Annotated in this window: 53 protein-coding genes and 1 pseudogene (2 of these 54 running past the window's edge); 18 read left to right on the top strand and 36 right to left on the bottom strand. The window is 44.9% G+C overall.

The features are described from left to right. Positions 1-611, bottom strand: partial view of a hypothetical protein gene (locus LFX25_RS02725; protein WP_238728762.1) — the 5' portion only. 610 nt of this gene lie to the left of the window's left edge; 611 of the gene's 1,221 nt are visible here — the first part of the coding sequence; its start codon is at positions 609-611; its stop codon lies beyond the left edge, outside the window. Positions 612-874: 263 nt separating this feature from the next. Here LFX25_RS02725 and LFX25_RS02720 point away from each other — a divergent pair, with 263 nt between their 5' ends. From LFX25_RS02720 to LFX25_RS02700, 5 genes are all read left to right on the top strand, one after another. Beyond that, on the top strand, positions 875-1,699 hold the full coding sequence (locus LFX25_RS02720) for a hypothetical protein (protein WP_238731481.1): 825 nt from the start codon (positions 875-877) through the stop codon (positions 1,697-1,699). A gap of 144 nt (positions 1,700-1,843) precedes the next feature. After that, positions 1,844-2,743: a hypothetical protein gene (locus tag LFX25_RS02715; protein WP_238728761.1), complete on the top strand. Its 900-nt coding sequence runs from the start codon at positions 1,844-1,846 to the stop codon at positions 2,741-2,743. Positions 2,744-2,882: 139 nt separating this feature from the next. Beyond that, complete coding sequence (locus LFX25_RS02710) at positions 2,883-3,626, top strand: hypothetical protein (RefSeq protein WP_238728760.1); 744 nt, start codon at positions 2,883-2,885, stop codon at positions 3,624-3,626. 236 nt (positions 3,627-3,862) lie between these two features. Next, complete coding sequence (locus tag LFX25_RS02705; protein WP_238728759.1) at positions 3,863-4,783, top strand: lipase family alpha/beta hydrolase; 921 nt, start codon at positions 3,863-3,865, stop codon at positions 4,781-4,783. Positions 4,784-5,178: 395 nt separating this feature from the next. Beyond that, on the top strand, positions 5,179-6,096 hold the full coding sequence (locus LFX25_RS02700; RefSeq protein ID WP_238728758.1) for a lipase family alpha/beta hydrolase: 918 nt from the start codon (positions 5,179-5,181) through the stop codon (positions 6,094-6,096). A 145-nt stretch (positions 6,097-6,241) separates the two neighbouring features. Here the strand turns inward: LFX25_RS02700 and LFX25_RS02695 are convergent, their stop codons facing one another. The 8 genes from LFX25_RS02695 to LFX25_RS02660 form a co-directional block, all read right to left on the bottom strand. Then, positions 6,242-9,364: an efflux RND transporter permease subunit gene (locus LFX25_RS02695; protein ID WP_238728757.1), complete on the bottom strand. Its 3,123-nt coding sequence runs from the start codon at positions 9,362-9,364 to the stop codon at positions 6,242-6,244. Continuing rightward, positions 9,330-10,559 (bottom strand): TolC family protein, encoded by a 1,230-nt coding sequence (locus LFX25_RS02690; RefSeq protein ID WP_238731480.1) that lies wholly within the window; start codon positions 10,557-10,559, stop codon positions 9,330-9,332. Before LFX25_RS02690 ends, LFX25_RS02695 begins: the two co-directional genes overlap by 35 nt. A gap of 219 nt (positions 10,560-10,778) precedes the next feature. Beyond that, positions 10,779-11,168, bottom strand: a complete 390-nt coding sequence (locus LFX25_RS02685; RefSeq protein ID WP_238728756.1) for a hypothetical protein — start codon at positions 11,166-11,168, stop codon at positions 10,779-10,781. Positions 11,169-11,521: 353 nt separating this feature from the next. Next, positions 11,522-13,747: a SulP family inorganic anion transporter gene (locus tag LFX25_RS02680; protein ID WP_238728755.1), complete on the bottom strand. Its 2,226-nt coding sequence runs from the start codon at positions 13,745-13,747 to the stop codon at positions 11,522-11,524. Between the two features lie 42 nt (positions 13,748-13,789). Beyond that, positions 13,790-14,128, bottom strand: a complete 339-nt coding sequence (locus LFX25_RS02675; protein ID WP_238728754.1) for a hypothetical protein — start codon at positions 14,126-14,128, stop codon at positions 13,790-13,792. A gap of 241 nt (positions 14,129-14,369) precedes the next feature. Further along, complete coding sequence (locus LFX25_RS02670) at positions 14,370-15,377, bottom strand: hypothetical protein (RefSeq protein ID WP_238728753.1); 1,008 nt, start codon at positions 15,375-15,377, stop codon at positions 14,370-14,372. A gap of 42 nt (positions 15,378-15,419) precedes the next feature. After that, a complete protein-coding gene (locus LFX25_RS02665) occupies positions 15,420-16,064 on the bottom strand; it encodes a DedA family protein (RefSeq protein ID WP_238728752.1) in 645 nt (214 codons plus the stop codon). Between the two features lie 93 nt (positions 16,065-16,157). After that, entirely contained in the window at positions 16,158-16,490 is a 333-nt protein-coding gene (locus LFX25_RS02660) for a hypothetical protein (RefSeq protein WP_238728751.1), read from the bottom strand. A 172-nt stretch (positions 16,491-16,662) separates the two neighbouring features. On the opposite strand from LFX25_RS02660, the gene LFX25_RS02655 reads away from it, so the two are divergent. Together LFX25_RS02655 and LFX25_RS02650 are read left to right on the top strand one after the other, a co-directional pair. Beyond that, complete coding sequence (locus LFX25_RS02655; protein ID WP_238728750.1) at positions 16,663-17,964, top strand: UvrD-helicase domain-containing protein; 1,302 nt, start codon at positions 16,663-16,665, stop codon at positions 17,962-17,964. A gap of 51 nt (positions 17,965-18,015) precedes the next feature. Continuing rightward, complete coding sequence (locus tag LFX25_RS02650) at positions 18,016-18,555, top strand: DUF1564 domain-containing protein (protein WP_238728749.1); 540 nt, start codon at positions 18,016-18,018, stop codon at positions 18,553-18,555. Between the two features lie 3 nt (positions 18,556-18,558). Here the strand turns inward: LFX25_RS02650 and LFX25_RS02645 are convergent, their stop codons facing one another. Beyond that, positions 18,559-20,118: an SDR family NAD(P)-dependent oxidoreductase gene (locus tag LFX25_RS02645; RefSeq protein ID WP_238728748.1), complete on the bottom strand. Its 1,560-nt coding sequence runs from the start codon at positions 20,116-20,118 to the stop codon at positions 18,559-18,561. Positions 20,119-20,641: 523 nt separating this feature from the next. Between LFX25_RS02645 and LFX25_RS02640 the strand changes: the two genes are divergently transcribed. Further along, complete coding sequence (locus LFX25_RS02640; protein WP_238728747.1) at positions 20,642-20,968, top strand: hypothetical protein; 327 nt, start codon at positions 20,642-20,644, stop codon at positions 20,966-20,968. 244 nt (positions 20,969-21,212) lie between these two features. Continuing rightward, the gene (locus LFX25_RS02635) at positions 21,213-22,364 is read left to right on the top strand and encodes an adenylate/guanylate cyclase domain-containing protein (protein WP_238728746.1); all 1,152 of its coding nucleotides are present in this window, start codon (positions 21,213-21,215) and stop codon (positions 22,362-22,364) included. A 159-nt stretch (positions 22,365-22,523) separates the two neighbouring features. Here the strand turns inward: LFX25_RS02635 and LFX25_RS02630 are convergent, their stop codons facing one another. From LFX25_RS02630 to LFX25_RS02585, 10 genes are all read right to left on the bottom strand, one after another. Next, on the bottom strand, positions 22,524-24,200 hold the full coding sequence (locus LFX25_RS02630) for an acyl-CoA dehydrogenase family protein (protein WP_238728745.1): 1,677 nt from the start codon (positions 24,198-24,200) through the stop codon (positions 22,524-22,526). A gap of 228 nt (positions 24,201-24,428) precedes the next feature. Then, positions 24,429-24,779 (bottom strand): DUF5615 family PIN-like protein, encoded by a 351-nt coding sequence (locus LFX25_RS02625; RefSeq protein ID WP_238728744.1) that lies wholly within the window; start codon positions 24,777-24,779, stop codon positions 24,429-24,431. Next, entirely contained in the window at positions 24,776-25,012 is a 237-nt protein-coding gene (locus LFX25_RS02620; RefSeq protein ID WP_238728743.1) for a DUF433 domain-containing protein, read from the bottom strand. Before LFX25_RS02620 ends, LFX25_RS02625 begins: the two co-directional genes overlap by 4 nt. A 70-nt stretch (positions 25,013-25,082) precedes the next feature. Next, a complete protein-coding gene (locus LFX25_RS02615) occupies positions 25,083-26,282 on the bottom strand; it encodes an AZOBR_p60025 family cell surface glycopolymer formation protein (protein ID WP_238728742.1) in 1,200 nt (399 codons plus the stop codon). Positions 26,283-26,286: 4 nt separating this feature from the next. Further along, on the bottom strand, positions 26,287-26,991 hold the full coding sequence (locus tag LFX25_RS02610) for a glycosyltransferase (RefSeq protein ID WP_238728741.1): 705 nt from the start codon (positions 26,989-26,991) through the stop codon (positions 26,287-26,289). Further along, positions 26,988-28,025, bottom strand: coding sequence for an NAD-dependent epimerase/dehydratase family protein (locus LFX25_RS02605; RefSeq protein ID WP_238728740.1), 1,038 nt, complete (start codon positions 28,023-28,025; stop codon positions 26,988-26,990). Before LFX25_RS02605 ends, LFX25_RS02610 begins: the two co-directional genes overlap by 4 nt. Positions 28,026-28,105: 80 nt before the next feature. Continuing rightward, positions 28,106-29,563 (bottom strand): sugar phosphate nucleotidyltransferase, encoded by a 1,458-nt coding sequence (locus LFX25_RS02600; RefSeq protein WP_238728739.1) that lies wholly within the window; start codon positions 29,561-29,563, stop codon positions 28,106-28,108. Positions 29,564-29,706: 143 nt separating this feature from the next. Beyond that, positions 29,707-29,964 (bottom strand): hypothetical protein, encoded by a 258-nt coding sequence (locus tag LFX25_RS02595; protein ID WP_118957925.1) that lies wholly within the window; start codon positions 29,962-29,964, stop codon positions 29,707-29,709. A gap of 331 nt (positions 29,965-30,295) precedes the next feature. Next, complete coding sequence (gene mltG / locus LFX25_RS02590; RefSeq protein WP_238728738.1) at positions 30,296-31,312, bottom strand: endolytic transglycosylase MltG; 1,017 nt, start codon at positions 31,310-31,312, stop codon at positions 30,296-30,298. 90 nt (positions 31,313-31,402) lie between these two features. Then, positions 31,403-31,966: a phosphoribosyl-AMP cyclohydrolase gene (locus LFX25_RS02585; RefSeq protein WP_238728737.1), complete on the bottom strand. Its 564-nt coding sequence runs from the start codon at positions 31,964-31,966 to the stop codon at positions 31,403-31,405. 295 nt (positions 31,967-32,261) lie between these two features. Between LFX25_RS02585 and LFX25_RS02580 the strand changes: the two genes are divergently transcribed. Next, positions 32,262-33,107, top strand: coding sequence for a bile acid:sodium symporter family protein (locus tag LFX25_RS02580; protein WP_238728736.1), 846 nt, complete (start codon positions 32,262-32,264; stop codon positions 33,105-33,107). A gap of 131 nt (positions 33,108-33,238) precedes the next feature. On the opposite strand, the gene LFX25_RS02575 is transcribed toward LFX25_RS02580, so the two are convergent. Next, positions 33,239-33,592, bottom strand: coding sequence for a single-stranded DNA-binding protein (locus LFX25_RS02575; RefSeq protein ID WP_118957905.1), 354 nt, complete (start codon positions 33,590-33,592; stop codon positions 33,239-33,241). A gap of 350 nt (positions 33,593-33,942) precedes the next feature. On the opposite strand from LFX25_RS02575, the gene LFX25_RS02570 reads away from it, so the two are divergent. Continuing rightward, a complete protein-coding gene (locus LFX25_RS02570) occupies positions 33,943-34,134 on the top strand; it encodes a type II toxin-antitoxin system VapB family antitoxin (protein WP_238731479.1) in 192 nt (63 codons plus the stop codon). Then, a complete protein-coding gene (locus tag LFX25_RS02565; RefSeq protein WP_238728735.1) occupies positions 34,131-34,517 on the top strand; it encodes a PIN domain-containing protein in 387 nt (128 codons plus the stop codon). The genes LFX25_RS02570 and LFX25_RS02565 overlap by 4 nt, the downstream gene beginning before the upstream one ends. Before the next feature lie 80 nt (positions 34,518-34,597). Here the strand turns inward: LFX25_RS02565 and LFX25_RS02560 are convergent, their stop codons facing one another. From LFX25_RS02560 to LFX25_RS02545, 4 genes are all read right to left on the bottom strand, one after another. Beyond that, positions 34,598-35,323 (bottom strand): SCO family protein, encoded by a 726-nt coding sequence (locus LFX25_RS02560; protein WP_238728734.1) that lies wholly within the window; start codon positions 35,321-35,323, stop codon positions 34,598-34,600. A 42-nt stretch (positions 35,324-35,365) separates the two neighbouring features. Beyond that, the gene (locus LFX25_RS02555) at positions 35,366-35,926 is read right to left on the bottom strand and encodes a toxin-antitoxin system YwqK family antitoxin (protein ID WP_238728733.1); all 561 of its coding nucleotides are present in this window, start codon (positions 35,924-35,926) and stop codon (positions 35,366-35,368) included. Then, on the bottom strand, positions 35,913-36,809 hold the full coding sequence (locus LFX25_RS02550; protein WP_238728732.1) for a YHYH protein: 897 nt from the start codon (positions 36,807-36,809) through the stop codon (positions 35,913-35,915). The genes LFX25_RS02555 and LFX25_RS02550 overlap by 14 nt, the downstream gene beginning before the upstream one ends. A 102-nt stretch (positions 36,810-36,911) precedes the next feature. Continuing rightward, positions 36,912-38,048, bottom strand: coding sequence for a helix-turn-helix domain-containing protein (locus tag LFX25_RS02545; protein WP_238728731.1), 1,137 nt, complete (start codon positions 38,046-38,048; stop codon positions 36,912-36,914). 147 nt (positions 38,049-38,195) lie between these two features. Between LFX25_RS02545 and LFX25_RS02540 the strand changes: the two genes are divergently transcribed. Genes LFX25_RS02540 through LFX25_RS02530 form a run of 3 tightly spaced genes read left to right on the top strand, consistent with a single transcriptional unit; the run spans position 38,196 to position 42,135 of the window. After that, on the top strand, positions 38,196-38,924 hold the full coding sequence (locus tag LFX25_RS02540) for an ABC transporter ATP-binding protein (protein WP_238728730.1): 729 nt from the start codon (positions 38,196-38,198) through the stop codon (positions 38,922-38,924). Between the two features lie 29 nt (positions 38,925-38,953). After that, positions 38,954-41,260: an ABC transporter permease gene (locus LFX25_RS02535; protein ID WP_238728729.1), complete on the top strand. Its 2,307-nt coding sequence runs from the start codon at positions 38,954-38,956 to the stop codon at positions 41,258-41,260. Positions 41,261-41,262: 2 nt separating this feature from the next. Continuing rightward, positions 41,263-42,135 (top strand): efflux RND transporter periplasmic adaptor subunit, encoded by an 873-nt coding sequence (locus LFX25_RS02530; RefSeq protein ID WP_238728728.1) that lies wholly within the window; start codon positions 41,263-41,265, stop codon positions 42,133-42,135. 153 nt (positions 42,136-42,288) lie between these two features. Here the strand turns inward: LFX25_RS02530 and LFX25_RS02525 are convergent, their stop codons facing one another. The 6 genes from LFX25_RS02525 to LFX25_RS02500 form a co-directional block, all read right to left on the bottom strand. Next, positions 42,289-42,558 carry a hypothetical protein gene (locus LFX25_RS02525; RefSeq protein WP_238728727.1) on the bottom strand — a complete coding sequence of 90 codons (270 nt, stop codon included), beginning with the start codon at positions 42,556-42,558 and terminating at the stop codon, positions 42,289-42,291. Continuing rightward, positions 42,548-43,102: an RNA polymerase sigma factor gene (locus tag LFX25_RS02520; protein ID WP_238728726.1), complete on the bottom strand. Its 555-nt coding sequence runs from the start codon at positions 43,100-43,102 to the stop codon at positions 42,548-42,550. The genes LFX25_RS02525 and LFX25_RS02520 overlap by 11 nt, the downstream gene beginning before the upstream one ends. After that, positions 43,092-43,568 (bottom strand): Spy/CpxP family protein refolding chaperone, encoded by a 477-nt coding sequence (locus LFX25_RS02515; protein WP_238731478.1) that lies wholly within the window; start codon positions 43,566-43,568, stop codon positions 43,092-43,094. The genes LFX25_RS02520 and LFX25_RS02515 overlap by 11 nt, the downstream gene beginning before the upstream one ends. A 21-nt stretch (positions 43,569-43,589) precedes the next feature. Next, entirely contained in the window at positions 43,590-44,273 is a 684-nt protein-coding gene (locus tag LFX25_RS02510; RefSeq protein WP_238728725.1) for a response regulator, read from the bottom strand. A gap of 15 nt (positions 44,274-44,288) precedes the next feature. Continuing rightward, positions 44,289-45,596: a GAF domain-containing SpoIIE family protein phosphatase gene (locus LFX25_RS02505; protein ID WP_238728724.1), complete on the bottom strand. Its 1,308-nt coding sequence runs from the start codon at positions 45,594-45,596 to the stop codon at positions 44,289-44,291. Between the two features lie 235 nt (positions 45,597-45,831). Further along, positions 45,832-47,118 carry a lectin-like protein gene (locus LFX25_RS02500; protein WP_238728723.1) on the bottom strand — a complete coding sequence of 429 codons (1,287 nt, stop codon included), beginning with the start codon at positions 47,116-47,118 and terminating at the stop codon, positions 45,832-45,834. 430 nt (positions 47,119-47,548) lie between these two features. Here LFX25_RS02500 and LFX25_RS02495 point away from each other — a divergent pair, with 430 nt between their 5' ends. Continuing rightward, positions 47,549-48,643: a PAS domain-containing sensor histidine kinase gene (locus LFX25_RS02495; RefSeq protein WP_238728722.1), complete on the top strand. Its 1,095-nt coding sequence runs from the start codon at positions 47,549-47,551 to the stop codon at positions 48,641-48,643. Positions 48,644-48,986: 343 nt separating this feature from the next. Then, entirely contained in the window at positions 48,987-49,487 is a 501-nt protein-coding gene (locus tag LFX25_RS02490) for a hypothetical protein (protein WP_238728721.1), read from the top strand. 174 nt (positions 49,488-49,661) lie between these two features. Here LFX25_RS02490 and LFX25_RS02485 read toward each other — a convergent pair whose 3' ends face one another. Together LFX25_RS02485 and LFX25_RS02480 are read right to left on the bottom strand one after the other, a co-directional pair. Then, the gene (locus LFX25_RS02485; RefSeq protein ID WP_238728720.1) at positions 49,662-50,582 is read right to left on the bottom strand and encodes a hypothetical protein; all 921 of its coding nucleotides are present in this window, start codon (positions 50,580-50,582) and stop codon (positions 49,662-49,664) included. A gap of 210 nt (positions 50,583-50,792) precedes the next feature. Then, a pseudogene (locus LFX25_RS02480) lies at positions 50,793-51,385 on the bottom strand (transposase); the annotation flags it as partial. Between the two features lie 483 nt (positions 51,386-51,868). On the opposite strand from LFX25_RS02480, the gene LFX25_RS02475 reads away from it, so the two are divergent. Beyond that, positions 51,869-52,963, top strand: a complete 1,095-nt coding sequence (locus LFX25_RS02475; protein ID WP_238728718.1) for an SH3 domain-containing protein — start codon at positions 51,869-51,871, stop codon at positions 52,961-52,963. A 211-nt stretch (positions 52,964-53,174) separates the two neighbouring features. On the opposite strand, the gene LFX25_RS02470 is transcribed toward LFX25_RS02475, so the two are convergent. The 3 genes from LFX25_RS02470 to LFX25_RS02460 form a co-directional block, all read right to left on the bottom strand. Further along, positions 53,175-54,251 carry an SDR family oxidoreductase gene (locus LFX25_RS02470; protein WP_238728717.1) on the bottom strand — a complete coding sequence of 359 codons (1,077 nt, stop codon included), beginning with the start codon at positions 54,249-54,251 and terminating at the stop codon, positions 53,175-53,177. A gap of 47 nt (positions 54,252-54,298) precedes the next feature. After that, positions 54,299-55,231 carry an MBL fold metallo-hydrolase gene (locus tag LFX25_RS02465; RefSeq protein ID WP_238728716.1) on the bottom strand — a complete coding sequence of 311 codons (933 nt, stop codon included), beginning with the start codon at positions 55,229-55,231 and terminating at the stop codon, positions 54,299-54,301. A gap of 207 nt (positions 55,232-55,438) precedes the next feature. Then, on the bottom strand, positions 55,439-57,671 hold the 3' portion of the coding sequence (locus LFX25_RS02460; protein WP_238728715.1) for an FAD-binding oxidoreductase. It continues 95 nt past the right edge of the window; only the last 2,233 of its 2,328 coding nucleotides appear in the window; the start codon falls outside the window, past its right edge; the stop codon is at positions 55,439-55,441.

The following is a 57,671-nucleotide window of genomic DNA, read 5'->3' as shown; positions in this document are numbered from 1 at the left end:
GTATAAAGCAAATCCTTTGCAAGATCGTCCCCGTTTACTCCGTTGTCGCCGTAGTCGGGACTGAGCGTTCCGAATTTTTCTCCGTCGAATTCTCTCCACATGCGAACGCCTTTGATATCGATCGGAATCCGCTTTCCTTCGGGACTTCTACATTCGAACGTTATGCGCATTTGATCCTGCGGTCCAACGACGGCCCAACTCAAAGGCTGGAGCTGACAGCTATAACCGTTCGGCTCCTTCGATTCTGAAGAATCCGCCATCGGAATCGCAGTCGTCTGTATAAAAAACGGTTTGATCAGATCTTCGTTGTATTTCGTAAGAGGTCTCGAGTTCGGCGGATATTGGGACCATTCTTTATAATCTTCTAATATTCTTTCGATCGGAACGGAATCGTCTACGTCCTGTAAGGTGCCGCTCGAATCGGATTCAAAAGCGGAACCGCCTCCGCCGGGAGGAGAAGTTTTCGCCATTCTTTCCGCTCTTTCCTTCTTTTCGGCTTCCGTTTCGAACCAGGATTCCCCGCTTTCATCGGGCCAGAAAGCTAACACCGTTAAAATCAAGATCGCTGCCACAATCGATCCATAGATCACATATTTATTGCCGGATTTCATGAATTCCTCTTCTTTTATCTTCGGAAAAGAGCGCCTAACGCGGTCCAGGCCGTTTTTTTCGGAGAACAGTGTAAATTCTCTCCCAAGCAGAGCAATCACATTTGTTTTTATTTATAATTAGCGTTCTTTTTAGATTTTTAATTTATTTTCCTCGTTATTTATAAATCAGCATACTATCACTTGACTTAAATCGGAAAGAGTCAAACCTTTAGAGCGGGAGAGGAATTTCTTCTCCCCTAAGAAATGGAGAATAGTGAAAAATGATGAGAAATTGGAAAACAAAGCGAATGATGGGACTGGCACTCTGTGTGTTTCTTTTTGCGGGAGCTCTTTCCGCTCAAACTTATACCGTGTTCGTTCACGGAAAGTCGGATAAGAACCACAACGGAACCGGAACTGTGGATGTGAATAATTACTGGGGAAGCAGCGTAAATTCTGTTTCAGGAGCGAAGGTGTTCGTGGGTTACGATGGTACTTCCGATCCGAGGACATACGGAACGGCTCGTGCTCAAACCAACTTCACAACCGTGGTAAACACATATTGCAAAGGAAGCAATTCCTGCAAAATCGTTTGTCACAGTGCGGGTTGTTACGTAACCGAGTATTGGCTTGCAAACTTGGGAGCGAGCGCTTCCAGCCGCGGATATAACATTACAAAAGTTACCGCTCTGGCTGCGGCTTCCGGCGGATCCGAACTTGCTTCGGCTCTGAACGGAATCACTTTCGGGTTCGGCGGAAACGCGATGGATAAATCCCTCATCGTTTCCACTGCGAGAGGAGCATACAACCACAACAACACCGCGGGCGTTACCGTTTATCAAGTTCCCGGTTACAAGGGAATGTTCGGTGCTTCTGCGATTCTTCCCGGAGAGGACGACTACGCGGTTGCGTTTCATTCTTCCTGCGCTTACAACAAGGCGGGCGGCGTGAGCAAATGCCAATCTTCTTTGACACAGAGCGAAGGTATTTGGCCCTTTAACTCGAATGTAACTTACACTCAGTTTCAGGGACATACAAGAGCCCCTTCCGTTGGGACTTCAGGATTGTATCTCAACCACAGTGAGTTAAAAAACGAGGGCTGGAGATAAACAACTCTCGATCGAATGCGCAATTCCGCTCGATGGGAGCGGGGTTGCCCGATCGAAACGAAAGTCCAATCGTTTCGGTCTTACTTTCCGACATCCGCTTCGGATTAAAAACCCGCCTTTCGTTCCAACATGAAAATAAATATTATGAAAACAAAAAATACCATCGTTCTTAGAATTTTTTTCTTTTTTGCGATAATTGCGGCGATTCCGTCTTTCTTAACGGATTGTTCCTTTTTGGTTTGGAGGAATTCTTCCTTATCTCTGGAACGGGGATGGTCTTCCTCTGGAAAAGAAATCGTGCAGATGGAAACTCTGTATGAAGAAAAGGATTCCTGGAATCCTTTGATGGGAACCACTCTCAAAAGAAATTACCGTTCCCTGATCCGTATCTTCGATCCGACTGCCTCGTCAGAACCCTTGGAACAAATTCCGTTCTCGTCTTGGATTCTTCCGGGAAGCGTTTATTATCATTCTGGATCTAAGTCGGTTTATTGGATCGGCGGCAAGGACGACGAATACGGCGGCTTTTCCAGAATTCCCGCGGGAATCCGTTTGGTCGACAAGCAGAATATTCCATTTTCCTTATATTTACAACCGGGACAAACCCCGATCCAACTCGTCCCTTCTCCGAACGGAAATTCTTTGGCGTTAATCGTCGCGGTTTTGGACAACGATCTGGAATTCTTAAAACCCGAATTGATCTGGCTGGATCGAAACGAGGATTCTTCCCTGAGTGCGAATGCAAGAATCGATCTTCCCGAATGGAGAGAAACGCCGGGCCACAGAATTCGCTGGTCCGAAAGATCCGATAAAATCTACATTCAAATTTCTGAATCTGTTTTTACGATATATTCAGGGAAGAAGGATCTGCAAAAGGCCGCGGAGTTCCCGATATGTTTTGTCCCCGCCACATCGTTCGGCCCCGTGGGAGTCAGCCCTTCTAATGAAAATCCATCTCGTATGGAGAAAAATCAAATAAAAACATTTTCTGATTTCCCAAAAATTAACAGGATCAGTCGAATCAGAAACTGTGGCTTAAAATGAATTTCGCGACTATTTTCATTGAATTCGTCGAATTCGATTCGATATCCTCATACTTCGTTCCGATTTTAAAAAGAAAAACTCACTTGTGATTTAAAAAACAATTTACCATCACAAATGAGTTTTCATAATGGATTCCACTATGAAAAAATTGACTTTATTAAAATTGATAGTTCCAGTAGTTTTTATTGCACAATGCGTTTCGAAGCCCACCATTCTACCAAAAGATAATAGTAGAATAGCGGCGATAGGCGTTTATGTGGAATTAGAAAACCAAGCTGAAAGTGCTATGATGAAATTTGCGGGAGGAAATCTTTTCAATCTTCCCCAAAAATCTACAAATTTCTATTTTGTTCGAAATTTCAATCCTAATAAACCATTAAGTGAACAAAACGCCGTTTTTCAAGCTGATTGGATCAACAGAGGCGTTGGTTATATTTTCAATCCTGAGCCGGGAACATACGCATTAGTAGGTTCTTTTACTTCAACCAAAGTATCGTCATCCGGAAGCTTGGGCGGCGGAGTCGGCTTTTCCAGTTCAGCGACAATGCCGTTTCCTACGGCACATCCGGAGACATTAATTAAACTTTCCGAAGTAGAAGTAAAACCTAATGTTTCCCAATTTTATAACATGGGCGCGTACCGAGTGATTGTTTCAAAAAACTTTAACAAAATCGATCCTATACAAAAGAAATATATGGAATTAATTACTCCCGGTTCTTCTTCTTGGAAACCAAGCGGAGGACTTTTAGAAATTCCGCCGTCGGTTTATGTAGGAGAGGCGCCAGCTCTCGGATTAGAAACCCAAAATAAATTAAAGATAAACTTGTTAGAAAGAGTAAGGAAAGATTTCGAAGAGACGCCTTGGTTCACGATATCTCCGTAACTCTATATCCATATCTAAATCTTTAGTTTTTCGTATGCGATAGCAAAACTGAAAAATTAAAGGAGATTGATGATTGATTGAATTCTAATTTTAAAATTACGAACGTTCGGAATATATAACGTTTTTCTAAAATAATTTACTTAGATCCCGCTTATATTCCGTTTTTTACTTGATTCATTCCCCACCCACGTTACGTTCCACTGCGTTTCGATTTGAAAATAAACAAGGTGAAGAAAATGAGAAAAGTGAATTTGAGAATTTTGTTAACGTTCGCGTTTTTAATAACGAACGTTATATATGCATCCGGTGGTGGATCTTCGAGCAAGCCCCTTTCCGGAACTTATCCTATCGTTCTTGCTCACGGAACCCTGGGCTGGGGAAACGGATCGACCATCACAGACTATTGGGGCGGCAATGCAGCGTATTTGAGAAATCAAGGCGCGACCGTTTTTACTCCAACCGTAACCTCTCTTGAATCCAGTTCCGCTCGCGCGACTCAGCTGAAAACACAGATCTTAGCGGGACTCGCAGCGAACAATTACACCGGTAAAATTCATATCATCGGCCATTCTCAGGGCGGATTGGATTCCCGTTACATGATTGCGAACCTCGGAATGGCGAGTAAAATCGCTTCGCTAACTACTCTGAATACTCCTCACCGCGGGAGTCCGATTGCGAACATCATGTATTCCGTGATTCCGAGCTGGGCATTGCCTTACGTTTCTACAATCGTCGGAACCGTTGTACAGGTCGTTTTAGGTCAATCCAACCAAAACGCTTCCAACGCTTTGAAAATGTTTACGACCGCAAATCTGACAACATTCAATGCGAACACTCCGAACAGTTCCGCGGTGAAATATTTCTCTTACGGTTCGACAATCACGATTCCCGATCTGATTCAACATCCTTTGATGGGATTGCTTCAACCAATCTGCGCGATCGGCGGCCCTTTCTACGGACTCAGCATCGCAAACGACGGAGTCGTTCCCGATTCTTCTCAAAGATGGGGAACTTGGAAAGGCGGACCTTCCATTCCTCTTTTAACGACCGGAATCGATCACCTGGAAGCTCCGAATACTTTGTATCTGGGCCAACTCTGGTATGATTCCAACGCCTACTTCTTAAAGATGGCGTCTAACGCAAAAGGCAATCAGTAAGCATTCGCATTCAAAGAGAACGTTCGATTCTTTCGGATAAGAAGAATTCTCGTTCTCTTTGAGAACCGTAGATCAATTCCTCTGATTTTTCCCGTTCCCGCGGTTTCATTACTGCGGGGCGATTCTTTTGCGCCTTCGAACACGACGTTCAGCCTCTTTTTCTCTCCGCAAAACACGGCCGCCCGTTCAAACATCCTCAAATTACGATCAAATATATTAAATTTAAAGAATATAATGCTTTAAGAATATTCAATTAACGCTTCATATAACGGACGTACGTTATGCGATAAAATGAAGCATTTTGCATGTCGCTTAACATTTTTTTCTTGAACGGCGTTCGCTCCTTTATATCCTTCGTTCTGCGGTTCCGGATGGATCGCATGAGGTAAATACAAATGAAAAGTGTGATGAGAATATTAAGTGTAGTGCTTGTCTTCTTTATGACGAGCGTATTGTCGGCGTCCGGCGGAGGAACGGGAAAGTCGCTCTCCGGAAGTTATCCGATCGTTTTAGCTCACGGCTTGTTCGGTTGGGGAAACGGTTCTACGGTAGTCGACTATTGGGGAGGAAACGCGGCGTATCTTCGCAATCAAGGAGCAACCGTCCTAACTCCTTCCGTTACTGCGTTGAATTCCAGCGCAAGCAGAGCTTCTCAATTGAAGACGGCAATCCTCGCGGCAATGGCTGCAAACAATTACACCGGTAAAGTGCATATCATCGGCCACTCGCAAGGCGGATTGGATGCGCGTTACATGGTTTCTAATCTTTCCATGAGCAGCAAGGTCGCAAGCGTAACGACTCTGAATACGCCGCACCAAGGAAGTCCGATCGCAAACATCGTTTTGACAGTGATCCCGAGCTGGGCGCTCCCTTACGTTTCCACGATTATCGAAACACTTGCGGGTGTGGTTTACGGAGATTCCAGCCAAAACGCAACCGCGGCGTTAAAGTTGCTCACAACGGACGGAGCGAAAACGTTCAACGCTTCCGCACCGAACGCTTCCGGAGTGAAGTATTTTTCTTACGGTTCGACAATCAGCGTTGCGGATCTGATTCAACATCCTGCTATGGGATTACTGCATCCAATCTGCGCGATCGGCGCTCCTTTCTACGGGATGAGCATCGCGAACGACGGCGTCGTTCCCGATTCTTCTCAAAGATGGGGTACTTGGAAGGGAGGTCCCTCTATCCCTCTTTTAACCACCGGAATCGACCACTTGGAAGCGACCAACGCTCTCTACTTGGGACAACTCTGGTATGACACGAACGCCTACTTCTTGAAAATGGCTAACAACGCCAAATCCAATCAGTAATTCGCTGAAAACTTCCCGAGATCGTTCCGATTTCGGGAAGTTTTTTAACGTTGTTCCGTTTCACTCCGCACATTCGCTTGAGGATTTTTCAAAAAGAAAAGAATCTCTTTCGTCTATATCTTCTATATCATAAAATCGGAATATTCTAATTTTCTGTTTTTCTCTCCATCCAATAATAGAACACGGGAAGAATGACAAGCGTAAGCATTGTGGAAGAAACGATTCCCCCGATGACGACCGTTGCCAACGGTTTCTGAACTTCCGAACCCAAGCCGCCACCGAACGCCATCGGAATAAACCCGAAAGAAGCGACAAGGGCAGTCATAATTACGGGACGGATTCTGCTCGTCGCACCTTCCAAAACCGCATCCCGCACGGAAAGATTCTTTTCCTCTCGAATTCGATGAATCGTATCCAACTTAACGAGTCCGTTTAACACGGCGATCCCGGACAACGCGATACATCCCACGAAAGCGGAAACGCTTAGATCCATTCCGCGCAAAAATAAAAACGAAATTCCTCCCGTCAAAGCGAACGGAACACAAAAGAAAACAAGAAGCGCCTGTCGAACCGATCTCAATCCGAGATACAACACGACAAAGATCATCAACAATGTGGAAGGAAGAATGACCGATAATTTTTCCTTCGCTTTCGCAAGATTCTCGATCTGACCTCCCCAAAAAACCGAATACCCCTGCGGTATGTTCATCGCGGAAATCTTATCCTTCGCTTCGGAATAAAATCCTTCCAAATCCCTTCCGCGAAGATTCACCGATACGGCGACGAATCGTCTGGATCGATTCCTGGAAATCGTCATGACCTTTTCCTTTTTATCGATCGAGGCGAGAAGTTTAATCGGAATCATCCCTCCGTCCAACGTGCCGACTCCGATATCGGAGATTTCCGATTCCCTATTTCTGAATTCCTCCGAAAGCCAGATTTTAATCGGAAACCGAACCTCCTCCTCGTAATATCCTCCGAGCTCGAACCCGCTCATCGAAGATTCGACCACGTTGTTAAACGAAGGAAGGGATATATTATAATATTTTAATTTAGAAGGGTCCGGAGTGATGTCGATCACCCGGGATTTCCGAAGGGCCATGATCGGATCGAGTTCCACCTCGGCGGCCCCGGAAATCTTATGAAGCGTTTCCTTCAAGTTTTCCTGCAATCCTAATAGAACGTTTAAGTCCTTTCCCAGAATCCGAACGCTGATGTCTGCCCTGCTTCCTTCCAGAAGCTCGTTGAATCTCGCTTCCAGCGGTTGACTGAGCGTCAATTCCGAACTCGGGAAACGATCCTGAACCTTTTTATGAATCCGATCCAAAAAAAGTTCCCAATTCTTTGCCTGAAGGAGATCGTCCAAGGATTTCTTTTTAAGAAGGATGAACGTATCCGCGTTGAAGGTTCCCATCGGATCGTTCGCCACGGAACTCGTTCCGATTCTCGAAAACACGCTTTGCACCTCGGGCATTTCCATGAGAAGTTTTTCGACTTCCTTCTGTTCCTTTAGACTCTCTTCTATGCTGATATCCCCTTCCCGCACTACGACGAGCATCAAATCGCCTTCCATCAATTTCGGAAGAAAGACCGTTCCCATTCTGAAGTAGATCAGCAAGGTTAGAAGAAAGAATACGACCGAACCGATCACGATCGGTTTCGGGTTGTTCAAAAGAATAGGAAGATAAGTTTCATACAACTCTACGATTCTGCTTTTTTTCGTCTCTCGATGTGCGCCTTGTCCTTTAGCGGAAGGTGAAATGAAAAAGAAAAGCATCGGAGGCAAAAAGAAAACCGCCAAAATCAAACTGAAACCCAAAGCGAGAAGGACGGTCTCCGCCATAGGACGAAACATCTTTCCCGGTATTCCGTCTAACGTTAAAATCGGAACGTATACAAGCATAATCACGACGACTCCGAACGAAACCGGTTTTAAAACCTCCAAAGAAGCGTTCAAAATCGTTTCGATCTTTTCCTCTCGATTGATAAACGAAGTCTTTTCGAAACGGGTCAAAACGTTTTCGGTGATCACGATCGAAGCGTCCACAAGAAGACCGAAATCGATCGCGCCCAAACTCATGAGGTTCGCGGAAATTCCGAAAACCTTCATAAAGATGGCTGTCAACAACATGGAACCGGGAATGATCATCGCAACGATTACGGAAGCTTTGATGTTGAACAAAATAAAGAACAAAGTAAGAACGACGAGAATCGCTCCTTCGGCGAGATTCTTGATCACAGTTCGGATCGTCGAGTGGATCAAAAAGGATCTTTCCAAAAGAACCCGAACCTGAACGTCTTCGGGAAGATTCAGACGCGAAACCGCCTGATTCAAATCCGCGTTCACCCGATAACTATTCTCGCCGCGGAGCATCATCGCAGTTCCGAGAACGATCTCCTTTCCTTCGGAGCTTGCTCCGCCTAATCGCTGTTTACCGTGCTCCTTCACTTCCGCAATGTCGCCTACGCGAATCGAAGATCCTGTCAGAGTTCTTTTAACCGTCACTTCGGACAACGAAGCCAAATTCTTTTTGATTCCGTAAGCGCGCACGATCGAAACCTTTCCGTCGTTTTCGATAAAACCGCCGCCGAAACTTTCTCCGATCGTGGATAATTCCCCGATCAACTGATCGATCGTAATTCCCCAGGATTTCATCTTGGAAGGATTCAAATCGATATGAATTTCCTTTTCGTATCCTCCGTTGGAATCGACTTCGACGATCCCCGGAACGAGCGCCTTCAACTGAGGACGAACCGTATAGTCCTGAACCGTTCTTAAATAAAGAAGAAGATCCTTTTCCGGAAGAGACGCGAGTTTGCTTCCCGGTTTTGCCTCGACCGTATAAAAGAAAATTTCTCCGAGACCGGTCGTGTTCGGGACGATCGTGGGAGAAATTCCGTTGGGAAGTTTTTCCTTGGCGCTCGCTAATCGCTCCAGCACCATGCTGCGCGCCTGATAGATATCCGTTCCTTCCTTAAAGATCAGAGATATATTAGAAAGTCCGAATTTAGATACGGAACGGACGTCGATTAGATTCGGCATTCCCATCAGTTCCGTTTCGAGAGGAAACGTGACGACCTTTTCGACTTGTTCCGGATCGAGAGAACCCGTTTTTACGGTGACGATCACCTGCACGTTCGTGATGTCCGGAACCGCGTCGATCGGGACCTCTTTCAAAGTGAAAAAGGAATAAACGAATAGGAAGAATACGATCCCCGCCGAAAGGATCGGATTACTTAAGCTGATATTCAAAAGTCTGGACAGCATGTTTAAAAGTTCCTATAATATCTTTTTCGTTCGTGATGTGGAGAAGATTTAGCAACGCCTCAAGATGGGAAATCTGCGCGTCTAAGATCGCGTGATGGGTTTCATGAAGCTGATTTTCCAATTCCAAATAGCTCATCATCAAAATTCTTCCCTTTTTAAACTCTACGTCCGCGTAATTCAGATCGCGCTCGATTTCGTCTAACTTAGAAAGATCGTAAAGCCTCAGATTGATCTTGGATTGTTCGTAATCGAGAAACGCCTGCTTGAACGCGGTCTTTACTAGATTCTCCTGATGTTGAAGAATTCCCTGTTTCGACTTTACGTTCGTTTCCGCGGCGGAAACCTTATTCTGAAACTGATCCCAAACAGGAATTCGAAATTTTAAACCGAAATCGTAAAACCGGTTCGCGACCCCCGACCGGTCTTCTCCGACTTGGCTGATGATCGAGTAATCGGGATATTTTTCCAAAGTAGCGAGATTCAGTTCCGTTTTTGCCTTTTCGATTTCTCCCTTGGCCGCCATCAAACTAAGATTTTGCGAAACGGCTTTGGTCTGCAATTGGTTGAAATCGAACTTGGCACCCTCCGAAAAAAACGGAATCCGCAACGAAGGGGAAGATTCCAACATCAGATACAAGTTCATCGCCTCGTACTGTTTATTCGCATCCAGTTCGAGATCGTTGAAATGTTTTCTCAACGCGAGAATTCTTCTTTGAATGATGAACAGATCCGTCTTCGCTTGAGGAGTGATGAACGGTCTCGCCCGAATATAACTTTCAAGAATCGAAAGTCTTCTCAGTCGTTCCTTAACGTGGTTTCGTTTTCCCGCCGAAACCAAATACCGATACGCGAATTTGACCGCGTTGAAACGGATGGAATTGGAAGCTTCGGCGAGTTGGATTTCCTTGATTCGAGAATCGTTATCGACCAAAAGCTGACGCAATTCCTTTCTTCCCGGAAAATAGATCGGCTGTTCGAATTGAAGCGCGTATTCCGCACCGCTTTCGTTGGCCGCGCTTCTTTGTCCGTAGTCGACCGTGACGGCCGGATTCTGCGTTTTTCCCTGTTGTTTGCGCTGATAAAACAAGGATTCCAAATCCGCGTTCAAAGACAAAAGCAACGGAGAATTCTTTTCAGCCAAACCGACGATTTTGGGAACATCCAGAGTTTCGTTCGATTCCGCATGCGAGGACATGAACGGTAAAAATAAAATTAAAAATACGGAATATATTATTTTTCGAATATTCTGTTGTGATCGGAATTGATCCGCGAATAAGAAAAGAATTCTCCCGAAAGCGGAATTCGAATCGTATCTCATAAATACCTCCTAAAAAATCGAAACGATCTCGGACTGCGGATAGAAAACGCAACGTAGTTTCCTATCATAGTCCGCAAATAAGCTAGGAGAATTGAATCAAATTAGAATGCGGACGGATCGAATCAAACGGATCGGCTGGGGATCGGTCGAAAGAATTTCGTTTGGAACGATCTCGGATTGCGGAAAAGAAAAGACAAACAAAAAGAATACGTTCGCCGAATACAAGTGAATCGGTAAATAAAATCGAATGAATTTGGAGAATTGAGAATCCGATTCCGAAATCGAGACGGAACCGATATCCCATTCGCAGTTTCTTTCCTCTTCGGAATCCGAATTTTTGTCCTGATGGCAAGGAGAAACGGATTCGGAATAAAGGGATGTATCTTCTAAACCGTTAAATCCGCAAGTCGGTCCGCAATCCAGAAGCAAGACAACGACGGACAGCATCGTAAGAAAAATTCCCGCTTTATAGATCCCGCTCCTCATATCTCCAGCTTAAAGCTACGATTAGCTTGTCAACGGAAAAAGAGAATTTCGTCCAGGAACGGATTTTCTTTTCCCGCATCTCCGCTTAAACTGAGAACGTTTCGCAGGATCGCTTTCAAATGAGAGTAAAAATTCGAATAAATATTCAAATTTTTGAATATTCCTATCTCTTAAGAAACTCGAAGGCGAAACGTTAAAAACGTTAAACGAACCGATGGGAATAAGTGGATGTAATATTGACGCATAAAAAGCGGCTTTAGATCAGGAAGCCGGAGCGGTTCTCCGGTTCCTGATATTGACAACTTACGATTTCCAAACCCATAACGATTCGGAACTCCATCATCGAAACGTTGTTATTTCGTTTCGAATTGATAACGGAAAATATCGTAATCCCGAAAATCCTTATCGATCTCTATGTGCAGATCGATAATCTTCCCTTCTTTGATATCATAAACCCAACCGTGAAGTTGAAGGTCGTTGCCCTGCGCCCATGCGTTCTGGACGATGGTCGTCATACAAAGATTGTAAACCTGTTCCCGCACGTTGAGTTCGACGAGACGTTCGTGTTTTTCGCTCTCATCCAAAATCCCAATGAGTTCCTTTTTATGGATTCGATACACCTGCTTAATGTGCCTCAACCATGCGTCGATCAGACCGTGATACTTTCCGTCGATCGCAGCCTTTACTCCTCCGCATCCGTAATGTCCGCAAACTACGATATGTTTCACCTTTAAAACCTCGACCGAATACTGAAGCACGGACATCAGGTTCATATCGGTATCGATCACTAAATTCGCGATGTTTCTGTGGACGAAAAGTTCCCCCGCGCTCGTACCGGTCATTTCGTTAACGGAAATTCTGCTATCCGAACAGGAAATCAGAAGGTATTGAGGCGCTTGACCCAATGCAAGATTCTTAAAGTAATCGGGATCTTTGGCAAGCTTCTCCTCGACCCAAATCCGATTGTTATCGAAGAGCCTTTGATAATCCTGTTGAGCGACGACATCCAGAGGTTTGTTTTTGATCTTCTGATAAGGAGTCGTTACGTCTATGATTTCCAGCCGGATATTACGCGACTTCGCGACGATCTTAAAGTCTTCGATGATCTCCAAAACGTCGGGATCGATGTATTTGGACTTGGAACCGTCGATAATCAAACGCGAGTTATTCGGAACTTTTTCGAGTTTATACAACATACTCGACTTATTCAGAAACGAGACGTCCTCGGAAAGATCGATCCTTGCTTCCACTCCGAAAGCCATATCCTTCTTGTTGAATACGTAAGGATTGAGAACGTTTCTTCTCATAATAAAGAAGATGGAAAACAGCGCGCCGATTCCGATTCCGATCAGAATGTCCGTAAAAACGATTCCCAACAAAGTCGCCATAAAAGGAACGAACTGATCCATCCCTTTTTTGTACTGCGATTTGAGAATGCTGTAATCGGTGAGTTTATAACCAACAACGAGAAGGACGGCCGCCAAAGCAGACAGAGGGATTTTCGCGATCCAGCTCGGAATCACAACGAGCGAAAAAAGAAGCAGAATACCGTGCAGAAATGCGGAGAGTCTCGTTTTAGCACCCGCTTGTAAATTCGCCGAACTTCGAATGATGACGGAAGTAATCGGCAATCCTCCTACGATTCCGGAAATTAAGTTCCCGGCCCCTTGTGCAACCAGTTCGCGGTTTTTGGAAACGATTCTTCTTTCCGGATCCGATTTTTCTACCGCCTCCAAATTCAAAAGTGTTTCCAAACTGGCCACGATACAAATCTTCACACCGATGATATAAACCGCCTGATTCTTCCATTGGGAAATGTTCGGAAAAAGATCGTCCTGGAAAAGATCCCAGACGTTGTCCAAACGAATCGGTTGTAGCAAATGATCCTGACCGACGGCGATGCCGAATCCGAACGAGCGAAAGACTTCGTTTAATAAAACGCTCACTACGATCGCAACCAAGGATCCGTGAATTAGAAATCTTTTCTGAAGCTTCATCTTTTCCCAAAGTAAAATCAAAGAAATCGAAACTGCAAACAGAACCACGGCTCCCGGCGTAAACCGGGTAAAGGCGGTCAAAATTTCCGAAAACGTATTTTCGTGATCTTTCTGAAAAAATCCCATATCGCCTACGTAATCCATGTCGTAACCGATCGCGTGGGGAATCTGTTTTAAGATCAGAACCGCGCCGATCGCCGCCAACAATCCCTTGATCACGGAGGACGGAAAAAAATTACTGAGAATTCCCGCTTTCAAAAAACCTAATAGGATTTGAAAGACTCCCGCGATGCAGAGAGCCAAAAGAAAGTCGTTAAAATTTCCGAGCGTTTGGATCGAATCGTAAACGATGACCGTCAATCCGGCGGCGGGGCCGCTGACCGATAAAGGCGACTTGCTGATCATGGAAACGACAACCCCTCCGACGATACCTCCGATCAAGCCGGAGATGATCGGAGCGCCCGATGCGAAGGCGATTCCGATACAAAGAGGGAGCGCGATTAAAAAGACGACCAAACCCGAAGATAGATCGTGTTTCAAGTCGTCCCAGGAAACACGGGGTAATGATTGTAGAATATTCATAAAAACTCCTGTTCGGGCAAAGCCCGAAAATTTCGAAAACAATCAGATCGAAAGCAGGAGTTTTTCCGGGGGTGGGTTTTCTATTTCGGTGAAGTGTTGAACCGGAACGAGATTTGCCGGATCGATGTAACGAGCCGATTCCAAATCATAATGAAGTGCGAAAGAATTCTCTTGCGAAGCAAGATCCTCCAGTTTGAGTTCGGCCGCTTTTTCCTTTTCCGCCTCCGCTTCGGAGGCTTCCGAGGATTCCGTCGCGGCCGCAGCCGGTGAGGCGTTTCTACCGGAATCCATCGGTCGAATCAGCGCAATTACGGTATAAAGAATCAAAACGGAGCTCAGGAGCGCGAGAATTCTATGATTCAGGTTGAATAGAAGGTTCATGTTTTTCAATTAGAACGCCGAATCGAAGACTCCATAAAAAGAATCGACGAAATCGAATCGTCCGATTGGAAGTGAAATGATTTTCCTCTCAGGGTGCAAACCAATTCTCGTCAAAATTATTTTTAATCTTTTTTCTTAGACGGGTTTCCGGGTCAAATCCGCCCTTTTTTTGAGTAAGATTTTCCTTTTTGAAAACCGATTCCCGTAGTTCGGCGGTATCGATCATTCAATAAAGCCGGTTCTAAAATCGAACCTGATACGGGTCCAAATAAGCGTGATCGTTTCTCCAAGGTCGCATTCCGTGAAACTCAACGCCCGCGGCCTGCTCCGCTTTTAAAGTGATTTCTTTCCCGCGATGTCGGATAACGCACTTTACGGTTCCGATATCGCTTTGTTCGATATATCTCGGGCTTCCGTCCGGATCGCGGTAGATGTAACCCGCGATTTGTTCTCGGTCCATTTCCCCTTCCACAAAAATTTCATAATCATCGAGACGGGTTTTGAAAGTCACTTTAGGATATTCCACTTTTGTGGCGCTTCTTAAAGAACGGAAAATGGAATGTTGATGGATCGGAATTCCCGCTTTTAAGAGCGTAACGAAGGTCAAGGCTGGCGCGAAGGGTTGCGGGCGAACCGTTACGATTTCCAAGGACCAATTGTCCGGATCGTTGTCGAATTTCGGAACAAAAGCCCAATACAACTGAGCGACCCGATTGGTTCCCCAGATATGATTGAAATGTCCATTCGCATTTTGGAATGTGAATTTTTGATTCGCGAGCTGAATCCACCCCGCAACTTCGGTAAACGGAGAAGATACGATACTTCTCGTTTTCGGAATCGGGGTTTTTTCGAGCCAAGGTGGGAGATGGCAAGCGGGTTCTTGTTTATGACGAAACTCCAGATCCCAGGATAAATTCTCCCCTTGCTGCGTTTGAATTTTACCCCGCATGTGATCGGGGCCGACCGACGCGTCCGGAAAATCGATCGCATCGTCGGAGATCGTTACGGTTTCATACGGAAAGGATTGGACCGTGGTTCGATGATTTTTAGGATTTTTTCGATCGAACAAAGATGCCCAAAGTGCTCCGGATGGAAATAAATCCCGATTGCTTCTGGGATTGAGAGTGGAATATCGGACCCAAAACGCCTGATGAGTTTCAGGAATCAAAATGGCCGCGAACCAGATCTCGAATCTGGGTTTTACAAAGCTCGCCGAAAATTTCGAAATAAAACTTTCTCTTAAGTTCATCGTTTAGCAACAACCCGGGCGAGCTTTTTTGTTCGGAAAAGATTAAACTCTACCCTTTCTTCTTTCCTTCCAGTATTCGATTACCGCAGGCATGACAGAAATAATAATAATTGCGAATATTACAATTTTAAAATTTCTTTTTACGAATTCTAAGTTCCCGAAATAATACCCGCCGAGGATAAAGATCGAGATCCAAACGATTCCGCCGATCACATTATATGCAATAAACTTAACATATGTCATGGTTCCGATTCCCGCGACGAAAGGGGCGAACGTACGGATAATCGGAATAAATCGAGCGATGATGATCGTTTTACCGCCGTAAATTTCGTAAAATCGATGGGCTTTTTGGAGATGTTCCTTTTTGATCAAAGGTATTTTCTCTTTTTCTAATATCTTTTCTCCGGTAAAGTTCCCTACCGAATAATTGACCGTATCGCCTAAAATCGCTGCGATGATAAGAAGGACGAGCGTACTCCCCAAATCTAGGGAACCTCTCGCAATAAACGCGCCGACCGCAAAAAGAAGGGAATCTCCGGGAAGGAACGGCGTAACGACCAAACCGGTTTCCGCAAAGATAATCAAAAATAGAATGACGTAAGTGCCGTTTTGATACGTTTGAATGATCGTATCCAAGTGCGCTTCCAGGTTTAAAAAGAAATCGAGAAAAAACTTAAGGGTTTCCAAGGTACCTCCCCTGCTCGAAAGAGCGAGGTTCTATCGTAAATTCATTTTAGGATAGAATTTACCGAGGATCGGGTAAGTCAAACGCGTAAAACGCTAAAAAAGGAAGCGCTCTTTTCCAGGATTAAAACGGAAGATTTTCGTGGGATAATTCAATCGGATCGAATCGGAAGAAAGGCCTTTTCGATCGGGTTTGATCCTTGCGTCAAACTCGACTTCGTTTCCCGGTTTCAGATCCATGGATCGGAATTTTCGGGAAAGATAGAAGAGTTGTGCCTGAATCACCGGTCTTCCGGAAATCAAAAGACAAATGTCCTGCAGAAGAATTCTCGACAACTCCGGATTTTTATGAGGAAGCACGGACCCAACCGTTGCGCGGAATCGGGTTCTTTTTCGCGGTAAAATGGGAACGGGGCTTTGCGTCATCATTCGATCTTCAAACCTGTGAGAAGTCACTTCCCGATCGAAATCGGAAGGACCGATTCAATCCTCCGGTTTCTTTTCGAAAAAGTACAGCCTTTTTCCCGAACCTATCAAAAAATCCGAATATTCTCCCTTGTTTTTCGCTTTCAAGAACCGGTTTCGGCAACGGAGCAAACCAATGGAAAAGAAGGTTCTATATAGTGAAGCCCAAAAAGCGGTCATCGAAGATGATACAAGATTCGTTCAAGTCGTGGCCGCGGCCGGTTCCGGTAAAACGAGCACGATGGTCGGAATCATCGAACGAATTTTAGTTGAAAACTTATTTCCTGAAGAATCCGTTCTGGTCTTGACGTTTTCCAGAAAAGCCGCAGGAGAAATTTCGGAACGAATCTTACGAGCCACCGCAAAAGATTCGATTCGAGTGCAGACGTTTCACGCCTATTGTTTGTATGCGCTCAGCCGCTGGCATCCTAAGTTTAAAGTTCAAAAACCGAAAATCCTTCCGCCGGAGGATAAGATCGTCTTTTATCGTGAATATCTGAAATCGAAGCGAGAAGAAGTCGGCGGAATTCCTTACGAGCTTTTTTGGGCGGAGAATGTTCCTTATATTCGGGAATATTTTCCGGAATTGAAAAAGGATCTCGAGTTCGCTTATCAAAATTACAAACTGGAAAACGCTTTTTTGGACTTTGAGGATTTGGTGAGAATGTTTTTGGACGGTCTGAAAAACGAAGAGGTTTGGACGCTCGAACCGAAACGAACGCTTCGAAAAATCATCGTAGACGAGTTTCAAGATACGGATTCGGAACAACTCGAGTTCTTAAAACTCCTTTCTCAAAGCGCTTCGATTACGGTCGTCGGAGACGATTCTCAAAGCATATACGGATTTAGAGGTTGTTCTCCATTCGCTTTTTTGAATTTTCAAAAACTCTTTCAGCCTTGTAGGATTCATTTCTTGAACGTAAACTACCGATCTCTTCCCGAAATCATTCGTGCTTCCGCGATTCCCATCGGGAAAAACCGCGAAAAAATCGAAAAGGAAGTTCTTCCGGCGCGCGCAGGAAAGGGACTCGCGGGAAAAATTCCGATCGAAGAAGTTTCGGACTTGATTCCATTTTTGATTCGATCGCTCGAACCGGCAGAGAACGACGTTCAAATTCTCTGTCGATCAAACTTTAGAATTGCTGAATATGTTCGAGCCGGAGTTCCCGAAGATTTCCTGATGACGATACACGCGAGCAAGGGTTTGGAATTCCACACCGTGTTCGTGGACGTGGCCGACGGCTGGAACGCAAAACCGGATTCTCCCTTGGAATTGCTCGAAGAGGAAAGAAGAATTTTGTACGTCGGTTTATCGCGAGCGGAGAATCGTCTGTTGATCTTGGGCCCCGCAAAAAAAACGAGAAGGGAAACGATCGAAAACGAATTTTTCGATTATTTTAGAAAACTGAAAATAATAGAACCTGAGGATTTAATTTAAAAAAATCCGATAATCGAGGCTCCTTATACGATTTTGAAAACCGTTATCGATATGGGATGCTTATCATTAAATTCTGATTATGAAATCAATTCGAGACTTCAGGAGAATTTTTCCGAAACCGTCACTCTCTTAATTCCGGAAGAAACCTGGATTCGTTTTTCCGAAAAAGAAGCGAAGGCTCTTCCTAAAAAGATTCCTTACCTTTTAAGGACCTACGGCAAATATCTTTCCGCGACAAAAAGAATCGGAAAAAAGGCGGGGCGAACTTTGTATCAAGTAAGTTCCGGTAACTCGAAAATGAGACGAGTGAATGTGCGTCTTAGCACCGGAAGCTGGACGTTTTTAGGAACTTTGGCTCAAGCTCACGGAGTATCTCGCTGTTTTCTTTTTAATTATCTTCTTTGGTTGGAGACCGTGGGGATCGGAAATTCTATCGTATATACGATGAATGATGGAGTTCCCACATTCCACAGATGTTACAGTTATATTCTCCACTTAGACTTATCCGACAATCGAGTAATCCGAAGATTACGATGCGAACCGGAATCGGACTTTTACGCATTCAATTACGAAGAACGGTACAAAACCTAGCGTTTACCAATCGATCGGAAAGTAATCCTTTAAAAACTTACCACACCAGTGTTTGCCGGTTAAAATTCCGTCAAAGAACGGATCGCAAACACGCGCAGCCCCGTCTACGATATCCAGAGGCGGTTGAAAGTCGTGTAAATCCTGTTTTCTTTGGGACAATTCGATCGGGTCCTCATCGGTGACCCAACCGGTATCCACGGCATTCATATAGATTCCGTCTTTCGCAAAATCGCTCGCAGACGTGTGAGTGAGCATATTCAACGCGGCTTTTGCCATGTTGGTATGAGGATGCCTGTCCTCTTTTTTAAACCGATGAAACTTTCCTTCCATAGCGGAGACGTTCACGATATGTTTTTGTCCCGTGTTTTCTCTTCGCATAATCGAGACGAGGCGATTGCAAAGTACGAAGGGAGCGACCGCGTTGACGAGTTGAACTTCAAGCATCTCGGAAGTTTGAATTTCTCCGAGCTTCAATCTCCAACTGTTCGTCTTTCTCAGATCGACCTGCTGTAAATCGGCGTCGAGTTGCCCTTCCGGGAAAACCGTCTCCAATTCGAAAGAATTATCGTGAGAATACGGAATCTGAGAAAGCTGCGCCGAAGATCGAATACCGACCCCGGGAATTTTTCCGTTCCAGCTTACGGGAAGAGCCGCTTCGTTTGCGAGATTTTCTCCGCCGAAAGAAGTCAAACGTTCCTTACAATCCCGATGCAACTTCAAAAGCTGAGAGGCTTCTTTCGGTATATCATTGTATTCTAATAATTCGGATTGAATCATGTGGGAATAAAAACCGGGAGGTCTGCGAACGGTTTGCGCCGCGTTATTGATTAGAATGTCCAGACGATCCACGGTTTGTTCGATATAACTTGCGAACAATTCCACACTCGGAGTATGTCTCAGATCCAATCCGAAAATTTGAAGACGATCGGACCAATGGGAAAAATCCTCCTCTTTGGAAAATCGTAGGGCCGCATCCACGGGAAAACGGGTCGTAGCGATTACGGTCGCACCCGCGCGAAGCAGCATCAACGTAGCTTGATAACCGATTTTCAGTCTTGCACCCGTAATCAAAGCGACTTGTCCGTACAAGGAAGCGGTCTGATATCTTTTTTTATAGTTCAAATCCCCGCATTCGACGCACATCGCATCGTAAAAGAAATGAAGACGGGTATATTCTTTTTTACAAATATAACAATTTCGTGGTGAAGCTAACTCGGGCGCGCTTTCGCTTTTCCATATATCGGTTTGATCCGCGATTTGCAAAGGGGCTTTGAATACGGTCGCGGTCCGCGCCAAACGGATTCCGGTCAATGCACGCGCTTTCTTTTCCGAAGCGACGACTTCTTTTCTTCTGCTATGTTTGATCGTTTTATTGCGAATTCGGATTTCGTTCCGATCCGGACGGGAAATTTTACCGGCGACGATCATCAACGCGATGCGTTCTTTTTCGGGAATCGACGTCAACAATTCCGGTTTTTCGGTCAATGATTCGAGAAAGCGAATGCATTCCTGAATCTCATCGATGGATGGTTTATCTTTGCCGTTTTGCTTAGAATCGTTCATGGACCGTTGCCCGCATCATTAGGAAGAATCGTACAAAGCGCTTCTTCCCTTCATTCCACTATACCGAAAAAAAGAGTCGATTGAGCAACTCAATTTCCCATGCAAATTCGCTTCTTTTGGAACATTAAGGAATCGAATCCTTCCAATGGACGCTTTGAAAATATACGCGGGAGCCGGATCGCTTATGAAAACGAAAATTCCCATTCTTTGCTTATTTTTTTAAGCGGAAATGCGACATACGCAAAGAATAGCCACAGCGTTCGTATGTTTCAAGGAAAGAAGTTATACGGAAGAATACGAATTGTAGCGAACTTCCCCGATATCAAAGTTTAATTGAATCGTTTTGAGACACTCCGTAAAAATCAAATGTGTAACTTCTTATCCGGGACTAAAATCGATCCTTTTTCGTTCGTACGAACAATCCCGATAACTAGTCGTTCATTACCATTTTATCGCCGTTGGTTAAAAATTAGTTTCCAAAAACAAATTTTAGGACTTATATTCATAGCAATAGGAGAATCGAATGACAAGAAAATTATTGTTAGTGATTTTTTCAATCTGCTTGGCGATAGCGGCGGGGACTGCGTATGCAGGTAACGTTCAATCCGGTTGTACGTTCAACGGAAAGAAATTGTACGGAAAGATTCAGATCGTAACGAGTTTTCCGGACGTAAAAGTGCAGGAAGTGACTTCCTTTCCGGACTTAAAGGTGCAGAAGGTAACTTCTTTCCCCGACTCCTGCGGTAAATGGGAGATCGTAAATTCCTTTCCTGATACGAAAGTTCAATTCGTAACAAGTTTCCCGGACATTAAGATCCAATACGTGACAAGCTTTCCGGGAGAAAATTAAGTCGATCGTTTGGAAAACTGAGCTTCGATTTACAAGAAACCTTTTTTTGTAAGTCGAAATTCAAACGATCCGATTAAAACGAAATTCCCCTAAAGCCCTTTCTCTCCTCATCAAAACTCTCTAAGATTTTCTAAAATTGTGCTTGAGATTGAAGTCGTTTTTCATTCCATGTTTGAATGATTTTCGAACCATCAAATCGAAACATCGGTCTATATTCCGCATGGAAATACAAGAAGAGATTGGAATGAAAGATATTCTGAATTGGCTGTCCAGTCCGTCGTCGAGGGAATTGGAATCCAAAGAACTTATAGAGACTTTAAATCAAAAAATTATAGAAGCGGGGATTCCGGTCTGGAGATTTTTCACAAGCATACCCACGATGCATCCGGAAGTAATGGTTCGTTCTTTGATCTGGACCAGAGGAGAAGAAACGCAAGTCGTATTGATTCCTCACGACGGCCTTCAACAGCAACAATACAAAGATAGCCCGATCTTTCTGATCCGCGAAGGCGCGCGAGATTTTATCCGTTGCAAGTTGGTCGGCCCGGACGCGGATCTTTCTTACCCGATTTGCGTCGACTTACGGGAAAAAGGCGGAACCGATTATTGCATCTTCGTTTCCGTATTCGGCACCAATATACGGAGTGCCATCTCTTGGACAACGGACGCGCCCGGAGGATTTACGGACGAACAGATCGAATCGCTGAATTCGATTCGAAGCGTTCTTTCTCTGCGTTTAGATTTGGAATCGAGAAAGTTCGCGGTCAACGAATTGCTCGAAGTCTATCTCGGACCGAACGCATCCAAACGCGTCCTTTCGGGAGAATTCATGAGAGGAACGGGAGAAACGATTTACGCGGCGATTCTTTGCGCCGACTTGAGAGACTTTTCCTCTTTGAGTGAAAATAATTCTCCGAAACGAATCGTGGAAGTCCTGGATCATTATTTCGAACTTACCGCACAACCGATCCAGGAAGAAAAAGGCGAAATTCTAAAATTTATCGGAGACGCGATCCTCGCCGTTTTTCCCGCCGAAGAAAATGATCCGCATAAGGCATGTTTGGCGGCCTTGAGCGCGGCTCGAAAAATCCAGAATTCAGTAACACAGTGGAACTTGGAACGCCCCGAAACTCAGATTCATCTGGGTATGGCCTTGAATGTAGGAGACGTGGTTTACGGAAACGTAGGCGCCAAGGACAGACTAGACTTTACCGTAATCGGAAACGCAGTCAATCAAGCGTTTCGTGTGGAATCTCTTTGCAAGGATTTCGAAAAGAGCATTCTTACCACCGAAGAATTCGCGAACAAAGCGGGTACGCAAAACTTCGAGTTCGTCGGCGCGAGAAAATTGAAAGGAATCACCGGAGAACGAAATATTTATTCGCCCAAAAACTGACCGCGACTGAATCGATTCTTCCTTTTACAATAAAAAAGGCGGAACGAACCCGCCTTCCGATCAAAAACTACATTCAAAAAAGAGAATGCAGTTTTCAATCGCCCGAACTCCGATGATTTCGAAAAATCAAACGGAGTTTTTAGATTCTAATTTTGAAGATCAACCTGCCGCGTATTGATCCATGAGAGATTTCGCAATCACTCGCAGAGCCATTACTTCTTCGGCTCCTTCAAAGATGGAGAATACGCGAGCATCCACGAAATAACGGGAAACGGCATATTCTTCCGCGTATCCCATACCGCCGTGGATCTGCATCGCTTCGCGAGTGACCCACTCCGCAACTTTAGAAGCGTAGAACTTAATCAGAGTCGCTTCCATCTGTCCTTTATGGTCGTCCAAAAGATTCGCAACGTGGTTCGCAAACTGACGAGAAGCTTGGAGGATCACCGCCATTCTCGCGATCTTATACTTGGTTAAGTTGTATTCGTAGATCGGTTTTTGGAACACAGCTCTTTCTTGAGCGTAACGAAGAGCCGCTTCGAGAGCCGCCTGCATCACACCGTGAGCGCGCGCTGCGGTCTGGATTCTTCCGCCCGCAAACCCTTCCATCTGGAAGTAGAAACCCTTTCCTCTGCCTTCTTCTCCGCCTAACAGGTTCTCTGCGGGAACAAAGTAATTGTCGAAGGAAACTTCGAAAGAGTGCATACCGCGATAACCGATGGTTCCGATCGCTTTTCCTTCGATCTTTCCGCCTTCGGGTTGTGTGTAAGTAAACTCGTGACCGGTAAAGGAAGGCTTCTCAGCGAGAAGAATGGAAAGTCCTTTGTGTTTTAAAGATGGATCTGATTCCGTTCTGCAAAGAATCAAAAGAAGGTTCGCATAACCCGCGAATGTACACCAGGTTTTTACTCCGTTGATTACCCAACCGCCGTTCACAGGTTTTGCGGTAACGGAAACTCCGGCAACATCGGAACCGTAATTCGGCTCGGTCACCATGATCCCCGCCATTTTTTCTCCGGAAGCGAGAAGAGGAAGCCATTTGTCTTTCTGAGCTTGCGTTCCTCCTTTGAGAAGAGCCTTAGACATGATCTCCGGTCTTGTAATCAAAGAACCCGCGATTCCCAAACCGCCTCTGGAAAGTTCTTCGGTAACCACGAGCATGGAAAGATTGTCCGGTTTGTCGTTCGGTTGAATTCCGCCGTAAGACTCGGGAATACAAAGACCGAAACAGCCCATGTCTTTGAGTCCGCCGATGATGTCTTCGGGAATGATATCGTCGTGTCTATGAACGTGTTCCGCATGAGGCATCACCACGTCTTCCGCAAATTTTTTGAAAGTCTCGCGGAACATTTCGTGATCGTCGTCCAGACCGTAAGCGCCGAAGTGACCTTTTGCTACGATCTTATCGGCGATCTCGTTGTAGTTTTGGATCGCCATCGCGTTTTCCAAGAATTGATTGATTTCGTCGTTGTAGATTTTGGAAACGAGATCCGAAGCTTTGATTCCGTATTCGGAAGGACGGGAACTGATTTCGGAACGAACGTGGTTCACGGTTTCAGCCGCAAACACGACCGCCATTTCTTGTTCAAGATCGCCGGTTCCGCGGGAAGAGTCCCACGCGTATTCAACGAACTTCTCTGCGATTTTTTGTTCGGAAGTAAGCCAAGCGATTTGGTATTGAACGAGTTGGTTTTCGTCCATCTTGTCCACGGAAACTTTTCCGTTTACGCTGCAGCGTTTTGCAAGGGCTTTTGTAACTTCTTCAATCACTCCCGCAGAAACGGAAAGTGCTTTTTTCGCGGTTGCTTGATCAACGGCGGTCTTGGTTGCGCTCATGGGTTTTTAATCCTGATGTAAAAAATTCGAATCTTAAACCTACAAAATCACGACTTCTCCCCCTGTCATTTGCTTTTTGAGGGGCATTCTCAGAGAAGAATGGTATCGGAAGCGGTATCGGAAAACGGAACGTTCCTAAGCTGTGAGAAGAGAACGTATTTAGAAAATGACTGAATCGAAAAGATTATGTCTGGAAATCCGCGGCAAAAGAAGGTGAAGCCAATTCCTTTAATGAACGATCAACCCTTCGTTGGAAAGCTCCAGCCAGTGACTATTTTCAAACTCGATTAGAATCGTATTCATCAATTGGTCAAAAAGAAGAATCAATTCCTTATTCCGAATATTTCCGGTTGTAACGGAGAGGAGTTTTCTCGGTTCGTTTCTTAAAAGATAAGAATCTAAAAAATCGGAATCCTTCGTGATCAGGATTAAGTTTCGTTCATTGCAAAAGGCGGAGATTTTGGAATCCGGAGTTCTTTCCTTTTTCGGAAGATCTTCCGTATGCCATACTTCTATATCGCGATCTTTGAGATATTGAACGAGACTCGGTGGAAGTTGAGCATCGACGAAGAACTTCATGCAGAAGCTTTATAAATCGATTTTATCCTTACCAAGTTGGAAGCGTATTCCAGACAAGCGAGAATATCTTCTCTTTCCAAAGCCGGATAATCTTCTCTAATTTCGTCTTCGCTCATTCCGGAGGAAAGCAGATCCAAAATTAATTCTACGGTGTATCTCTGATTCCGAATCGTCGGCTTACCGTGACAAACGTCCGGATTCAAAGTGATACGACTGAGCAATGGATGGTTCACAACAAGAATATGAACCGTTCTAATCCGATGTCAAATATTTATCGGACATTATAATGTGTTCGGATCGATCTCAACGCACCACGTAATCCTGAACCTTATACAAAACCGTTAGCCTCGCCAAAATCAGAACCAAATTGATCAGGAACAAGAACACGAACGGACGATCGATGATGTCGTCGTCTTCGGCTTTGATAAAAAGATACAAAGGAATCGCGAACGTAAAAAGACGGATCGTATTGATGTATTCGGACCAGAAATGGTAGTGGTTCGCGATCGCGATCATCAAAACCACCAGAGAAAAACCGACCTTGTAAAACGTCGCCTTCCTCCAAGTGCCCGTAAACGGAATCAGAAACATCGTCAAAAACTGAAGCACGAGAGGAAACTTGGAAAAAGAACGAATGATCGGCTTAAGTCCTCCGCCGCTTGAAAAACTCGCTCCCAACTCCATTAGATATTTATAAATTCCTTCGAAAGGAATCATGAAGACCGCGAGTCTTGTAGGCGTCCAATTCGGCAGCGTATATTTGAGATAGATTTGCCAGAGAAACGGAACCAACAGCGTAGAGCCCACGATCAACATTTTTTTTACGTCTTTTCCGGATAGGGCCGCAAGCCCCAACGAGAAAAGATAAAACAGCGCGGGTTCTTTGGTGAGCAAGGCCAAACCGGAAAGAAGATAAAACGGAACGTAGTTTTCCTTTTCGTAAAAGTAAATCGCGAGAACGATCAAGGAAACCATGATCGTGTCGCTCACGAGAACCGAATAACTCGCCAGCGTAAACGGAGAAATCAGATACAAGATCGCCCAATGCGATTTGTCCTTCAGAAGAATTCTCAACGCGAGATAGGAAAGATACAATAAGGAAAGGCTGAGGATATACATCCCCGCGATGTTGCCCCATTTCCCGAAAACTCCCCAAACGGAAATGAGCAAAGGATAACCGATGCGGGGTGCTCGGTAAGTCGGATCAAAACCTTCCGGCCACTGAAAGCTGAGATTGGAAATCGATCTGGAATAATAATAAAAGATCTGACCGTCGTATCCGGCTCCGAGATCTCCTTCCTTACCTTTAAAAGCGATCACTCCGCGCGGCGATTCCGCTTCGTTCTTTTTGATGAATTCTTCTCCGAAGTTTACCATCGAAGAAGGATTCCATTCGTAACGGGACCAAAGAGCCAGAGTCACAAAGCCGTACAACGAAACGAGTACGATCAATCCCTTGACGGGAGAATCGAGTTTGCGGAAGAAAGATTCAAGTTTTTGCATATTCTTAACCGATCGGATTGAGTTTTCTGCGAAGAAGTTTGAGCGCGAACGAGATCGCCTGTTTTAAGACCCTGCGATTGAAGGAAGAATTGGAAAATACGTAATGAATTCCGACTTCCCGGATCGTGCCTTGATTTTTTGCGACGATGGATAAGGCTTCCATGTGAAAGTCGAATGCGACCGATTCTAGCTTGGACTGTGCTATCCAAGTAAAGGCACGTTTGGAATATTTCCGATAACCGGACGTGCAGTCCCTCAGACGATAACCAAAGATATCGAAAAGACCGGGAGAAATGCAGTAATTCATCACTTTCGCAGCGAGAAAGGAGATTACTTTTCTGTAAAACGGAACTCCGTTCGAAGTCACCCGGCTTCCGATCACGAGATCCGCATCCGTGTTGAAAAACTCGGGAAGTTTATCCGGATCGTGCGAAAGTCCCGCATCCATCGTCACGACGGAATCGTATTTTTTTTCGACGGCGAACTTCATTCCGTCCTGAATGCCGCCGGGTATGTGAGTGTTCTTTTCGTGACGGATCGTAAACAACTTCTTCGGATGTTTTTTGATCAACGCCTTTAGAATCTCCGGAGTTTTGTCCTTGGACGCGTCGTCGACGACGATCACGTCCGAATATTTCAAGGCTCGTTCGACGACTTCTCGAATCGTTTCTTCTTCGTTGTAAGCCGGGATAACGACCAGATTCTTCATTTTTTAACTTCGAATACGGACTTATCGGCTTCGATCCAGCGAATCAAACGTTCCACGCCTTCTTTCGGCTTGAACTTAGGATTGAATCCGAACTTCTTCGCTTTGGTAATGTCGCAGATAAAGTAACGCATATCTCCCGGTCTTTCCACGTCGAATTGAATCTCCTGTTTTTTGCCGAGAATGTCTCCGATCATATGAATACATTCTAATAAAGAAATCTTATGATCCGGTCCGCCGCCGATGTTAAAAACTCCAGGAGTCGGATTTTCGAACCAACGCAGATAACTTTCCGCTCCGTCCGCCGCGTAAAGAATATCGCGCGCCTGTTTGCCGGTTCCGAAAATTCTCAGAGGCCAACCGAATACGGAACGAATCGCGAAGTTCGCGACCCAACCGTGATCCTCTCCGCCGAACTGACGCTCTCCGTAAATTCCGGTAAAACGGAAAGAAGCGGCCTTGATCTTATACATGTCGACATACGTTCTCACGTAGTGTTCCGCACTCATCTTGGAAGCGTGAAGAGGAGAAATTTCCCCGACCATCACGGGTTGATCCTCTCCGATCGCAACCGGAGTTCTTTCGTAGGAAGTCGCTCCTTCTTTGAGAGTATCGTTGATCGAGTTTCCGTAAACGTGGATGGAACTCGTGTTTACGACGGGAATATTTCTTTTGCGGGCGACTTCGAGAACGTTAAATGTCCCGACAACGTTAGTCGTCATGTCCAATTCCGGATCTTCCCAAGAAATCGTCATCGCGGGTTGAGCGGCGGTATGAACGATAAAGTCGCAGCCTGTGGTACGATCCATTAGGTGTTCGAGGTTGCGGATATCACCCTTAACCATCGTGACTCCGATTCCCTGCAAATAATTCCAGTTGTATTCTCTCGTGGCTTCGGTGCCGTAACCGGTTCTTTTCAGTTCGTATTTGGTCATGCTATCGTAGCTGATCACGTCCCAACCTTGTTTGCGGAACAATTCGCAGACGTGAGATCCCAAAAATCCGCATCCGCCGGTCACTAAAACTTTCTTTGCCATAAATATCCCTTTTCTATATTCTAAAATTACAATATTCTAAATCGAATTTTTGTTCGATCTTTCGGTTCCGTTCGGTTTCTTCAGCTTCCAAGCCATTTCTTCTTAAACATAAGCCTAACGATGGAAAAGAATTCGCGGGCCATGTTCTTTTTCACGGATTCGATCGGACGATAATACGAAATCGGAATTTCGATACAGCGCATATATGAACGCACCGTTTCCATCATGAGTTCGGGAATGATTCTCTGGTCCTTCATTTCGAGATCCGGTTCGATCTTCGCATACGAATCCTTCCAAATCGCGAAGTAAGAACACATCGCGTCCGTAAAACGAGGTTCCATTCCCCACCAGAAAACCTCGATGAGTTTACCGAGGATAAGATTGATTACACGCACTCCCGGAAGAAGGTTGGAGCCTTGTTCGATCATCTGACGGGTCGTTCTTGTTCCGATAACCATATCCGAATCCTTGAGGTATTCCAAAAGTTTCGGATAATCCTTGGACCTGTACGATCCGTCCGGCGTCACTACGATCGCGATGTCCCCGGATGCGGCGTTGATTCCCCGGCGAATCTGATTCCCGAACAGGTCCGCGTTCTTTTCGAACTCATTCTCCGGTTCATAAGAAATCACTTTCGCTTTTTCTTTTTTAGAAATTTCTAATGTTTTATCCGTGGAACCTGCGTCTACGACGAGAATCTCGTCGACCTTGCCTTTGAAGTCCACGATCACGTCCGCGATGGAACGTTCGTTGTTTTTCGTGGGAACGATCAATGTCGTTTTAAAACGGGCGAATTCCTCGTTTCGAATTTCGTAAACCGCGTGATGATAATCCTGCATCGAATTGATGTTGAAGTATTCCACGTCGAGGGTCGTAGCGTAAACTTTTCCGCTGTCCTTTGCCATCCGATCGATGACGTCCGTGATCTCGATCACTCCGCTCTTTGCGGAAGGAGGGGTCGTTTTAAAATATTCGAAGAACGCGGGAGTAAAAAGATAACTTCCCAAACCGAGAAGATCGTTCGGAGGATCGGAGGGTTTTTCCACGAGTTCTAGAATCCGATCCCCTTTGAGTTCCACGGAATAATTCTTCCGGATTCTAGAGAGAAGAGAAGTTTTTTGAACTCCGATGGAAGCGATGAGTTTCGGATATTTCCGAAACGTGTCCGTAAACTTCTTGTGATCGGGATGAAAGTAAAACTCGTCTCCGAGGATCGTGATAAACGGAGAACGGATCTGCGGTTCCAAACTCGCGATATCGCTCGCAAGGCCTCTCGTAGTCCAAGGAGAAGGAATGATTTCGATGTTGCGGTATTTGTTTTGGATCTTTTGGATTTCGGCGATCACCATCTCTTTCAGGTGACCGACCAGGACGTAGATTTTTTTGACCTTGAACGTGTTCTGCATCAGCTCAACGTTTCGTTCGAGAATGGTTTTCCCCTGAAACTCGAACAAGGGTTTGGGAATGTAAGTTGTCCGAGGATAGGCTCGGGTCCCCTTGCCCGCCGCAGCGATTACACCGACTTCAATCTTTTCCACTGGAGATAGGCTATTTTTACCGCCCTGGGGTGTCAAAAAGGATTTGGAGACAAGACTTCCGCGAAATCAGTCGCGTTGGAAAGGGAGAATCGAGTTTTTTTCGCCGGAAAGCGGATGGTTTCGAATGCGCGGAAGCGCTTTTCTTACGAAGCTTGATTGCGAACCAAAGAGGAGCGGATTCGTAAGAGGTTGTTTTTGATCCTTCTTTTTTGATCCTCGGTCAGAAAGATTTCTTTTCGTTCCGCTCTTTGAATGACCAGGTCGGCTTTGGTCACGAATTCGATCGCCGCTTCGTCCAGGGATTCGCGGTTTTTCTGTTTTTCACGAAATACGTTCAGAGCTTTCTGAACTTCGATCAGTTCTTGTGTTACGTTTTTGATTTCCAGGTCGCGAGTTTTCATACGATAGCTTTCGATCCAAGAACGGTCCCAAAAAACTTCGTTTCCGAATCGGCTTGGACCTTCTTTTCTTTATTCGACAATATCTTTCCTTTTCTGTACAGAAGAATTTTTACGCGGACCGGGCCTTTTTGCGCTAGAGATGTGGAGCGTGCAACGCAGTCGGCGAAAGCCGACCGAAGGCGAAGCCGGAGCGCGGAACAAGCTCGGCCTGCGATTTTTTGAATACGATCCTCGTCGATCGATCGGATCGAGCAGGAGCGCCCGAATCAACTCCGAACGCGCCCGCCTTCTATAAACGATGTCGTTTTAGCAAAACGCGGCTTTTATTTTTTTAGTCGTAAAGAACGTCGATGTATTTCTTCTTCGCTTCCAAGTGTTCTTTGAGTGTTTTTGCGAAGTAGTGATATCCGTCCCCTTTCAAGAGGAAGAATAGATATTCCGATTCTTTCGGATAAAAGGCCGCTTCAAGAGCCGGATATCCGGGATTGGAAATCGGTCCCGGCGGAAATCCCTTGTTCAAATACGTGTTATACGGAGAAACGATCTTCAGATCCTTTTCGAATATCCGGCTGTGCGGTTTGTCAAAAAGATATTGAATCGTCGCGCAGGATTCCAAAGGCATATCCCGTTTGAGACGGTTGTTGAATACGCCCGCCATCAAAGGACGTTCCTCGTTTCGTTTGGCTTCGCGTTCTACGACCGACGCCAATATTACGAATTTATGAAGTTCTGCCGGAGATAGATTTTTCGCTTTTTCGATTTTCGCGATCCGAACGTAAAAACGTTTCAACATCATCCGCACGATTTTATCCACCGGATAATTGATCGGAATGCTGTATGTCTCGGGAAACAAATATCCTTCCGCGGAAGTCGCGGGAATTTTAAACTCTCTCAGGAGTTCGGGTTCGCTCGCTGCGAGTAGAAAATCCTGACGTTTGGATATGATCTTTTTGGAGGTAAGAAGATCTCCGATTTGACGGTTGTTGTAACCTTCCGGAATGGTAAAGTGAACGAGTTTGACCCGGCCTTCCGTGATGACCTGAAGAATCTTTCTCGAATCCATTCCGTCGTTGATTTCGTAAAGTCCCTGTTTGATCTTTCCCGCGCTTCTCGTAAAACGAACCAGGTAGAGAAAGTATTTGGAAGACTTGATCATCCCGTGTGTGGACAACGTTTCCACGATCTTGCCCGGAGTGTCGCCCGATTCGATCAAAAGATCGATCTTGGTTTGACCCGCACCGACCGCTCCTCCTTTGAGTTCGTCTACGATGAAGAAGGCGGTGATCGCGATCAGCAAAAGAGCCGCGACCGTTAATCCGGAGTATATCAAAAATTTCTTTAGATTCATAAGCGCGCGTTTTTCCTGAAAATGTTGGAACTCCTTCTTCTTTTTATCCTTCGGCGAATTTTCGAATCGGTCCAGGGTCAGATTGCAATTTCAGCTCTTTTCTGGAAGAAAATTTCGAGGGACCGGAAGCGGTTTCCATTCTCCGTTCGGCGTTCTTTCTCGAAAAAAACAACTGTAATATCCTTCGTGGCAGGCCGCCACTTCCTGTTCCACTTGATAGACCAAAAAAGAACGGTCGGACGGCGTTAGAATCCGAAGAATTTTCTGCGTATGTCCCGAAGTATCCCCTTTTTTCCAGAGTTGATTTCTAGATCGGCTGAAATAGTGCGCGTAACCGGTATCGATCGTAAGAGTTTGACTTTCTTCGTTTCCGAACGCCTGCATGAGAATCTTACCTTGCGGATCGATCGCGACCACGGGGATCATTTCGTTTTTAGGGAGAAACAGGGGTTCCCGTACGGTTTCAAACGACAACGGCGAGAAGTTTGTATGAAGAAATAAGACCGTGTCCTCGTCGCAATCGACTTCTTCGCGAAATCCTTGCGGCAGGGAATTTCGATAGTGCGGTAATTCTTCCTCGGGAATTCGAGTCAGAAAGGAAATGGAACGGGTCGGCTCTTGGACTTGTAAGACTGTGATTTTACGGGAACTCATAACGTGAATTGAACTGTGGGAACTCCTTCGCTTCGGTAAGAAGTTAATTTTTTGGAAAGTGTGGGAACTCTTACAACCAAGATTTTTGAAATTCGAATTGAGTCCATAGGAAAGCACGTACAGGTGATTTGTCGGAACAACTTGTGTTGGAACTCCTTCATTTTCCGGATCTTTCGGCGAAATCCCATCTTCTTCCCCTGTAGGATCTCCTACTTTCTTGGACTCTTCGGTTCATAAACGGAACCCTTATCTTTGATTGCAATTTTACGAAATCGGGGAAAATTGCAAAAGAATTATGTTGGAAGCCGCTTTGATGGTATTGGCCTTATCTTCGATGAGTTCCCTCGGTTTGGAATTGATTCCAGCCCAACTCGATTCGATCCGTAAAACCGCTCTGACGGGGCTCGGGGTTTGTATATTGAATCTCGTTACTCTGCCGATTCTCGCGTTTCTTCTTTGCAGAATGTTCGAACTTTCTCCCGCGATCAGCTTGGGAATTTTTCTCTGCGCTTGTTCGGGCGGAGGAGCCTCGGCCGGACTTTTTATCTTAAAAGCGAAAGGCGCTCCCGCGACCGGAGCCGTTCTGTTGAGCCTTTTGAATTTCACGAGCCTATTTTCCGCGCCGATTCTAATCACCTTGTATGGCGGAAATTCGTTTTCGGAAATAGGACAAACCTTTTCGGTTCTTCCGAAACTTCTTTCGATCGGACTCGTATTTTTCGGAATTCCGTTAGGATTGGGAATCTGGACTCGAAGGACTAACGAACCTTTGTCGTTGCGCATTCTTCCTATTTTGGTAAGAATCAGCAACGTCTCGCTCGCATTCTCGATTCTTTATTTAGGAATCAAATACGGAAAAGAAATTCTAGAATTCGGAGTTTTAATCTGGATCGTCCTGTTTCTTTTAATCGTCGTTTCGTTTACGAGCGGGATTTATCTTTTCCGCGAAAAAGCGGACGATCGAAGAAGCATCGGAATCGTAAGCGGAATCCGCAATCTTTCTCTCGCGTTGCTGCTCGCGCAGGAACAATCCGGCGATCCCAAGGTTTTGATTACGATTCTACTTTACGGATTGATTATGTATTTGGTCGCATTCCCCGCTTCTTTTTTATGGAGAAGATGGAAGAACGTTACGCTCTGATTTTACGGAAAATTTAATTCGGATTTTGTCTCAGAATCGCAAAGATCGTTGGCGAAACGTTTCGTTCTTCCGAAATCGAAACGGCGACGAGCGCCTTTGAGACGCCCGTCGACCATTCTTCTAACGCAGATTTACGCCGCTTCCCTTTCTTTCCTTCCCGGCAAGCCGTCGAAACGAACCGTATGACCGATCACTTTCAACTTGCTCCGATTGCTTCCGTCTTGAGCCTTCCATCGATCTTGACGCAATTCGCCGATCACAGTCGCCTTCTTTCCCTTTTTGAGATACTCGTTCGCATTGACCGCTTGTCTCTCCCACAACTCGATTTCCACATACGAAACCTCGCCCGGTTCTTCGGGAGTGGACTTATAATCGTGATTGACCGCAAGTGTAAACGTCGCTACGTTCTTGCCGCTGTTTAAGGTTTTGAGTTCCGGATCGGCCGTGAGATTTCCGTCCAGAATGATATGCGCTAAATTTTTCATACGATGCTCCTGTATGCGAGGAAGAATTCTCCCTCGCTCGGAGCGGTTCCGCGCGTGCAAAGTCGAGCGCGTAAATTCGAATTTTTTTTACGGAGAACGAACGAGAATTTAATTTTTTGTTCTGTGCGTTCGTTTAACGGCGGTTCGCAGCTCAACCCTGTTTTCCGCCGATTCGGCATTTCCTTAAGATCAAAACACGGACATCGACACAGAAGAATTTTTCCGATCGGATTCCCGCAACGTTTCCAGTTCGATCTTCAGCCGTTCCCGAGCCGACCTTTAGATACTCCCTCATCCGAAAAAAGAATCGGATTTGACAGTGCATATAAATCAAACATGCTATGCATACTATGAGAACGACCGTGGATATTCCAGAGGAATTGTTTTTAGAAGCGATGAGATTAACTCACTTAAAAACGAAAACAGACGTAATCAAGGAAGGACTCGCTTCTTTGATTCGGAGGGAAAAAGTGAAAAATCTTAAAAAATATAAGGGAGTCGTTAATTTAAGAATCAACCTAGACGAGATGCGGAAGCGGTGAGCAGAATTTTATTGGATTCATCCGTTTGGATCGATTATTTTCGGGACGCAAACTCGCCGATTTCGAGCAAAGTCGACGAATTGATCGACAATGAAAACGTTTACACGAACGACCTCATCTTAGCGGAATTGATTCCTTTTCTAAAAACGAAAAAACAATCGAAAATTGTCGCAGCTTTGGAAGTGATCGAACGTCTTACCTTAGAAATCGACTGGAAACAAATTATAGATTATCAAATTTCGAATCTTAAAAACGGAATCAATAAGGTAGGAATTCCCGATCTGATAATCGCTCAGAACGCGATTCAGAACAAGGCGATACTATTCACATTGGATAAACATTTCAAATTGATGAGTAAACATATTAAGTTGAAGGTATATTAAAAAGCGTTCATACTTTGCGTTCGTTTAACGGCGGTTCGCAACTCAACCCTGTTTTCCACCGATTCGGCATTTCCTTAAGATCAAAACCCGGACATCGACACGGAAGAATTTTTCCGATCGGATTCCCGCAACGTTTCCAGTTCGATCTTCAGCCGTTCCAAATCCCCGTATCCTTTCGCCCGGTAGATTCCTCTTAGATATTGCTTGCGGTCGAGGAGAAAGACGTTCTCGGTATGAACGAAATCGTTGAGGTCGTCCTTACCTTGAATGACTTTGACGTCCGCGCCGAATTCGTTTCTCGCAAGATTGTAGATCGTTTTTTGAGAACCCGTTAAAAAGGTCCAATTATTCTGAGTGATCCTGTATTGGCTTCGAAACTTCTTCAAAATCTCGACGTTATCGATCTCGGGATTGATCGAAATCGAAACGATCTGAACGTCCTTTTGATCCGCGATTTTAGGAACAAAGTTCATCATGTTGCGCGTGATCATCGGACAAATTCCCTTGCACTTCGCGTAAAAGAAAACGACCAACGTGTATTTGTCCCTCAAATCGCGGTTGTTGAATTCCTTGTTCTCGTGCGAAACGAGCGAAATCTCGGGCACTTTTTTGAGATCTTCGGGAAGTTTTCCGTCCGCTTCCGGCCAAAAAGGATCCATCACGGCGCCTTTGAAATACGGAAGAATGCCCGCCTTCGGCGAGGAAGAATACGTCAACTCGGGATTAAACGTTTCCTTATCGCCTCTGCAAGCGGCCGTAAATAAAATGAGTAAAATAGAATATACGAATATTTGAATTTTTTTCATGGTTTTATACCGCGTAAGCCGCGTCGATCCGACAAGAATTCTTCAATTCGCTTTTTTGATGGGCTCGCAAATCTTGCTTCCGGGAAGTCCCAGGGAACTTCCGTCGGCGGCGATCACGGTGTTCATGTAAATTTGTCCGTTTCGATTCCACTTTTTCACCACGATCAGTTTTCCATTCTCGTCGAACTTTTCGTAAAGGGAAGGTTTTCCGTTTTCATACCATTCCCAACGGTCGTTTACGTATTTTCCGGAACGAAATTCCGAGTAAAAGCGGTTGTTCCCGTTCGGATACCAGGCTCGGTGAACTCCTTCCTTCAATCCTTCGCGAAAGAATCTCCGTTCCAGCACGCGGCCGTCCTTGTTGACGGAAAGAAATTCTCCGTCCTCCAATCCGTCCTTATAACGCGCGGTCTGGGTTTCGCCTAACGCGGAAACGTCCGTTCTCAGGATTCCGGTAAAGAGGTTTCGTTTGTAATAGAGTTTGTCCTTAAAGAAGACGAGATTGGAATCGGTGTGTTCCACCGTATCGCCTCCTTGACAGCCAATCCAAAAAAAGGCCGTCAAGAAAACGAGTGAGAGAAAAAAAGGTTTAGTTCGAAACACTTCCGATGACACCGTAAAAATAAGAACCCATGAGAGTCTTGATCGTTGCGGTCGCGTCCATTACGTAGTGATAGTGATAGGTTGCGGTCGGAAAGTGAACCGTTGCTCTAGTGTGACCGTGCAAAGAATCTAAATCTCCAGGAACAAAATCATCTCCCGTTGCGGCGGTTCCGTTATCGCATTTTTCACCGTAAACCGCATAACCGTCCAGGATGATTCCGATCAGGTTCGCGTCGTTGTTGCTGATTTTCGTAACGGCAGCGTGATGGTGATAGACCCCTTGGTTTTGCGGGTGACCTCCGAAGTTGTCAAACGTCATCGCTTCCACCGCGAGAGTATCGGGAGGAGCCGCTGCGTTGTTGAAGATGGCAAGACCGTTCACCGTGATTCCGATGGAAACGAGACCGCCTTGTGTGCTCACCGTTCCCGTTCCTTTCGCAGGAGTGGAAGGAATCAAATAAACCAGCCGTTGGCTGGAAATCGAGTTGGTTCCCGCGGGAGAATTTCCGCCCGGAAGGGCTTCGAACAAAGGAGAAGTGCTTCCGTAATAATAACTTTTCGTATTCGGGACGTTCTGCGATTTGAAAATGTAGTTCGAACCGGAAACATACGCCGTAGAACATTTAAAGTTGTCTTTAATCCAAGAAGGAAGGGCCGTATCCATACAGGTAACGACACCCGTTACACAGCCCGAGGAAGAATCGATCGTAGCCGTTTGTTTGGAAACGCTTGTTCCCGTAGTCGCGAGACTTCCGTTACAAAATCCCGTAGCCGCGATCACGCCCAAGGTTGCGATCGTAAGATCATCGTTGCTGTTCGAATCCTTTTTGCAGACTACGAAAGAGGCCGTGATGAGTAAGATTAGAATCGTTTTTTGAATCATATTTTCTCCTTTATATCGAGCGCCCGTGCCGAATCAGGCACCCTTTTGCAATGGCACTCAAGTATATGCAAGTGGACGAAAATCGTCGACCGAACAAATCGGCTAAGACTCTTTTTTTTGCTTTTTTTCGGAAAGATACAAAGAAGGGGTCGTTCCCGTGATTCTTTTAAAGGACTGATTGAACGTGGATTTGGAATTGAAACCCGCATCAAAGGCTAGACTCAAAACCGCAATCTTTTCTTCCGGAGCGGAATCCACCAGACGAATGAATTCTTTCACCCGATATTCGTTCACGAAATTATAAAAATTCGTTTCCAAGACCTCGTTGAGGGCCTGCGTGATATGTGCTCTTGGAAACCGTAAACGATCCGCAAGTTGGTCGAGGGAGAATTCGCTGTCCAAATACGGCTTCTCCGAATCCATGTGCTGTTTGACCGCTTGAACATAATTCTTCAGTCGATCCGTTTCCAAACCGGAACGCTCGTATTTTCTTTTTTTAATTCCGTCGAACGCGCTCCCCTGACCTAAAAGCCAAGCGGAATGAAGAATGCTCTGTCGAACCCCGAACAAGGAAAAAAGAATCGTAAACGCAAGAATGTCGAAACCGCGGATCGGAGGCAGTACGGGCGGACGTTCTGGAGAATGAGAAATCTGACTCAGCACAAAACCCGCACCGTGATACAAAACGATCCCGACTACAAGGCCGATCATGACTTTCAACCAGCCGAATTGGAGGGATTCGAACAGGGGATTGCCGCTCTCCCTTTCCGCTTTTAAAATATAATAAAAACCGAATGTGCAGTAGGAAAGCAGGGAAAGAAACGTAACGATCCGCAAAGCCCATCCGTCCCGGCCGAAAAACAAATCGTAAAACGGTTCCGCAGCGGGAACGATTCTCAGAACGGAGAACAAAACGACGAACGTTAAATACGGAACAAAATGAATCCGATCGTTCTTACGAACTCCGATTCCCAAAATGTCCTTCAAATACAAAAAGAACAATGGGCCGAACAAAAGCTGCGGTATATGAAAAAAATCGAAATAGATTCTCCCGAAACTTCTCTTGAGAATATGAGCGACGTGAAGACAACTCAAAGCGATCAGAAAAAACACGAACCATCGATCGAACGAAAAACGATGACGTTTAAACCAAAGAACGAGAATGGAAAAGATCGTGATCGTGAAAGAAATTTCCGGAATCGGCAGACCGGGCGGCGGAGGCGGACCGTGAGGAGGCATAGTAAAAAATATTTCCTTCCGTAAAAAGTGTACGCGAAGTTCGCGGTACGTCCGGTAAACAATACGATTCCGATGACGTAAATCAAGTCTGAATCGGATAATTTTTGTTTTCCCTCGTTCAAAAAATCCGCAGAATGGTTTCCTGAAATGACGCGGAAAACCGGGAAAAAATCCGAAATCGTATTCGAAGCGCAGGGGATCGGAAAGATCTACAAAATGGGAGAAGTCGAAGTCCCCGCTCTTCACTCCGTAGACCTGGAACTCCGATCCGGAGAATTCGTCGTTCTACTCGGACCCTCCGGTTCCGGAAAATCCACCTTGCTCAACATTCTCGGAGGATTGGACACTCCGACTTCCGGCTTTGTCCGCTTTCGAAACAAGGACCTATTTTCTTCGGACGACGAAAGTCTCACTCTTTATCGCAGAAATCATATCGGATTCGTATTCCAATTTTATAATCTAATTCCGAGTTTGACCGCTCTGGAAAACGTTTCCCTCGTGACCGAACTCAGTTCCGATCCGATGCGTTCGGAAGAAGCGTTGGACTTGGTCGGCTTGCTCGAACGCAAGGATCACTTTCCGGCGCAATTATCGGGAGGAGAACAACAGAGAGTCGCGATCGCGAGAGCGATCGCAAAACGACCGGACGTTCTGCTTTGCGACGAACCTACGGGCGCGCTCGATTTCAAAACCGGAAGAATCGTATTGGACGCGATTTCGAAAGTCAACGCCGAACTCGGAACGACGACGGTGGTAATCACGCATAACGCGATCATCGCGGAAATGGCGGATCGAGTCGTCGAGATGAGGGACGGCTCCGTAACGTCTAACCGCAAAAATTCCCGTAAGAAAACATCGGGGGAATTGCACTGGTGAAAATGCTCGACCGAAAAGTCTTTCGGGAAATGAAAACGCTGAAGGCGCAAGGAATCACGATCGCCTTGGTCGTCGCGGCAGGCGTGGGAATTTTCATCTCATCCCGCAGCGCCTACGACTCGTTATACGAAGCTCGCGCAAAATTCTACGTATCCTCGTATTTTGCGCAGGGATTCGTCTCCCTCAAACGGGCGCCCGAATCGAAGTTGGAAGAATTGTCCAACGTTCCGGGAATCGGAGTCGTCCGCACCCGGATCGTGCAAGACGCAGTATTGGATATTCCCGGAGAAACTCTTCCCACCGCGGGAAGATTCGTATCGCTCACCGAAGGAATCAATCTTCCGTATCTCCGATCGGGAAGATTGCCGAAAGGAGACAACGAAGTTTTGTTAAGCGAAGCGTTCTCGATCGCAAACAAACTTACGCTCGGAAATCGAATCGTGGGAATTCTCCAAGGCGAACGGAGAATTCTTACCGTGGTCGGAATCGCGCTTTCCCCCGAATACGTTTATATCTTTCGGGGAACCAATCCCCTGCCCGACGACAAACATTTCGGAATTTTATGGATGGATCGCAAAGGAATGGAGAACGCCTTCGGAATGATAGGCGCTTTCAACGACGCGATCTTTACGTTCGCGCCCGGCGCACATAGAACTTCCGTCTTAAAAAGAATCGACCGGATCTTGGAACCGTATGGAGGATACGGTTCCTATGACAGAGACAAACTTCCTTCACACTCCTTTTTACGGGATGAGTTCAAACAACTCAAGACGATGGCGTATTTTCTACCCGCGATCTTTTTGGGAGTCGCCGCGTTTCTTCTTCATATCGTCGCCACGAGAATCATTTCCAAGGAAAGAGAACAGATCGCGACCCTCAAAGCATTAGGATATTCTGATATAGAAATCGCGCTTCACTATCTGAAGATCATCACTGTCATCAGCGGACTAGGTTCCGTTCTCGGGGTTATCATCGGAGTTTGGCTCGGCCAAGCGATGACCGATCTTTACTCGGAATACTATCGTTTTCCTCATTTGGACTTTCGTCTCAATCCTTCTCTCGGTTTGATCGGAATTTTGATCGGCGTTCTCGCGGGCGCCGCCGGAACGGCGTATTCTATCCTGCGAGTTTTACGTTTGGATCCGGCTCAGGCGATGCGGCCTCCCGTGCCTATGAATTTTAAAAAGAATTGGATCGAAACGTATATCGGTTCGCTTTCGGCTCAATCCAGGATGATTCTCAGAAATCTTACGAGAAGACCGACCCGAACGTTAGTCGCCATTCTCGGAGTTTCGACCTCGGTCATGATTATGGTTCTGGGAATGTTCTCCCGCGACGCGGTCAACGCGATGATCGAAATCCAATTCGATCTTTTACAAAGAGAATCGATCACGGTTTCCTTTTTAGGACCGGTGTCGCTTACGGCCGTGGACGATTTGAGAAAAGACAAAGCCGTGTTGACCGCGGAAGGATATAGAATGATCCCGATTCGAATCCGCATCGGACATCATTCCAAAGAACTCGCCTTGCAGGGAATTCCCAACGATGCAAAACTCAGAAGATTGGTCGGTAAAAAAAGAAACATACTGACACCGCCGACGTCGGGGATTTTTCTCAACTCGAACGTGGCCGACAAATTAGGAATCAAAACCGGCTCCAAAATCGAAATGGAAGTTTTGGAAGGGAACCGCAAAAAAATCTCCGTACGAGTGGACGGACTCGTGGAGGAACTCCTCGGACAAGGAGCTTACATGGAACTCGTTTCCGTCAATCGTCTGTTAGGCGAAGGAGATAACGTGAATCTCATCGCCCTCCGGACCGACACAAAGGAAGAATCCAGGCTCTTAGCGGAATTAAAGGACGTGCCGAAAATTTCGGGAGTTTCCACAAAAGAGGGAACGCTCAAGGTCTTTTCAGATACGATGTCCCGAAGTACTCTTGCGACGACCACGATCCTTTTCGTCTTTGCGGCCGTGATTTCGATCGGAGTCGTTTACAACACCGCGATGATCTCCTTATCCGAACGCGTATTTGAATTGGGAAGTCTGCGTATTCTCGGATTTACGAAAGAGGAAGTTTTTCAAATCCTTGCGGGGGAATTGGGCTTCGAAATCATAGCTTCCCTTCCGGTGGGATGTCTGCTCGGTTATTTCTGCGCGTATCTTTTAATGAACACGGTCGAAACGGAAGGATTTAAGATTCCGTTGATCATATCGTATCGAACTTACGTAATGTCGATTTTCACGACACTCGGGACCGCGGCCTTGAGTTATTTTATTCTATACAGAAAAATCAAAAATATGGATCTTCTTTCCGTATTGAAGATTCGGGAATGATAATGGATCGAAAAGAAATATTCAAACGGATTCTCTCCGATAAAAAATTTAGGATCGGCGCCGTTGTGTTGGTCGTGCTCGCGTTCGTTTGGTTTTTACTCCGGCCCAAACCCGTGGTTTCGGAAACGGCGAAGATCGTCAAAGGAACGTATCAACAGATCGTAGAGGAAGAAGGAATCACGAGAGTTCGGGAAAAATTCACGATCTATTCTCCCGTAAGCGGCGTATTAAAACGAATTCACAAACACGCGGGGGAATCCGTAAAAAAGGGAGAACTTCTCGCGGTCGTGAAATGGGATATGGATCGTTCCGTCGCATCGCCTATCAACGGTAAGGTGCTGAAGATTCTTCGGGAAAGCGAAGGCCCGATCGAAATGGGAACTCCGATCTTGGAAGTGGGCGACACGAACCGGCTTGAAATCGCGGTCGAAGTATTAACGCAGGAAGCGGTTCACCTTCATCCGGGAAACCCCGTGGAAATCGAAGGATGGGGCGGGGAAAAACTCGAAGGCAAGTTGAAACTCGTGGAACCCGCCGCGTTCACAAAAGTTTCCTCATTGGGAGTGGAAGAACAAAGAGTCCGCGCGATCGTAGACTTCGCTCCTCCGCCGGAAATGGGAGAAGGTTTTCAAGTTCGCTGTAAAATCGTAAGCGAGAAAAAGGAGAACCGAATCATCGCACCGACCGCCGCTTTGTTCCGCGAAGGCGAAGATTGGTATGTATTCCGAGTTCTAAAGAATAAAGCTAAGAAGACCAAGGTCAAGATGGAAGCGAGAAGCGGAGACAACGCGTTGATCGCAGACGGATTGAACGAAGGAGACGAGGTGATTTTATTTCCGGGAGAAGGAATTCAGGAAGGTTCCAAAATCCGATAAAGAGCCGAAGCCGTTTCATAAAATAAAAAAGCGGTCCACAAAGGACCGCTTTTGTTAAGCGACACAGACGGAGACAACGTTCGCCAATACGTATTCAAAAAACGGAATGCGTATTTTCCGATTCGAACGCCATTATCCTTTTAAAGTTGATTCTTATTTATCGAGCGCGTTTTCCAATTCTTCAAAAACTCCGATGCTCAAAAGATCCTGATCTCTCGGATCCAGATCGGAATCCTGAAACCAGAAACCAGCATATGCGCTCAGTCCCAAAAACAGAACGAGAGAAGCGCCTACCATGCGTTTGTTTCTCGTTTCCCGTTTATCCCTGCGAATCACGTTCGAGGAAATATTCTTCACCCAATCCTGATCTTTTTTTCTTTTCAGGATTTCTCCTTTCATCGGAGAAGCGTCGTTATTCTTCATAAAATTTCTCCTTAACTCCGACCCGTTTCATCATTTCTTTTCCTCTGGCGGCTCTCGATTTTACGGTTCCGGGTTTTACGCCCATCGTTTCTGCGATCTGTTTTTCTGAATAACCCGCAAGATAAAACTCGAGAACCCTTCTGTACTTATCGGGAATTTTAGCCATCAGGGATTGAAGCATTCCGATGACTTCCTGCGAATTCTGTTCCGAATATCCCGAATTTCCGTTCACGTTAGGGTGAGCGGTGAGGAAGTCTTCTTCTTTTTTGGATTTGGCCAGCTTCTCGGTCCGCTCTTCTTCCCTTCTTAATTTATCGTTCATTCTCAGGGATTCGTTTCTGGCGATCGCGTACAACCAAGTACTCAGTTTTGATTCTTTGCGAAACTGATCTTTTTTAAGGGCTTTGTACGCGCGAAAATAGGTTTCCTGAGCCACGTCGTCGATGGCATAAGAAAACCTCTCTGCGAGGTTCTTTTCAATCGCAGAGAGGACAATGTCCCGAGTGGAACTAACGATTTCCGTAAATTCGGATTCAGTCATCATGATGACGATGTTTCTGTTGAAACTCTGTAATCAAATCCACCAGTTTGTTTCTTTGTTCCGGAGTTAAGACCGCATGAAACTCGATCGCTTTCTTTGTCATAAAGGTTCTCATCTCCGTCATTTTGTTCATCTCAAGTTCGAAGGACTTGTTGATTTTTTTTTCGTCCAAAGTCGGCTGACGAAACTCAGCGAGAGCCTCCGCGGGAATTCGAGGTCCTTGAAGTTTCAGTTCTTTTCTTTTAGACAGAATTTCGTCTTTGATCTTATACAATTTCTCTTTTTGAGAATCGTTCAGATCCAATTCCGAAGTGATCTTCTTAACGACGAATTCCGCTCTTTTTTCAGGAGACTTGTAATATCTACATCCTCCCGCAAACAAAGCCGCGGCTACAAGAATCAGACCGGAAACTTTTAAAAATCCTTTCATTGGATTCCTCCCATTTTCTAAAGCTCTGACCAAGAGCAGAAAGGCAGGTTCCATTTTTTTTCAATGTTCCGTTTGTACGACGATGTCTTCTTTTTGGATTTCGTATTTGATGGCAAGACGGTCTCTGAGGCCGGAAAGAAGTTGTCCTGCGTTTTTCGAATAAAAGAATTCCGGATTGACCTTGATCAAAATGCTTCTCAACGTCGGAAGCTCCTTTAAGAAAAAGGAAACTTCTTGAACGAGTTTTTCGATGCTCTTTCCGTACGGACATCCCTTAAGTTGGATTCCTACTCCGATGCCTTGATCCGTATTCGTGAACGGAAGAATCTCGAACGGAAATTCTTTCTTATCCACCAGAGAATCGCTTTTGATTCCCAGAGCTTGACAAATCTTATCGATCAACACCTGCGTATCGATCGGCTTCAAAAGATAGGCCACGAGTTTTTTATTATGCGCCGCCTGAATGATCGTTTCTTTTTCGTTGCTCACCGTAAGAAAGATGATCGGAGTCATACGGTTCGTTTCCGGAATTCTTTCCAAAAGACTCAAACCGCTCATCTTCGGCATTCTATTGTCCGTTAAAATGAGGTCATAACGCGTCTTTCTGAGTTTGATTTCGGCGGCGATTCCGTCCACGACGTGATCCACATCGAAGTTGTATCGTTCTAGATGACGGATTAAAAGTTCGGCGTTGCTTTCATCGTCCTCCGCCAACAGAATGGAATAAGTCGGGGCAACTTTCATAAGAGCGGAAATCTCCTAAGGAATTCTTCTTTCAAGCGCAAGAATCGTCAAGTCGTCCGTAAAACCCTCGTGTGCGACTCCCATAAAACGATTCACTTCGGAAAAAACATTCTGACAAAGACCGTCCAAGGTTTCGTTTTCATGAGAATCCAAAACCGCAAGAAGTCTTTCTTCGGAGAACATTTCCCGATCCTCGTTAAAAGCTTCTATGATTCCGTCTGTATAAAGAACAAGTCTGTCTCCCGCGTCAAGATGAAACGAAATCGTTTCGAGCTTTAACGGAATCAAATCGGTCAACAACGCTCCGGTCCGGTTGAATACGCGAGGTTTCTTCCCTTTTTGAAGAAGGACCGGAGGACAATGTCCCGCGTTCGTCATTTTACCTTCTCCGGTTTTGACGTTCAGCGAGCCGAGAACGGCTGTGATAAAATGACCGGCGAATTTTCCGCAAAGGGATTCGTAGATTTGCGCGATTCCATATTCAGGATCTTGAATGAACGATCTCCAATTCGGATAGGACATCTTGACCATCGAAGCGAGAAGCGCCGCCGAAACGCCGTGACCGGAAACGTCGCAGATGAAAAATCCGAGAACGTCGTTCTCCTCGTCGTAGATAAAATCCACGAAGTCCCCGCCTATATCCATCATCGGAGTGTAAAGAAATTGCAGATCGAGATATTTGGATTTGGGTAAAACGGAAGGAAGAAGCGCGCCTTGGATTTTTTTGGCCATCTTGATCTGATGTTCCAATTCTTCCTTTTGACTCAGGATGATTCTCGTTCTCGCTTTGACCGTATGTTCGAGACGTTCATTCGCTTTTTTTAATTCGTCTTGAGCCTTCTTTCTTTCCACGGCTTGAAAGATGCGGGGAATCATATCGGCGAGCGAGCCGACAAAGGTTTGTTCTTCCAAAGTCCAGGCGCGGGGTTTGCCGACTTGTTCGTTGCAAATGATCCCGAGAAGTTTTCCGTCCATCAGAATCGGAGCGTCGAGCATGGAAACGATATTGAGAGGAATGAGATAATTCTGCGCGAATTCCTTAGTGCTTTCGTCGTTCACCGCGTCGTCCGCGATGATCAATCTTTGGTGTTGCAGCACTTCGAAATATTTAGGAAAATCTTGTTGAAAGAGTTCCATTCCGGAGTTGTGGGAATTCTCCGAAAGAATAAAAAGATCCAAACACTGAATGGAAACCTTCAGTTCCTTATAGAACCAAATGCTGCAGCGTTCGCAATGCAAAGCTCTTGCAATCGATTCCGTAAGAACGTGCAACGCCGCATTCAAATCGCCGCTGTCGATGACCGGATTTTTCGCCAAGGACATCAGTTCCTTATTAAAGCGACGGAGGGTTTCCTCCTTGGTTTCGATCGTTTCGGGGGCCATCTTGATTGAATGAGAGCGGTTTCGCTTAATATCCTGAAATTTAGGTCATAAGACTGTCACAAAAATAAGAAATTTCCATCTATTTTTGTTCCCTCGTTTCAAATATTTAGAACAAAAAAAGGGACGGATCCGCATCCGTCCCTCGAAGATTCTTTAAAAGAGTGAGTTGAAAACGTTAGTTGCCCGGAGTCCAGTTTCCTTCGGAGCCTTGATCCGTAAGGTTCATCCAAAGATCGCCCGCACCCGCCGCGTTTTTCACTTCCAGAAGTTTTTTGTTTTCGTACGGAGTTGCAGGAGCGGAGAATTTAAAACGACCTGCGGTTTCCGCGGAACACTGGGAATTACCGGAAGACCAAGAACCGCCTCCTGCGGTCACATACCAGTTACCGGAAGAATCCTTGCAAGAGAAACGGTTCCAAGCGGAACAGTTGAGATCGTTCCATCTTCCGTTGCTCCACATAACGGCGCAGTTTTCGTTGCCTGCCCAGTTGTTCGGTTCGGAAGCGTTCCAAGACCAGATCGCTTGTTTCGCAAAATCGGGATCGAACTGATCGATGCCGAAAACGTTCACTTCGCAGGAAAGCATGGAAGCAATATTAGCGTTTGTGAATGAACCGCTTTCTTTCACTCCGTCGTAAAAACCGAAGTAATTCGTAGTATCGTTAAAGAAACGCACCATCGTAGAATTGTAAGTCGCTCTCGAATAGTTGCAGTCCGGATAACCGCGGAAATCTTTCGGACTTCCGGTCGCGGAACCGAAAAAGATTCTTTTGAAGTAAACGCTCCACTGAGAGTCGTAGCAGCCGTTGCTCATCAGAAGAATTCTTCGGTTGGAAGAAACCATATCGCCGAGTTTTGGCATACTTTCGGGGGAAGGAACGTCCGAACAACTTCCCGAATAACGATACAACCAAGGATCGAGATAATCCCTCAAAGTTTGAAGAGCTTCGGAAGAATGACCGTCGAATTTATCTTCGATATAAAGAAGAAGAACTTCGTTACGGTTCGCCGGATTGGAAACCCAAGCACGAACTTCTTCCAGACCTTTGTAAAAAGGACGATCGAAAACATTGCAGCCGACGTGACTGTCTTGTCCGTGACAAAGAAGAAGTTCTTTGCGCGCGTGCAGACCCAAGGTCCAATGAATATCCAATTCGATAAAACGTGCGCCTAACCGAAGTTGCTCGCCGATCGAATATTTTTGGTTCGGAAACGCGTATGAGAAGAACGGTCCCGCATACGATTTGCTGTTATAAGAGTTATGGGTTCCGTAAAAAAGAGCCCGATGAACCGGAAGGTTCGCGTTGACTTGGGTTTTTCTCTGAATGGAAAGAACCTTGTTTTCGAAGGATCTTTCAAAAACGTCGATCGGATTTTCCACCACCGCTCCGCGGCTTGCGTAAAGATTCCCCATCGCTCCCAAAACGAGAGAAATGGCGAGAATCGATAGAATTCTCTTCATAAGTTTCACCTTTTGTGTATTTTGCTTTTCCCGAACGGGAAATTTTCACTGAGGAGCATGTTAACCGAATCGCTCCAAAACCCACTTATATTCCGCTTACAAAGAATTCTTTTTGGGAGGGAAAATCGGAAAAAAGAAACATCGATCCAAGAGCGATTCAATATATTATATTTTTCGAATGCGTTCGATAAAAAACCCGGAAAAATGCGAGCTTATACTCGGATTGCCGAAGATTCAAAATGCTTCAAATCGAAAGGTAAATTATGGATTTCGAATATTTACGACAGAATTTTGACACAAACAAAATTCCGTTTTTCAGCTGTAAATTATTTTTTTATTTGAGAATCACACTCGCGGAGTATACTATTAGGCATTCTTTATATTAGAAAGATTCGAAGCATATTTCGAATCCGATGCGGAACCGAATAAAATGGAATTGATTCAGGAAGCCTTAGATCACATCGGGGATAAAATACGTTTTGTGGAATTCGTACCATGTCCGGTACTTCTTTCCCATATCAAAGGGGATCAATTCCAAACGCTTTACCTCAACAAAAGTTTCCGCGAACAGTTCGGTTATAAAATCCAGGAAATACCCACGCTCCAAGATTGGTTTCAACAGGCTTATCCGGACGACATCTACCGAAAACAAATCGAGAAGGAATGGTGGTCCGAAGTCGATTTCGGAAGAAAAAACGGAAAACCGGGCGCCTCGATGAAGGCAAAAATCCGAACCAAGAACAACGGAGAACGCTGGTTTAACGTTCGAAGCACGGAGTTCGGAGAACTCAATGCGGTCGCGTTCCAAGACATACACGATCTCGAAACCTTGAATCTCGAACTGAGTCACAACAACTCCACAAAGACGCAGCTCCTGTCCATTCTTGCACATGATCTGCGAACCCCTTTGATTCAGATCATATCTCTGATTTCTCTTTTCAAAAACGAAGGGATTTCCGCTTCGGAATTGTATCCATATCTTTCGAAATTGAATATTCAAACCTATCTCACGATCGATCTCATCGACAATACTCTGAACTGGGTGAAGGCGAACTCGAGAAGCATCGTAGTCAATAAGACTTCGTTCTCGCCGCTTCCGATTTTGGAAGAACTTTCGGCGCTTTACAACGACTACATTCAACTGAAATGCATTCAAGTCGAGATGCGGTTCGACCAAGAGATCACTCTCTTCAGCGACAAAGATATCTTCAAAGTGATCGTTCGGAACTTATTCGTCAACGCGCTCAAATTCTCCAAACCCGGAGGAAAGATTTATCTGAAAGCCGAAAAAACCTCCGATCAAAATCGACTCATCTGTATCGAAGACGAAGGGATCGGAATGACTTCGGAAGAATTGGAACGCGTTTTCTCGAAAGAATCTTATACTTGTCCCGGAACTCTCAATGAAAACGGCGCGGGTCTCGGAATTAAACTTTGCAGAGATTTTGCAAAATTGGCCGGAACGGAATTACTTCTTAAGAGCGAAAAACACAAGGGAACCTGCGCAAGCATTCTGTTTTCTTAATGTGATTTTTGTCCTTTATGAAAACAGGCGGAGTTTCGGTAATTTCAACTTAGCCCAACTTTCAGGATCCATTTATATCCTTTTCATTTCTTTCACGGTCACAAAATTCATTTTTTTTAATTAAAAATACTCGAAAACAGCGATCAGAATTTTTAAATGAAATTTATTTCTTATATTTGCGTTTAAATTAGAATCTGTCCTTCCGGTTCAAATTCTGTTCCGTTTTAAATTGAATCGATCCGTATTTCCTTATTTCAAAAAAGGTACGGACACAAAACTAAAAAAACTTGACCAACCTTCGCCAAATCGATGTAATATTTCAAAATTCTTGGAGATTTTCAAAATGAAATTAGTTAAAAAAATTGGAGTCTGTCTCGTTCTGATCAGCCTTCTTTCTGCGTGCAAAAAAGACGAAAAGGATGACGATACAACCAACCTTGCTCTTCTTCTTGCATTGAGTGGTGCGAATACTTGCACTTACACTGCGTCCGGAATTACACTTCCGATCGCTTCTATTTCCGCAACTCAGAATGGTGGAGCTCAGACAATCAGCTTGACTACAAGCGGTACGATCGGCTTAGGAGCGATCCAAATTGCATCTGCACCGGTAAATAGCTTAGGTACGATCAACGTTACGACTGGATCTCTTTCATTCGTTGTCTACAAAGGTGCCTGTCCTCTCTCTACAACTTCTACGCTGGCTGTATCCGGAACTGATTACTCGTTCGTTTCCGGTACTTCAAATGTAACGAGCACCTCACAAATCAGATTTAACGTCGCTGGAACTTACACGATCATTGTAACTTCTAACAATGCGACAGGGGCTGCTTTTCAGTTGAACTAAGAAGTTTAGTTTTATGAAGATACTCGAAAGGCTCGGAGGAAACTCCGGGCCTTTTATTTTTATACGATTCAAAAAATGGAGACCAAGGATTGACCGAAAAAATTATTATGCAGATAAACTGTGTGTAGTGATTTACATACAATTACTCGTTATATATTTTGTGTAATCACGGTGTTACGGCATTTTACTTATGCTAATTCTAATCTCAGAATCAGATATTCTTTCAAGATAAAAATGACTGTCGGTCTCCATGGGTAAGAATCGCCAAAGCCCTTCTTTTTCTAATTCAAATGCTGCTAAATCACTAAGATATCGGTTATATTTACTATTCGCACAAGAGATTTTCGGAACATCCTCTACATAATCAAATGAGATTCTACATTGTCCCAAAACCGCATCCTTATACATTTTGGTTTCCACATCACCTAAGAATTGTTGTATAAACGACCAGGCCCTCATATTTGAAGGGCGATCATTATAAGTTTCAATGTTTTCAATATGATATCGCATAATCGAATCGCTACCAAAATCCAGACTCCTCTCTCTTTTCATATCAAGATAACAGTAATTCGTTTGAGGACCGGAAATCGGATCATTAGAGTCCAAATATTGATGTACAGCACTATAGTGCACTAAGTGTTCATCCTTATAATATGTGCTGAGTGTAAATACTTCTCTTAACGATTCTCTTACTATATTTTTATTGCGATCAATGGTGGTCCCAGAATTGTCTTGGTAAATTACAATACGATCATAAAAAAATTCCCTCTTCTTGTCGTCACAAATTACATTCTTTACATGCATCCTTCGATATGTATATTTTCTCATCGATGGAAAATTATTAAAGAGTCGCTCAACATCTGTCATTTTCATTCCAAGCTTAATCTGTTTTCTAACTTTCCCATACAACTCAATGAATTCACCTAACTTCCAATCTTCCGAAGAAAATCCATTTTCATCTTCTTTTAGATACCTGTCGTGATCTCCAACTGGCCTAGAGAATTGTTTTGACTGAACTTTATTGCAGCCATTAGGGAGAAACATTGTTATAAAGAAAATCGTTATGAAAAATAATTTAAAGATACGCTTCAACATACTTTCCTTCTTACTTAACCGTTTGAACATATGGAAGATAGCAAGATAAATATGAGTGCGCTAACATATCTGTGCAGGAACTTGTTTTGTTGGGCTGCTTATCAAAGGTATAATTGCCACTCTCATTGCCTTTCCATTCTCTTGCTATTTCATCTGACATACCCCCATTTTTAGAGCCAGTACAAAGTGTTAAAAATCCTCTTAAGCAGTTCATCTTAAATATTCCACGGGAGCCAATCCCAAGTAAGCTAGCGGCCTTTCCGAATTGTAGAAGTTTCTTCACTTTTCGACAAAGAACTGGCCTCTTCAATATTTTTAAACCAATTTTCGTTTAAACATTCGTTTCGCATCTTACCGTTAAAACTTTCAATGAAAGCGTCTTCGGTGAGTTTTTCGGGAGTAGTAAAGTGAATATCAATTCTTTGATCAGAAGCCCATTTCAAAAAAGTTTTTGAAGTAAACTCAGGAACATTATCTACGAAAATCTGCTTTAGTAAGGAGTAACTTTCCGATGCCTCGTTTAAAATTCCGATTAGCTCCCCGGCAGTTATCAAAAATTCACTCCTCGCAGCGATCGCCAATCGTCCACAATCATCAATAATATTCAGAATTCCGAATTTTCTACCTGAATACAATGTATCCGACATGAAATCCATAGACCGCCTTTCTCCCGGATTCTTGGAAACAATCTTTGGAATCGTGAGTAACGATAATTTCTTCCGTTTTCGTTTAATTCGGTATTTTAATCCCAATTCCAAGTAGAGTCGATAGATTCGTTTGTGATTTACTCGTTCTTCTTTTCTGTAATCACATTAGATTTTGAAATAACTTGACTGCCGTCAAAAACGATTACGGCAAGCTCGGGAACCCTTTCTATTCTCCTTGATAAGGGAATTTATCCGTTAACTTCGGTGAGCACAACGGCCATGACAGGCACGGATTATACGTATTTAAGCGGCTCGTCGACGATTACAACGAATGTTCAAATTCGATTTAACAAAGCCGGATCTTACACCATCCTAGTTAACACTACAAATTCAGGCGCCGGAACCGTTCCATTCAATGGATCGCTTTGATTCTTAATTTCTATGGAAAGCCCGTTTCAATCGGGCTTTTTTATTTCCCAAACTAAGATAGGATATTTCCATAAAATACGCAAAATATAACTTTTGAATTTTTATTGAAAGAAAGAGGAAACCGGAAACATCATTTTTATCGGTGAATGGGAAAACGATCAGCAAAAGAAAGCCTACCCTCTCACCAATCCCAAACCGAAGAAGTAGCTCATGAAAAAAATCTCCATTCAATCTTTAACGAAACTTTTCGCGATCGCATCGATTGTGTGGATCACAGTTCTTGCCGAATCCAACCATGCTCAGGATAAAAAATTGCAGAGATATGTTCTGACTTCGGAAGGAAAATTGAACGTAAGAGAAAAACCGAAAGACGGAAAAGTGTTGTTTCAACTCGAAAAGGGAGAAATCGTTTTCGTCAAAGAAGATTCCCAATATGAGGAATGGCAGGAGATCTCTACAAAGTCCGGAGCAAAAGGATATGCTGCGTCCGAATTTTTAAGTAAAAAATCGCCGGAAGAACTTTCCGATGCAAAACTCTTCGGTTCGGTTTATACAAGCGCGGAAGGATCTTGGTTTCGATCGTTAGCGATTCGCATTAAAAATCAGTGGATTTCCGCAAGCGACTTCTCCGCCGAGGCGTATTATTTGGAAAAGAAAGCGATACAGGAAAAAGAAAAGGCGAACGCATACGAACGTGCAAGCATAGCGGGAGAATTCTCGCCGGAAAAAAAAGAAACCACCGGTTGCCAGGAAATCCGAGTGGTTCGCGGAAACTTAGCTGCATTCAAAAAACTGAATACGTATCAGAATTCCGTTTATGCGATGTTCGGTTCCAACATAGGCGATAAGGTTCGATCAGATCGTTACGAGCCCTCTGAAAAAATCGGCGCATTACTCGATTCCTCCGCGGCGGCAATCTTCAAGAAAAAATATCCGAAAGTCGCGGAGCTGAAGTTCGTAAAACGGGGAGACTTCTATTCGATCAAATCGCCGGAAAAAGAATATATTTATATTCGTTACGCACTTCGGGTCGAACCGGAAGAAAAAGCCTATTACGCGGCGATCTACGAGCTAAACAACGGGGAAGTCGGAAAGAGGATCTTCGAAAAATTCGATGTTTTGAGCAAGGATCAAGCGGTTTACGGAGGTCAATATCATCTAAACGACGCTCTCGATCTGGATGAAAACGGAACTCCGATTTTGATTCTTCATCACAACGGCTACGACGGATACATAAACGAGTTTGCAAGAATCAAGAACAATCAACTGCAAACGATGTTTTTGTCGGGTGGGGACGCTTGCTAATATTCTAATTTTCTTAAGGTGCGTCCAAAACATAATTATACTTTGATAATAGGACAAACTGCAAGAACCTGTGCCAGTTTTGGAAGAGGTTCTTATATTTAATCCGTTCGAAAATCGCAATTCGAAGAAACAAAGAACGGATAATCGATCGTTCCTAATTCCGTTTTGGATTTCACCTTCAACACAAAACGGATTTTCTTCTTTGGAATTTTTAAGCGCCCTTTTTTGAAAGCATCTTAGAGGAAACGATCTGCTCGATATGTTCCACGAACGTTTCCGAAATCGGACGATACGTCAGACCTAAATCTTTTTTGCTATACGAATGATCGAGCTCGAAAGGAATTCCCACGTTACGCGATATATACGTCCAGGATAACCCGAAAAACGGACCGATCAAATACGTCACAAACTTAGGCAGGGAGCTTTTCGGAGTCGGGAATCGGTTTCCGTATTTTTCGCGGATTATTTTTGCGACGTCCAAAAACTTCAAGGTCGTATTCGAAACGATATGACGACCTTTTGCGGAAGGAGTGAATCCCGCTAGGATATGAGCGCGAGCCACGTCGCGAACATCAACAAATCCGATCGTCATATCGGGAACGCCCGGCGCAAATTTACCGTTAATCATAGAAAGCATAAAGTTTACGCTTGTTCCGTCCGCTCTGTCCGAAACGGAAGGTCCCATCACGAACGAAGGATTGATCGTGATCAGATCCCATCGAGATTGTGCATCTGCGATCTTCCACGCCTCTTTTTCCGCAAGCGTTTTGGAATACGGATACGGTTGGTGACCGAGGTCGCTCGTCGTATTCCAGTGTTCTTCCGAAAGTCTTCGATTGGGAAGGGACGCGGCGTCGATATTATCCCCCATCACGGCTGCGACGCTGGATGTCAGAACGATTCGTTTCACGGAAGGACTTGCATTTGCAGATTCTAGAATATTCTTAGTTCCTAATACTGCCGGTTCAACGAGCTCCTTCTGCGGGTTTTTGACCCCGTCTATAAAAAACGGAGAAGCGGTGTGAATGATCAATTCAACTCCTCCCTTGTCCGTCATCGCGTTCAAAAAGGATCCTTCCTTCAAAAGATCCGCTTCGTAAAACTCCAGCTTACCCGGAAAACGTTCCGCAAGTTTCAGAAGATGCGATAACTTCGCGGAATCCGATTTATTCCGAACGGTGGCGCGCACGGAAATTCCGTCTTCGAGCAAATAACGAATTACCCAGGACGCGATATAACCGGCGCCTCCGGTTACTAAAACCGGTTTGGAACGGTCAATTTCTTTCATTTGTATTCTCCGTAAAAATGATTTCGTATATTCTAAATTTCTAAAATTTACTTTTCGGGTAAACTCTGATGTCCCGGATGAACGCGGATGCCGGAAATTTTGGAGGCGAACTCCTTTAGAAAATTCAGGCTCGACTGATTCTTTTCCTGATCCTCCGTAAAATCGCCCGGACTTACGCCGTTCTCCCAACCCCAACTCGTATGGCAGGAATCCCCGAGAATAAGATGAGATCCGGAAGAACTCTGGACCAGAAACGCAAGACTCCCTTTCGTATGACCTTCGACATGAATGATAATGAGGGATTGATCTCCGAAAAAGTCGATCGCGGGATAGGAAGAATTGGACTTTGCCGCTTCCGCAAAGTCCAATTCCGAAAAAGAAACCTTCTCGCCTAACAAACCGTCTGTGCTCCCTTGCACCAGAGAATTGATGAACTTCTTAGCCGTGGCCTCCTTCGGCCCAACGTAGATAGGAACATCGGAGGAGAAATCGCTCGTCCCCATGATGTGATCGAGGTGTAAATGCGTTAGGAAAATTCCTTCCACTTTTTTCGATTCTTTCTTGAGCCATTCGTCGACGGTAAGTTTTACTTTCAGAGCGGACGTGTTCATCACCGAAGCTACGATCCAGGAAACGGGCCATTCTTTCGGATCCTTTCTAAAAACTTGAGAAAGACCTGTATCGATCACATATCTGCCGAACTTAGGATGATCGATAACGTAAAAATAAATCTGGATCGGTTCCTCCTCGGATTTTAATCCGGCCGCTTTCGCCTTCGGATCTTTCAGATTGATCAGACCTCCGCGGTCCACGACCCAATCGGCGGCGGTTATTTTTTGAAATACGATCGGACCTTTCGGAGTTGGAACGAAATTATTTACCGAAACCGGTTTTCCCTTGGTTACCATCGTTGACGGGCGCGAAGTAACTGCGCAGGAAACGAAAACAAGAAAACATAAGAACTGAAGTATATATCTCATGTTTCGAAGGATTTCAATTCAAGCAAAATCAGCAAGACGGATTTAAACGATCCCATACAAAATATGGTAAATATGCCGTGCGATCCCTATAGAGCGAGAGAATCAAAAAACCTGCGGAGCGTGCGCGTCGATTCGCGGGCAAAGACTTCGCGATTACCGATCCATAAAGTGCGGTTACCCATGTTTTCTAAAACGCATCGATAAAACTCAATAGTCGAAAATATGGTCGAGCTTATATCCGTTGGATTCCGTCTTTATTAGAATTTCATGAAGTCTTGAAATCGGAACGATCACCGCAGTTCGCTTTAAATTCGGCTCGGTCAAAATCTTCCATTCGTAGAGAATCGTTTCTTTATCACGTAGATTCGCATCGATGGGAACGATCAGGGTCAAAAGAATTTGTTGGTTCCCCGCGATTTCCACGAAGGAAACGTTTTTCTTTACGAGCTGCGGCACGGTCCGCGTAAAAGCCTCGTATCTCGGGATTGTACGGATCGCGCTACGGCCGTTTTCCTTGACCCAAGCGGTAACTTCGAACGTTTCCGGTTCGTAAACGGATTCCGTTCCCATCGCGATCAATTTTCCGTATGTCGCTTTAGCAAGAAGTTCCGCCGAAAAAAACAGTCTCCGTTCCCATCTGCGAATAACGCTCGTCCCCTCTCCGTCGCGGATCGTCCAAAATTCCTTGAACTTGGAATAAAACGGATATTCATACCAAGGACGAAGTCGAACGAAATCGGTATATTCTCTTGCGACTTTTTGCATGTACGATTCGACATTCGTGTCCGGTGTGAGCCCCGAAGTTCCAGCGATCCGTTCCGTGATTCTTCCGATCGTGTTCTCATACAGGGACTTCAGGATCAATTCTCCCGAATAACTGATTCCGATCACGTTGATCATCAGATGATAACCCCAATTGAATTCGTAAGAATTCCAAGTTTTTACGATCACCCTTCCGTAAATCCTCCAAAACTGGGCGACACTTCCCCAATACGGAAACGCACTCGGAGGAGAATGTTTTAGAAAATTCGCATATTCGTCCGAACTAAAAACGATATACCATTCCGGAAGCGTCAAAAAGGTCTGGTCCTCGTTGCGCGAATAATTCTTGAGTGAATCCAATTCGAGCCGGATTTTTTTGTCTTCTTCCTTATGAAAATAATATTTGTCCCAGAGTTTGTTTCTGAACTTGTAACTCGGATCCAGTTTTCTTTTTAATGCGAAAAAGCGGTCGGCATTCGGATACGCCTTGTGAAACTGCGAAACCGTCGCATGAAGCTGATAAGGAAGATAATAAGCGCCGCCCACGCTCGTTACCGCATCGATCAATTCCCTCGTCCAAACTCCGACTTCTTTTTTGGCGCTTTCGTAGACTCGTTGTTTATAATAAATCACGAAGGAAAAAACCTCCGTTCTTCCCCAAGCCAAATAAGAACCAGAATCCGCTTTTGCATGACGGATCGAAATGTTCATCACGTTCGCGTTGTGCTTTTGCAGGATCGAACGCATCAACGGATAAAATTCGTCGAACTTCTCGACGGGAACGAAGTATTCCTGTAAAACATACGTGCTGATTCTTCGAGTCGGAGGTTCCAATTCCTGGACGTCGTAACTGGCTTCGTAATTTCTCCAGACGACTCGATCCTTGCGGTAATAAAGCGGATCCAAAACGGACTCCCGCAATTCTTTTCCGTAAGGAAGTTCGGTTAACCAGAAGTAGATGAGATTTTCAAGCCAATAACTTTCCTTTACGGGAACGATCTTGTCTTCCACCGTCACGGGTTCTTCCGTTTCTTCCCAAGTGACCGCGTTTACGTTTTCGTAGGCGGGAGGATAGATATCTCCGTTGTGAAACTGCGCTTTCGCGTTATTACGAACGGTTTCAAAAAAGAATTTTTTGTATTCCGTGATCGGAAGTTTTTTCACGAATCGTTTTACCTTTTTGTTTTCCGTCAACGCAAGCGTAACTTCCGCGATGACCCCGATCCCGCCGTAGCCTCCGACCGCGGCAAAAAAGATTTCCGGATTTTCCTTAGGACTCGCGTTTACGAGTTTTCCATCGGCTAACACGACTTTGATGGATCGAACCGAAAGAATCATCGGACCGTAACCGATATATCTACCGTGTGCGTTTACGCTGAGAGAACCTCCGATCGTAAAGTTGGAATACGTTTGTTTGATCTGAACGGAAAGACCGAAAGGATCGATGAATTCCTGAAGTTTTCTCCAGGTAATTCCGGGTTCCACCGTTATCAGCTTTGTCTTCGCATCGAACGAAAGAATTTTATCGAACTCCCTCGTATCGATGAACAACGCGTTCTCCGTAGCGATTTGGCCGCCCATGGAAAACCTTCCGCCTCCGATCGAAATCGGGCCGTTATGATTCTTTACCAAGTCTCGTATTTCGTCTAACGTTTTCGGTGCGGCGACTCTTGAAACC

Origin of the sequence: Leptospira sanjuanensis (assembly GCF_022267325.1) — a bacterium.
GTDB lineage: Bacteria > Spirochaetota > Leptospiria > Leptospirales > Leptospiraceae > Leptospira > Leptospira sanjuanensis.
Note: the sequence above shows the minus strand (reverse complement) of the source record. Positions and strands in the feature narration are given on the sequence as shown.

Excerpts from the sequence above, each read along its gene's own strand:
- LFX25_RS02635 (WP_238728746.1), top strand. The coding sequence starts at position 21,213 with ATGAAAGATATTCTGAATTGGCTGTCCAGTCCGTCGTCGAGGGAATTG.
- LFX25_RS02595 (WP_118957925.1), bottom strand. The coding sequence starts at position 29,964 with ATGAAAACTCGCGACCTGGAAATCAAAAACGTAACACAAGAACTGATC.
- LFX25_RS02700 (WP_238728758.1), top strand. The coding sequence starts at position 5,179 with ATGAAAAGTGTGATGAGAATATTAAGTGTAGTGCTTGTCTTCTTTATG.
- LFX25_RS02540 (WP_238728730.1), top strand. The coding sequence starts at position 38,196 with ATGACGCGGAAAACCGGGAAAAAATCCGAAATCGTATTCGAAGCGCAG.
- LFX25_RS02575 (WP_118957905.1), bottom strand. The coding sequence starts at position 33,592 with ATGAAAAATTTAGCGCATATCATTCTGGACGGAAATCTCACGGCCGAT.
- LFX25_RS02655 (WP_238728750.1), top strand. The coding sequence starts at position 16,663 with ATGGAAAAGAAGGTTCTATATAGTGAAGCCCAAAAAGCGGTCATCGAA.
- LFX25_RS02680 (WP_238728755.1), bottom strand. The coding sequence starts at position 13,747 with ATGAATATTCTACAATCATTACCCCGTGTTTCCTGGGACGACTTGAAA.
- LFX25_RS02530 (WP_238728728.1), top strand. The coding sequence starts at position 41,263 with ATGGATCGAAAAGAAATATTCAAACGGATTCTCTCCGATAAAAAATTT.
- LFX25_RS02520 (WP_238728726.1), bottom strand. The coding sequence starts at position 43,102 with ATGATGACTGAATCCGAATTTACGGAAATCGTTAGTTCCACTCGGGAC.
- LFX25_RS02610 (WP_238728741.1), bottom strand. The coding sequence starts at position 26,991 with ATGAAGAATCTGGTCGTTATCCCGGCTTACAACGAAGAAGAAACGATT.
- LFX25_RS02475 (WP_238728718.1), top strand. The coding sequence starts at position 51,869 with ATGAAAAAAATCTCCATTCAATCTTTAACGAAACTTTTCGCGATCGCA.
- LFX25_RS02670 (WP_238728753.1), bottom strand. The coding sequence starts at position 15,377 with ATGAACTTAAGAGAAAGTTTTATTTCGAAATTTTCGGCGAGCTTTGTA.
- LFX25_RS02675 (WP_238728754.1), bottom strand. The coding sequence starts at position 14,128 with ATGAACCTTCTATTCAACCTGAATCATAGAATTCTCGCGCTCCTGAGC.
- LFX25_RS02695 (WP_238728757.1), bottom strand. The coding sequence starts at position 9,364 with ATGCTGTCCAGACTTTTGAATATCAGCTTAAGTAATCCGATCCTTTCG.
- LFX25_RS02535 (WP_238728729.1), top strand. The coding sequence starts at position 38,954 with ATGAAAACGCTGAAGGCGCAAGGAATCACGATCGCCTTGGTCGTCGCG.
- LFX25_RS02490 (WP_238728721.1), top strand. The coding sequence starts at position 48,987 with ATGAAATTAGTTAAAAAAATTGGAGTCTGTCTCGTTCTGATCAGCCTT.
- LFX25_RS02485 (WP_238728720.1), bottom strand. The coding sequence starts at position 50,582 with ATGTTGAAGCGTATCTTTAAATTATTTTTCATAACGATTTTCTTTATA.
- LFX25_RS02715 (WP_238728761.1), top strand. The coding sequence starts at position 1,844 with ATGAAAACAAAAAATACCATCGTTCTTAGAATTTTTTTCTTTTTTGCG.
- LFX25_RS02470 (WP_238728717.1), bottom strand. The coding sequence starts at position 54,251 with ATGAAAGAAATTGACCGTTCCAAACCGGTTTTAGTAACCGGAGGCGCC.
- LFX25_RS02630 (WP_238728745.1), bottom strand. The coding sequence starts at position 24,200 with ATGAGCGCAACCAAGACCGCCGTTGATCAAGCAACCGCGAAAAAAGCA.
- LFX25_RS02585 (WP_238728737.1), bottom strand. The coding sequence starts at position 31,966 with ATGAGTTCCCGTAAAATCACAGTCTTACAAGTCCAAGAGCCGACCCGT.
- LFX25_RS02545 (WP_238728731.1), bottom strand. The coding sequence starts at position 38,048 with ATGCCTCCTCACGGTCCGCCTCCGCCGCCCGGTCTGCCGATTCCGGAA.
- LFX25_RS02500 (WP_238728723.1), bottom strand. The coding sequence starts at position 47,118 with ATGAAGAGAATTCTATCGATTCTCGCCATTTCTCTCGTTTTGGGAGCG.
- LFX25_RS02640 (WP_238728747.1), top strand. The coding sequence starts at position 20,642 with ATGACAAGAAAATTATTGTTAGTGATTTTTTCAATCTGCTTGGCGATA.
- LFX25_RS02505 (WP_238728724.1), bottom strand. The coding sequence starts at position 45,596 with ATGTCCTTGGCGAAAAATCCGGTCATCGACAGCGGCGATTTGAATGCG.
- LFX25_RS02650 (WP_238728749.1), top strand. The coding sequence starts at position 18,016 with ATGGGATGCTTATCATTAAATTCTGATTATGAAATCAATTCGAGACTT.
- LFX25_RS02685 (WP_238728756.1), bottom strand. The coding sequence starts at position 11,168 with ATGAGGAGCGGGATCTATAAAGCGGGAATTTTTCTTACGATGCTGTCC.
- LFX25_RS02570 (WP_238731479.1), top strand. The coding sequence starts at position 33,943 with ATGAGAACGACCGTGGATATTCCAGAGGAATTGTTTTTAGAAGCGATG.
- LFX25_RS02580 (WP_238728736.1), top strand. The coding sequence starts at position 32,262 with ATGTTGGAAGCCGCTTTGATGGTATTGGCCTTATCTTCGATGAGTTCC.
- LFX25_RS02645 (WP_238728748.1), bottom strand. The coding sequence starts at position 20,118 with ATGAACGATTCTAAGCAAAACGGCAAAGATAAACCATCCATCGATGAG.
- LFX25_RS02615 (WP_238728742.1), bottom strand. The coding sequence starts at position 26,282 with ATGCAAAAACTTGAATCTTTCTTCCGCAAACTCGATTCTCCCGTCAAG.
- LFX25_RS02525 (WP_238728727.1), bottom strand. The coding sequence starts at position 42,558 with ATGAAGAATAACGACGCTTCTCCGATGAAAGGAGAAATCCTGAAAAGA.
- LFX25_RS02495 (WP_238728722.1), top strand. The coding sequence starts at position 47,549 with ATGGAATTGATTCAGGAAGCCTTAGATCACATCGGGGATAAAATACGT.
- LFX25_RS02720 (WP_238731481.1), top strand. The coding sequence starts at position 875 with ATGAGAAATTGGAAAACAAAGCGAATGATGGGACTGGCACTCTGTGTG.
- LFX25_RS02560 (WP_238728734.1), bottom strand. The coding sequence starts at position 35,323 with ATGAAAAAAATTCAAATATTCGTATATTCTATTTTACTCATTTTATTT.
- LFX25_RS02660 (WP_238728751.1), bottom strand. The coding sequence starts at position 16,490 with ATGATGACGCAAAGCCCCGTTCCCATTTTACCGCGAAAAAGAACCCGA.
- LFX25_RS02625 (WP_238728744.1), bottom strand. The coding sequence starts at position 24,779 with ATGAAGTTCTTCGTCGATGCTCAACTTCCACCGAGTCTCGTTCAATAT.
- LFX25_RS02550 (WP_238728732.1), bottom strand. The coding sequence starts at position 36,809 with ATGATTCAAAAAACGATTCTAATCTTACTCATCACGGCCTCTTTCGTA.
- LFX25_RS02710 (WP_238728760.1), top strand. The coding sequence starts at position 2,883 with ATGAAAAAATTGACTTTATTAAAATTGATAGTTCCAGTAGTTTTTATT.
- LFX25_RS02705 (WP_238728759.1), top strand. The coding sequence starts at position 3,863 with ATGAGAAAAGTGAATTTGAGAATTTTGTTAACGTTCGCGTTTTTAATA.
- mltG (WP_238728738.1), bottom strand. The coding sequence starts at position 31,312 with ATGAATCTAAAGAAATTTTTGATATACTCCGGATTAACGGTCGCGGCT.
- LFX25_RS02605 (WP_238728740.1), bottom strand. The coding sequence starts at position 28,025 with ATGGCAAAGAAAGTTTTAGTGACCGGCGGATGCGGATTTTTGGGATCT.
- LFX25_RS02465 (WP_238728716.1), bottom strand. The coding sequence starts at position 55,231 with ATGAGATATATACTTCAGTTCTTATGTTTTCTTGTTTTCGTTTCCTGC.
- LFX25_RS02510 (WP_238728725.1), bottom strand. The coding sequence starts at position 44,273 with ATGAAAGTTGCCCCGACTTATTCCATTCTGTTGGCGGAGGACGATGAA.
- LFX25_RS02690 (WP_238731480.1), bottom strand. The coding sequence starts at position 10,559 with ATGTCCTCGCATGCGGAATCGAACGAAACTCTGGATGTTCCCAAAATC.